The organism is Psychrobacter sp. BI730 (genome assembly GCF_013414195.1).
Taxonomy (GTDB): Bacteria; Pseudomonadota; Gammaproteobacteria; order Pseudomonadales; family Moraxellaceae; genus Psychrobacter.
Genome location: NZ_JAATTV010000012.1, coordinates 57,672 through 112,226, shown reverse-complemented (window position 1 = coordinate 112,226; position 54,555 = coordinate 57,672). Strand labels below are relative to the sequence as shown.

Annotated in this window: 44 protein-coding genes and 3 pseudogenes (1 of these 47 cut by a window edge); 19 read left to right on the top strand and 28 right to left on the bottom strand. The window is 41.7% G+C overall.

Annotated elements, in window-relative coordinates; genetic code table 11:
* A partial coding sequence (locus HCZ91_RS10250) for a DUF262 domain-containing protein (protein WP_179799307.1) occupies window positions 1-1,429 on the top strand: 1,429 nt, incomplete at its 5' end.
* A complete protein-coding gene (locus tag HCZ91_RS10245) occupies window positions 1,422-2,294 on the top strand; it encodes a protein kinase (protein WP_179799306.1) in 873 nt (290 codons plus the stop codon). The genes HCZ91_RS10250 and HCZ91_RS10245, both read left to right, overlap by 8 nt.
* Before the next feature lie 36 nt (window positions 2,295-2,330).
* On the opposite strand, the gene HCZ91_RS10240 is transcribed toward HCZ91_RS10245, so the two are convergent.
* The 3 genes from HCZ91_RS10240 to HCZ91_RS10230 form a co-directional block, all read right to left on the bottom strand.
* Window positions 2,331-3,167 carry a phosphoadenosine phosphosulfate reductase family protein gene (locus HCZ91_RS10240; RefSeq protein ID WP_179799305.1) on the bottom strand — a complete coding sequence of 279 codons (837 nt, stop codon included), beginning with the start codon at window positions 3,165-3,167 and terminating at the stop codon, window positions 2,331-2,333.
* The gene (locus tag HCZ91_RS10235) at window positions 3,168-6,533 is read right to left on the bottom strand and encodes a hypothetical protein (protein ID WP_179799304.1); all 3,366 of its coding nucleotides are present in this window, start codon (window positions 6,531-6,533) and stop codon (window positions 3,168-3,170) included.
* Between the two features lie 64 nt (window positions 6,534-6,597).
* The gene (locus tag HCZ91_RS10230; RefSeq protein WP_179799303.1) at window positions 6,598-7,614 is read right to left on the bottom strand and encodes a DUF4007 family protein; all 1,017 of its coding nucleotides are present in this window, start codon (window positions 7,612-7,614) and stop codon (window positions 6,598-6,600) included.
* 164 nt (window positions 7,615-7,778) lie between these two features.
* Here HCZ91_RS10230 and HCZ91_RS10225 point away from each other — a divergent pair, with 164 nt between their 5' ends.
* A complete protein-coding gene (locus HCZ91_RS10225) occupies window positions 7,779-8,927 on the top strand; it encodes an aminotransferase class V-fold PLP-dependent enzyme (protein WP_179799302.1) in 1,149 nt (382 codons plus the stop codon).
* Window positions 8,928-9,105: 178 nt separating this feature from the next.
* Here HCZ91_RS10225 and HCZ91_RS10220 read toward each other — a convergent pair whose 3' ends face one another.
* Window positions 9,106-9,849, bottom strand: coding sequence for an alpha-ketoglutarate-dependent dioxygenase AlkB (locus HCZ91_RS10220; RefSeq protein ID WP_179799301.1), 744 nt, complete (start codon window positions 9,847-9,849; stop codon window positions 9,106-9,108).
* A 9-nt stretch (window positions 9,850-9,858) separates the two neighbouring features.
* Window positions 9,859-10,704: a hypothetical protein gene (locus HCZ91_RS10215; protein WP_179799300.1), complete on the bottom strand. Its 846-nt coding sequence runs from the start codon at window positions 10,702-10,704 to the stop codon at window positions 9,859-9,861.
* Window positions 10,705-11,225: 521 nt separating this feature from the next.
* On the opposite strand from HCZ91_RS10215, the pseudogene HCZ91_RS10210 reads away from it, so the two are divergent.
* Window positions 11,226-11,734: pseudogene (locus HCZ91_RS10210) on the top strand (transposase); the annotation flags it as partial.
* A gap of 77 nt (window positions 11,735-11,811) precedes the next feature.
* Here HCZ91_RS10210 and HCZ91_RS10205 read toward each other — a convergent pair.
* A pseudogene (locus HCZ91_RS10205) lies at window positions 11,812-13,010 on the bottom strand (IS3 family transposase).
* Between the two features lie 62 nt (window positions 13,011-13,072).
* Entirely contained in the window at window positions 13,073-13,375 is a 303-nt protein-coding gene (locus HCZ91_RS14060; RefSeq protein WP_346342191.1) for a hypothetical protein, read from the bottom strand.
* Between the two features lie 505 nt (window positions 13,376-13,880).
* On the opposite strand from HCZ91_RS14060, the gene pqqA reads away from it, so the two are divergent.
* The 3 genes and pseudogenes from pqqA to HCZ91_RS10190 all read left to right on the top strand — a co-directional run bounded on the left by pqqA (window position 13,881) and on the right by HCZ91_RS10190 (window position 15,128).
* Window positions 13,881-13,955, top strand: a complete 75-nt coding sequence (gene pqqA, locus HCZ91_RS10195; protein ID WP_075107140.1) for a pyrroloquinoline quinone precursor peptide PqqA — start codon at window positions 13,881-13,883, stop codon at window positions 13,953-13,955.
* Window positions 13,956-14,023: 68 nt separating this feature from the next.
* Window positions 14,024-14,430: pseudogene (locus HCZ91_RS13990) on the top strand (pyrroloquinoline quinone biosynthesis protein B); the annotation flags it as partial.
* A gap of 386 nt (window positions 14,431-14,816) precedes the next feature.
* Window positions 14,817-15,128 carry a DUF1244 domain-containing protein gene (locus tag HCZ91_RS10190; protein WP_179799298.1) on the top strand — a complete coding sequence of 104 codons (312 nt, stop codon included), beginning with the start codon at window positions 14,817-14,819 and terminating at the stop codon, window positions 15,126-15,128.
* A 75-nt stretch (window positions 15,129-15,203) separates the two neighbouring features.
* On the opposite strand, the gene HCZ91_RS10185 is transcribed toward HCZ91_RS10190, so the two are convergent.
* The 7 genes from HCZ91_RS10185 to HCZ91_RS10155 all read right to left on the bottom strand — a co-directional run bounded on the left by HCZ91_RS10185 (window position 15,204) and on the right by HCZ91_RS10155 (window position 23,869).
* On the bottom strand, window positions 15,204-15,647 hold the full coding sequence (locus HCZ91_RS10185; RefSeq protein ID WP_179799297.1) for an SRPBCC family protein: 444 nt from the start codon (window positions 15,645-15,647) through the stop codon (window positions 15,204-15,206).
* An 81-nt stretch (window positions 15,648-15,728) separates the two neighbouring features.
* Window positions 15,729-16,733 (bottom strand): 23S rRNA pseudouridine(2604) synthase RluF, encoded by a 1,005-nt coding sequence (gene rluF / locus HCZ91_RS10180; RefSeq protein WP_179799296.1) that lies wholly within the window; start codon window positions 16,731-16,733, stop codon window positions 15,729-15,731.
* Window positions 16,734-17,044: 311 nt separating this feature from the next.
* Complete coding sequence (locus HCZ91_RS10175) at window positions 17,045-17,749, bottom strand: hypothetical protein (protein WP_179799295.1); 705 nt, start codon at window positions 17,747-17,749, stop codon at window positions 17,045-17,047.
* Window positions 17,750-18,052: 303 nt separating this feature from the next.
* Window positions 18,053-19,192, bottom strand: a complete 1,140-nt coding sequence (locus HCZ91_RS10170; RefSeq protein ID WP_257020043.1) for a CaiB/BaiF CoA-transferase family protein — start codon at window positions 19,190-19,192, stop codon at window positions 18,053-18,055.
* Window positions 19,185-21,374, bottom strand: coding sequence for a 3-hydroxyacyl-CoA dehydrogenase NAD-binding domain-containing protein (locus tag HCZ91_RS10165; RefSeq protein ID WP_257020042.1), 2,190 nt, complete (start codon window positions 21,372-21,374; stop codon window positions 19,185-19,187). The genes HCZ91_RS10170 and HCZ91_RS10165 overlap by 8 nt, the downstream gene beginning before the upstream one ends.
* A 72-nt stretch (window positions 21,375-21,446) precedes the next feature.
* The gene (locus HCZ91_RS10160) at window positions 21,447-22,655 is read right to left on the bottom strand and encodes an acetyl-CoA C-acetyltransferase (protein WP_179799294.1); all 1,209 of its coding nucleotides are present in this window, start codon (window positions 22,653-22,655) and stop codon (window positions 21,447-21,449) included.
* Window positions 22,656-22,717: 62 nt separating this feature from the next.
* Window positions 22,718-23,869, bottom strand: coding sequence for an acyl-CoA dehydrogenase family protein (locus HCZ91_RS10155; protein ID WP_179799293.1), 1,152 nt, complete (start codon window positions 23,867-23,869; stop codon window positions 22,718-22,720).
* Between the two features lie 379 nt (window positions 23,870-24,248).
* On the opposite strand from HCZ91_RS10155, the gene HCZ91_RS10150 reads away from it, so the two are divergent.
* Entirely contained in the window at window positions 24,249-24,887 is a 639-nt protein-coding gene (locus HCZ91_RS10150; RefSeq protein ID WP_179799292.1) for a TetR/AcrR family transcriptional regulator, read from the top strand.
* Between the two features lie 164 nt (window positions 24,888-25,051).
* Here the strand turns inward: HCZ91_RS10150 and HCZ91_RS10145 are convergent, their stop codons facing one another.
* From HCZ91_RS10145 to HCZ91_RS10125, 5 genes are all read right to left on the bottom strand, one after another.
* Window positions 25,052-25,687, bottom strand: coding sequence for a hypothetical protein (locus HCZ91_RS10145; RefSeq protein WP_179799291.1), 636 nt, complete (start codon window positions 25,685-25,687; stop codon window positions 25,052-25,054).
* Window positions 25,688-26,090: 403 nt separating this feature from the next.
* Window positions 26,091-27,074: an MDR family oxidoreductase gene (locus tag HCZ91_RS10140; protein WP_179799290.1), complete on the bottom strand. Its 984-nt coding sequence runs from the start codon at window positions 27,072-27,074 to the stop codon at window positions 26,091-26,093.
* A gap of 80 nt (window positions 27,075-27,154) precedes the next feature.
* Complete coding sequence (locus HCZ91_RS10135) at window positions 27,155-27,781, bottom strand: TetR/AcrR family transcriptional regulator (RefSeq protein ID WP_257020041.1); 627 nt, start codon at window positions 27,779-27,781, stop codon at window positions 27,155-27,157.
* Window positions 27,782-27,885: 104 nt separating this feature from the next.
* Window positions 27,886-28,470, bottom strand: a complete 585-nt coding sequence (locus HCZ91_RS10130; protein WP_179799288.1) for an alpha/beta hydrolase — start codon at window positions 28,468-28,470, stop codon at window positions 27,886-27,888.
* Between the two features lie 57 nt (window positions 28,471-28,527).
* Window positions 28,528-29,442, bottom strand: coding sequence for a hypothetical protein (locus HCZ91_RS10125; protein ID WP_179799287.1), 915 nt, complete (start codon window positions 29,440-29,442; stop codon window positions 28,528-28,530).
* Between the two features lie 738 nt (window positions 29,443-30,180).
* On the opposite strand from HCZ91_RS10125, the gene HCZ91_RS10120 reads away from it, so the two are divergent.
* From HCZ91_RS10120 to HCZ91_RS10110, 3 genes are all read left to right on the top strand, one after another.
* On the top strand, window positions 30,181-31,380 hold the full coding sequence (locus HCZ91_RS10120) for a sugar transporter (protein WP_179799286.1): 1,200 nt from the start codon (window positions 30,181-30,183) through the stop codon (window positions 31,378-31,380).
* A gap of 368 nt (window positions 31,381-31,748) precedes the next feature.
* Window positions 31,749-33,002, top strand: a complete 1,254-nt coding sequence (locus HCZ91_RS10115) for a YbfB/YjiJ family MFS transporter (RefSeq protein ID WP_179799285.1) — start codon at window positions 31,749-31,751, stop codon at window positions 33,000-33,002.
* Window positions 33,003-33,417: 415 nt separating this feature from the next.
* Window positions 33,418-35,388: an autotransporter domain-containing protein gene (locus tag HCZ91_RS10110; RefSeq protein WP_179799284.1), complete on the top strand. Its 1,971-nt coding sequence runs from the start codon at window positions 33,418-33,420 to the stop codon at window positions 35,386-35,388.
* A 151-nt stretch (window positions 35,389-35,539) separates the two neighbouring features.
* Here the strand turns inward: HCZ91_RS10110 and arfB are convergent, their stop codons facing one another.
* From arfB to HCZ91_RS10080, 6 genes are all read right to left on the bottom strand, one after another.
* Window positions 35,540-35,953 carry an alternative ribosome rescue aminoacyl-tRNA hydrolase ArfB gene (arfB, locus tag HCZ91_RS10105; RefSeq protein ID WP_102091188.1) on the bottom strand — a complete coding sequence of 138 codons (414 nt, stop codon included), beginning with the start codon at window positions 35,951-35,953 and terminating at the stop codon, window positions 35,540-35,542.
* Window positions 35,954-36,138: 185 nt separating this feature from the next.
* Window positions 36,139-36,981, bottom strand: a complete 843-nt coding sequence (locus tag HCZ91_RS10100) for a CoA ester lyase (protein WP_179799283.1) — start codon at window positions 36,979-36,981, stop codon at window positions 36,139-36,141.
* Between the two features lie 237 nt (window positions 36,982-37,218).
* On the bottom strand, window positions 37,219-37,980 hold the full coding sequence (locus HCZ91_RS10095; RefSeq protein ID WP_179799282.1) for an SDR family oxidoreductase: 762 nt from the start codon (window positions 37,978-37,980) through the stop codon (window positions 37,219-37,221).
* A gap of 160 nt (window positions 37,981-38,140) precedes the next feature.
* Window positions 38,141-38,923: an SDR family NAD(P)-dependent oxidoreductase gene (locus tag HCZ91_RS10090; RefSeq protein WP_102078818.1), complete on the bottom strand. Its 783-nt coding sequence runs from the start codon at window positions 38,921-38,923 to the stop codon at window positions 38,141-38,143.
* Between the two features lie 3 nt (window positions 38,924-38,926).
* On the bottom strand, window positions 38,927-39,934 hold the full coding sequence (locus HCZ91_RS10085) for an NADP-dependent oxidoreductase (RefSeq protein WP_179799281.1): 1,008 nt from the start codon (window positions 39,932-39,934) through the stop codon (window positions 38,927-38,929).
* Window positions 39,935-39,956: 22 nt separating this feature from the next.
* Complete coding sequence (locus tag HCZ91_RS10080) at window positions 39,957-41,762, bottom strand: acyl-CoA dehydrogenase (protein WP_179799280.1); 1,806 nt, start codon at window positions 41,760-41,762, stop codon at window positions 39,957-39,959.
* A gap of 181 nt (window positions 41,763-41,943) precedes the next feature.
* On the opposite strand from HCZ91_RS10080, the gene HCZ91_RS10075 reads away from it, so the two are divergent.
* Window positions 41,944-42,966 (top strand): helix-turn-helix domain-containing protein, encoded by a 1,023-nt coding sequence (locus HCZ91_RS10075; protein WP_179799279.1) that lies wholly within the window; start codon window positions 41,944-41,946, stop codon window positions 42,964-42,966.
* Window positions 42,967-42,985: 19 nt separating this feature from the next.
* Here the strand turns inward: HCZ91_RS10075 and HCZ91_RS10070 are convergent, their stop codons facing one another.
* The gene (locus tag HCZ91_RS10070; RefSeq protein ID WP_179799278.1) at window positions 42,986-44,263 is read right to left on the bottom strand and encodes an LD-carboxypeptidase; all 1,278 of its coding nucleotides are present in this window, start codon (window positions 44,261-44,263) and stop codon (window positions 42,986-42,988) included.
* A gap of 203 nt (window positions 44,264-44,466) precedes the next feature.
* On the opposite strand from HCZ91_RS10070, the gene HCZ91_RS10065 reads away from it, so the two are divergent.
* Window positions 44,467-44,946, top strand: coding sequence for a YkvA family protein (locus HCZ91_RS10065; protein ID WP_179799277.1), 480 nt, complete (start codon window positions 44,467-44,469; stop codon window positions 44,944-44,946).
* 121 nt (window positions 44,947-45,067) lie between these two features.
* Here HCZ91_RS10065 and HCZ91_RS10060 read toward each other — a convergent pair whose 3' ends face one another.
* Window positions 45,068-45,373 (bottom strand): hypothetical protein, encoded by a 306-nt coding sequence (locus HCZ91_RS10060; protein WP_165597863.1) that lies wholly within the window; start codon window positions 45,371-45,373, stop codon window positions 45,068-45,070.
* A gap of 116 nt (window positions 45,374-45,489) precedes the next feature.
* Complete coding sequence (locus HCZ91_RS10055) at window positions 45,490-46,035, bottom strand: hypothetical protein (RefSeq protein WP_218870141.1); 546 nt, start codon at window positions 46,033-46,035, stop codon at window positions 45,490-45,492.
* A gap of 350 nt (window positions 46,036-46,385) precedes the next feature.
* Between HCZ91_RS10055 and dnaQ the strand changes: the two genes are divergently transcribed.
* The 6 genes from dnaQ to metK form a co-directional block, all read left to right on the top strand.
* Window positions 46,386-48,032 carry a DNA polymerase III subunit epsilon gene (dnaQ, locus tag HCZ91_RS10050; RefSeq protein WP_179799276.1) on the top strand — a complete coding sequence of 549 codons (1,647 nt, stop codon included), beginning with the start codon at window positions 46,386-46,388 and terminating at the stop codon, window positions 48,030-48,032.
* A gap of 147 nt (window positions 48,033-48,179) precedes the next feature.
* On the top strand, window positions 48,180-49,862 hold the full coding sequence (locus HCZ91_RS10045) for a hypothetical protein (protein ID WP_179799275.1): 1,683 nt from the start codon (window positions 48,180-48,182) through the stop codon (window positions 49,860-49,862).
* Window positions 49,863-50,129: 267 nt separating this feature from the next.
* Window positions 50,130-51,068 (top strand): NAD(+) diphosphatase, encoded by a 939-nt coding sequence (gene nudC, locus HCZ91_RS10040; protein WP_179799274.1) that lies wholly within the window; start codon window positions 50,130-50,132, stop codon window positions 51,066-51,068.
* Between the two features lie 257 nt (window positions 51,069-51,325).
* Window positions 51,326-52,171, top strand: coding sequence for an RnfABCDGE type electron transport complex subunit B (locus HCZ91_RS10035; RefSeq protein WP_179799273.1), 846 nt, complete (start codon window positions 51,326-51,328; stop codon window positions 52,169-52,171).
* A 120-nt stretch (window positions 52,172-52,291) separates the two neighbouring features.
* On the top strand, window positions 52,292-52,987 hold the full coding sequence (nth, locus tag HCZ91_RS10030; RefSeq protein WP_057760685.1) for an endonuclease III: 696 nt from the start codon (window positions 52,292-52,294) through the stop codon (window positions 52,985-52,987).
* Window positions 52,988-53,476: 489 nt separating this feature from the next.
* On the top strand, window positions 53,477-54,555 hold the 5' portion of the coding sequence (gene metK, locus HCZ91_RS10025) for a methionine adenosyltransferase (RefSeq protein ID WP_057760687.1). The gene runs 88 nt beyond the window's last position; the window shows 1,079 of its 1,167 coding nt (coding positions 1-1,079); it begins with the start codon at window positions 53,477-53,479; the stop codon falls past the right edge of the window.

The window sequence follows — 54,555 nt, the reverse complement described above, 5'->3', positions numbered from 1 at the left end:
CAAGGTTGGATGGAGAATAATTTACCTAAACTATTTCATGATATGGGTTGTACTTCTTTTATCTTGGATTGACTATATTAGCGACTTTGTAGAATGGGATAATGATAAAAAATTAGTATTACAGCCAGACTTTCAAAGAAAAGCTGTTTGGAACAAAGCTTCTAAAATAATGTTAATTGATACATTATTAAAAGAATACCCACTTCCAAAGGTCTTCATACAAAATACTAATGAAGATAATGGTCGTACCGTCAGGAAAATAATTGATGGTCAGCAAAGGCTGAATTCAATATTAGATTTCGTGAATAATAAAATAAAGCTCGAAGACCCCTATGAAGGAGAATATAAGGGTTTTTACTACTCTGACTTACCAACAGAAGCTAAAAACAGTATGATGCGATATATAATCGACTGTAATGAAGCATATGGCTATACAGAGGAACAGTACAGAGAGATTTACACGCGTCTTAATAAATACGCGATACCTCTCAATAATCAAGAGTTAAGGAAAGCAGAATTCCCTGGAAATTTCTATAATCTAGCTGAAAAAATTGCCAACTTAGAAGTTTTAGATAATTGGAAGGTGTTTACTGTTGCAAGTAGAAGAAGACTATTAGACGTAGAATTTATATCTGAAATATTAGCAGGGTTATTAGAAGGTCCACAAGATAAAAAGAAAAGCCTTGATAACTTTTATATTGAATATAATAAAAAGAACCTCGATGGTTTAGAAAGAAGAATGATGACGGTAATAGATGAAATCAAAATACTCTTTCCTGAAGATTCTATGTCTAAAACTAGATTTAAACAAAAATCTGATTTCTATTCACTTGTCTTAGCTGTAGATCACTTTTCACAACAAGAACTTAGTCTCACTGATAAAAACGTGGCTTTTTTACAACAAGACTTTCAATTCTTAGATGAAAATATTAGCCCATCAGATGAAGACTTTACTAGCGTCCTTACAGAATATGCAGTTCGTTGCCTTAGTTCGGCCAATAGCACATCTTCAAGAAAATGGCGCATTAACTTTCTAAAAATCATATTGGCTGGTACGTATTTAGACAGTAATAGCTTCCTTCAACTGCAAGATACTTATAGGCTAGATAATAAATTAAAAGGTTTTCTTGAAATCTACGATATGTTAGACCCAGTGTACTATGACAGCGGCATGTGTCCACTTGGTGCAGGCACTTGTCCTTTATGCGAAGATGAGATTTTATTTGATGAAGAAAAATGGATTTTATTATGGGAGAAACATTTTCCACTTCAGCGAAGTAATCTTCTTAAAACCCATAAAAGACACTTTGAATCTTCCAAACACATTGAGTATCAACCCTCTTTTCGATCTATAATCGCTAGTATGCGAATTGATGACAACGATGAAGATGATTTCATTGAAGACCTTTTCGGAGACCTTGATGATTAATATTAAGGTCAATAGTTACTCTTATAAGGTTCCGCGATTAATTGAGATTGACTCTAAAAATTACGAATACCAAGAGCATTTAGGTAAAGGCGGAAACAGTTCTGTGGAATGTTATCTTGACTCGGGTTCAGGAGATGAGTATGCATTTAAAATCATTCCTTTAGAAGATTATAATAAATTTCATAGAAGAGAAGCTAAAAGAGCAGTTACCGAGCTTAAACTACTTAAAGCTTTGAATCATGAACATATTATCAAGTTTTATGGATATAAGCGTATTAATATAATTAGACAATACAGAGGTGAAAACCATACCGTAGAAGCTCTGTTAATCAGTATGGAGAAAGCTGACTGTAGTTTGAAAGATTACATTTGTAATAACAAAGTCGATTACAGTGAGTATTCAGGTCAATTAGTAGGGCTTGCCAAAGCATTGAATCAAATAAATAGTTACGCAATACATAGAGATCTTAAGCCAGAAAATATTTTAGTAGTAGATACTAAGTGGGTAATAAGCGACTTTGGATTAGGTTTCATGTTAGACGGCTCTAGTCCTGATATTACTAATGAAGGTAAAGCCATAGGTCCTAGGTACTGGTTATCGCCTGAGTCCTTTTCCAGATATATTAATATAGATGAACATCGTAAAGATATTAGTTTCAATTCTGATATATATCAAATGTGCTCTATTTTTTGGTTTATAGTAAACCGCAAGCATCCAAGCGGTATATTGAGTTCGAGTGATTTTATAGGCCCTAATAAATTATTTGAACCTATAAGAAAAGGTTTACAACACGATGCTTCGAGGCGATATGTTTCGACAGCTGAATTTGCACAAACATTAGAAGAATGCATTTATGAAGTCTAGCAGAAGCAAGTATAGTCAGTGAATAAGAATTGATATTTACTTGTGGCACATTACACATGCTTTACCTTGTCCATAGATATCATCCATATCTAGCTCAGGCTCACCATCAGGTCTAAGCGGATTAACTTTAATCCGCTTTTTCATTTTTGCTATTCTTTTTTCATGATCGGCTTTAATTTCAGCAATTCGCTCAGGGCGACTAAGCTCTTCTAGGGATTCACGCTCAGACCAAGTAAAAGGGCTCTGATTAGCGAGCGCTTCTTTCTCGTAAGCCATAGCCTCTTTAAAAGCTTCAGGATGACGCTCTAGAAGCCCAACCCACTCTATCTTGCGCTGGAAAAAGCAGAAAGTACATCCACTACGTGTACGCCATTCATAATATGACGGCAACCCTACTCCAGAGTTTTCTAAAATATCCATAACGCCTGGCTTATCAATCCCGTCTTCTCTGAAAGGAAGTTTAATCACAAGCTTTTCATCACTAGAGTCATAACCAGTACGGTACGGCTCATCTGAACGAATAGCGACATATGAGTGTACCTCATAGCCATCATCTAAAAAGCCCTGCACCCAGTCTTGGAACGGTTTTAGCTTCATTTTAATAGTACACCAACGAGCCTGGGGAGATGGCAAGTAGTCATTATGCTGAGTTAACCAAAAATCAAAATCTCTGTCAGGATTAATATGTTGTACGGGCTTACCTAAGTAACCCTCTAAATAAGAGAGATACTCATACACCTCATCGAGTTCTTTACCAGTATCCGTAAAGAAATACTCAATCTCTAAATCCGGGTAGTTATCACGCATATAAATAGCTAATGCTGCACTATCTTTACCACCTGATATACCCAATACGTGCTTGATTTTTGACATTTAAGACTCTTCCTTTTCAGCATCTTCTTCATCATTTAAAGCTTCTAAAAGCTTGGCAATCACAGCGATCCTATCATTCATATCGAATTGACTCGCTTTCAGAGCATTTGCAATTTCTTCTACTTTTTGATTGATAGGTTCTATATTTTTAGACGTAATATGCGCTTCTCGTACTCGGCTGGTCGTTGCATTAGGAGACTTAGTAATCACCCCGACTTTTTGTCTATCTGGGCTGGCATTCACATCAGCATTGACTTCTGCTTCCAAGAACTGAAAGCCATATGTGGCAATACGTTGCTGGGCCTTAGTAATGTCTTGGTCAATCCATTTTTTAGATGGCTTATTGCCTGCTAATAAACTAATGAGACTTTCAGCATCATTCATAGAGCCATCGTATTTAACAAGCCTCGCTATGAACGAATCTAGTAAATAATCACCCGACTTACCAAACAATGCTTCAGAACGTTGGTTAATTTCGGTGTAAGGATTAATAGTGTCTTCTTTTACCTTAAGATAGTTTTGAAGGTTCATGTTTATATCAGAAACCAGATCTGGATAAACCTTATCTAACTCTTGTAAACCTTCAATGATTTTCTGTACTTTTGCATCATCGTCATCTGCTGCGCTAAAGAACTTTGGTAAGTCATCAAAGAGCAATTGATTAGGATCATTTGCTTTTTTCAAAATATCACGCAGCTGCTTAGTTTTAGGTGATAAAGTATTAGTACGCTGAATCCATGGATGCAAACTATAGAAAATACTCACTAATGCTTGCGCGATCGGTAATGGTTCATCTTCAATATGAGCATCTAGACGAGCGCCGAACTCTTCTTGTAACCTGTCTCTTAAAACATGAATCCATGACTGGACACCCTCTAAGAAAGACACCTCCCTTACACCTACATCAGCTGGGACTTTAATTAGGTACTCAGCCAATAAGTATTGGACCGAAGGCTTGTATTCACCATTAATATAATTAGCCAAATCACTATGACGTGACAATATATAGGCAATGTATAGAATTTCATGAAGTCCTGCTTTAACGCCGTAAGGAGCTGCCCCCCAAGCCTCATATATCTGCTTGGCAGTAACCAGATCTCCTTTAGCATCAGAAATGATATTATCAGCACATTTCCAGATGGCTTCTAACTGTGTATCATCAGGTTTAGAAAAATAATAATTACCATCGCTATCCGTTTTGTGCAAACCATTTTTAGCAATAACTGATTCATATACACCTTTTTCAGGTGGGTACTTATCAATTCCTAAGCTTGCCTCTTCACTACGTTCAATCATACGTTTAAGCAGTTCACGGATAGCGCCTTTTGCGCTAGGTGATGGTTTATTACGATTGACCAGTTCGTTATTACAAATGAAGTTTTGAGTCACTTGCTTATCGGCGATGGTTGATGCAAGTGCTGAAAGTTTGAATCGATTCAATTGGGTTTCAGGACTTGCTAAATGCCTGCTATACCATTTCGATGCATTTAAACTCTTATCAAGCAACGTATTCAAAGCATCTTCAATTTCAACCAAACGCCCTTCAGTCTCTTGACGTGCAATCTTATCGTTTAGCAATCTCTCTTCATTTTTCAAGATGTTACTTAAAGCGATCTTATCTTTTAACATATCGATGATAATCGTATGACTATCTAAAACAGCAATTACCAAATTATTAAACTCATCAGAGTTGTCTATTTTTTTACAAACCTCTGTTGCCAACAATACTTCTTCATCATTTTTAGGTATAAGCAGACAAAAATATCCGACTAACGACGCATTGATACTATCTTGCAGACCCGTAAGTACATTTTCCAATGCATCAGTAACCGGAAGTAGTTTCACTTCCATCCAACGCAGACTACCGGTGAGTTGATAATGTTTTTTTGCAACGATAGGCTCAAACTGTTCTAGCTGCTCAAACGGTAGTGAGTCAAGATCTTGAATCTGTTCTCTCACCGCATCGTTTAAGTTAAAATCACTACCTTCACTAAGCACGTAGGATTGTTTAAATTTACTATAAAATATAATCGAAGCAGATTCTAACGACTTGATAAGCTCATTCAGTTGCTCTTCATTTATACCTAGTAGTGTCTTTAATAGCTCAGGACTCGCATGCACTCCTGTCCCATCTGCGAAAATACTGATGAGAGCAATTATTTTAATCAACTTAACTGCAGCCTCATTATCAAGGCCTTCATAACGATTAACTGCCGTTTGAGACAGCAGCCATTGCTTGCTGTACTCAGAAGCAATAATAGCGCTATTCAAGTTGCTATCCAGATAGTCCCAAAACTGATACGGCTTAAATAGAACAAACTCATCCAACAAAGTATTTTTTAGATAATAGCCAAACCCATTTGGTTCAGAAGACATTAAGAAAGAGAAAATACTACGCTGATTTTGTCCAAAGTTCTTTTGAGACAATTTGCATAGCAAAATTGCTACAAGCGGATGTAGGGGGAATACATCACTTAGCAGCTTGGTTAAACTCTCTGAATTGGTTTGACGGTAATTAGCAATATTCGCAACTAGCGATTGTATTTGGGTTGTGAACTCATCGCTGTTTTTGTATTGTTCTAACTGTTCATTAGTTATATTAATGACTTGACCAATCAGATAAATCTGCTCTTCAACCGATAATGTAATGGCGAAATCGACAAACCTACCCTGAATCTTCATCCATTCATTATGTGTTTTAGCAGTCGCTTGACGTGCGTAAGCTGTAAAAGATTGATGCAACATACCAACTAAAAGTACTCTTCCATTGGTTCTATTCACAAATTCAGCAAGCTGCTGCAGAAAATAAATGTCATCTGGACGATGGCTCTTGGCTGCACCATCAAACACCTTACCTAGCTCATCAATAAAAATAATCAGACGTTGTTCATCATCGATATAGCCATCTAATGCCTCTAAAATATCTTTCGCATCTGCACTTGAGGGTAATCCTAGCGCATCTTTAAATATTTGCTCTGGCGCTATCGTTTGACCTGTTAGGTTAAGCGTTTTCCATTGTTGGTCTTTAGAGTTAAAATGTTTAACAATAGCAGTCTTATTTTTTTTACTTAACTTAGAAGATGCGATTTCAACAATCTCTTTATCATCACTTACCAAGCCCTGTAGAAACAAAGCCAAACTCGATTTCCCAGATCCAAAAGGGCCTGTCCAAGTAAACGCTGTCTGTCCGCCTTTTATATGACCAATCATATTCATTAGAATTTGTTCATATGACGCAGTACAGTAAAAGTTACTAATAGGACCTTTGTCGTTGCTATCAGCATGGATATTGATAGAGCGTTGGAAGTATTGATTTCGCTCGATGTGGTCAATAAGGTAGTTATCTACATTAGGGCTAGTATTCATGACTATTTATAACTCTATAATTAATTTATTAAAAATACCGTAATTAAATATTTTTTAGGACCTATCAATGACTATAGTCTTCATTTCGCATATGCTCTACGCATTGCTCAAAAATAGCATCAAGACTACTACCATCAGTTATTTGAAATTGGCGAATCCCAGCAGACTGAGTCCACGTCAAAGAATATGTAGAGTCTTGCAGTTGCTCTGCATAATTTATAATCGCATCTTCATCTAACATGAATACCCGACCTGGAGAACATTCGTCATAAGTACACATCTCTAGCGACAAGGTATCAGCTGCCCCATTATGAATTCGCCAACAGTTTATTAAGCCGTAAACGAAAACATGCAGCGTCAAAGAGTTCTTCTCACCTCGTAGTGCTCTAATGTTTTGCTTATTAACACGGGTCAATAGCCCAAGCTCTACTAGCGGACCTTCTAATACATTTTCAAAATCATCAGTCGCTTTACGAGTTTTCGTTGTGTAATTTTGAATCAAGCATTCAATATCTTTTTTTATTGTTGAATCTGAAGGAGCCGATAAGCCGTGGTCTTTAAAGAACTCTTTTAATAAGCGAGCAAATTCTTCGCGGCTTAACTCTGACTTCGTATTGATATTGAAGAGCCAGTAATAGGTCATTAAATTAGGGTTTGTGACGAGGCATAAATGCAATAGCCAAATAGTCGAAGGTGATTCTAGATAAGGATCCAAACCATGATCAGCAAAAATATTTTCAGCATTATAAAAAGAATTGAGTTGTTTAGTTGCGTTTACATTACCGTCTTTCGAAATTTCATCAATTATCGTAGTAGGGTGTGTATTATAATAAGCGCTGTTATCTCTGATAATCATAGCCGTATGTGTTGACCAAAACCGCATAGCATTCAACATATTTTTACCAACACCAAAATCAGCAATAGCGGTACTTTGAGAGAAGACGTTTTCGATCTCTTCAGATTCCGGCTGTATTGCAATTTGATCATGAACTTTTTTTAACCAGCCATATCTCAGTGGGAAGGTATCATGGCCTGAAAGAGTTGGTTTTATATTATCTATCAAAGATGCAAAGTAACGCATAAATTTCAATCAATCCATATAATTTATAATAAACTTGTATAGTTGCTTTCTGCATTGGAACAACTCTCCAATGCAGAAGTATATCATGTTACTATCTTTATGTAATGAGATTCTCTTTTTTTCACCTTAAAAACTATCCTATACAAATAAATAATGAAAATTTTATGAAAAACATATATTTAGATTACAATTCACATACCCCTTGCGACACGTCAGTTATTAAAGCTATGCAGGACATATGGTCTCAGCCTGGAAACCCTCATTCAGACGGACACTTTTTTGGCTGGAACAAACAAACATTAGTCAGTGATAGCCTCACAAAATTAGCTGATATATATGACTGCTTTGAGGAAGAACTGTTAATTACTTCAGGAGCTACTGAAGCGAATAACTTAGCTATCTATTCAGGCATCCCTATTGCCGAAAAAACGAACCCACAAGCAGACACCGTCCTAACCAGTCACTTAGAACATAAATCTGTCTTAAACCCATTAGAGATAGCTGCTAGTAAATATGGTCTAAAACTGCTTTATGTGGACATCACATTGGAAGGTATTATCGACTTACAAGATTTGCAGACCAAACTTGAGCAGAATAATGTCCTATGGGTTTCTTGCACGATGACCAATGGTGTTATAGGAACAAGCCAGCCTATCTATCAAATTGCTGAGCTATGTCAGCGCTACGATACAATGTTACATGTAGATGCCTCACAAGCAGGTTATCTGGATATCGCCTGTCACGACTTAGAAGTGGATTTCCTGACACTATCAGCTCATAAAATATATGGTCCATCAGGTATTGGTCTATTGTACTCAAAACACTTACAACACCCTGAATTTATACCTATGATATCTGGTGGTGGTCAGCAAGATGGTTTGCGTGCTGGTACATTGCCTGTACCACTGGTTGTTGGATTCGCTGAAGCAGCTAAGGTGCTAGATGAGATTAAAGAATCTGAAGCTTTACGATTAAGAGACCTAAGAAATACATTACTAAATGGTTTGACTCAAGCTCTTGCAATCACAGTGTTTGGTGACTTGGATGGTCGCCATCCTGGTAACTTATACTTAGCGATTGAAAATGTCGATAGTATGCAACTTCTGAACAACCTACAACCACACCTCGCTTTTTCGCTTGGCTCCGCTTGCGACGGTTTGAGTCGTGAATACTCACCTATTATGAAGGCAATGGGTGTTCCAAAAGATGTCGCTGAATGTGCATTCCGAATTTGTGTTGGAAGAATGACTACAATTGAAGAGGTTAACTCGGCAATAGAGATGATAGTAGCTGAAGTTAAGAAATTAAAATGACTTTAGCTGAGGTTAGATTTATATCTTACTTGGCTCGAAATCGCACTACTGACCCATGCTATCAAATCTGTAGTCTTAAAGAGATTTTATGGAGTGTTGCACATTCAGGATTTTAACCAGAGATAAGCACAAGCGAGAGCCAGCGTATTCACATAACTTTACCTAATGGTATTTTAAATTATGTAATCATTCTAAACGTTAAATTAAATCGTGATTTATTAACTTTCTTTCGCTTAGGAACCGCATGTTGCCAAAAAATTTGTAATTCACCAGACATTAGCAGCAATGTGCCATGAGCGAGAGGTATAGTTAGTTTTAATTCACGATTTGCATTATTACGGATCTGAAAATCACGTGTTGCACCGAAGTTAACAGAGCCTATCACTGGGTTTATACCTAGCTCTTTTTCATCATCAGCGTGCCAATTTAAATAATCGTCTCCGTTACGATACCAATTCAGCAAAACACTATTAAAATGAACACCTGCAACCTCTTCTACTTTTTCTTTGATATAAGTTAACCCCTTATTCCAAGAGTTAGGCTCCTGCTTAATACCGGAATAGCTATAAGACTTACCTTCATCACCATACCATGCAGTTAATCTCGGTATAGCTTTACGACCATATAGGTTGATATATTCTTGTTGCCAAGTAATATTAGTGAACTTGATTTTCTCAAACTCTTCGATAGGAATAGATTTCCAGTCAATATTCATAGAATCGTAACTTTCATTCTCCAACAGGTATTCAACACTTCTATCACTGATTTTCTCATTAAAAAAATTAGGCGCAAAAAACAGTTTGCCATGAGGCACGACAATATCAAAACCTTGTAGTGCCTCATTCCACTGATAAGAACAACCCTCATCCTCATCAGGGAACTCAAAAGGCAAAATGTGTTTATCAGTAGGAAACAAGTCCATAATCTTCCCTTAAACAGTCTTTATACAGGCAAACATTGCAGTATAATTTTTATCATTGCGTGGAATATTAAAGGTATTCAAAGCCATATTAGTAGCTGTTTTTATTACTTTTCTAGCTTCTGTTGGTGGTGTTTTTAAAACAAAACATATCTCATCCGTTGAATCATAAACATGTACGTGCTTATCAACGATGTGCTTATAGAGCTTTAGTATATTTTGTTGATTATTCATGCCGCCCACTTCGTGACTTACGACATGAATATAGTGTGTACCAACAGTTGAGGTAATGGTTTCAAAAAAACCTAAAAGATCAAATTCATCATCAAGTGGTATGTCTAAGACCTGCGAAAATATATGAATCATCACTTTATTTTCATCAAATGATAAATCGTTATTATCCAATTCTTCTAACTTTTTATTGACTGTGCTGATAGTGGCATCTGGAAACTTTAACTGTGCAATCGCTTGTGCTCGATCTAAAGCCACTATTGAGGGCTCAATAAGAATGACGGACTTGAGATAGTCTTGCCATGTTCTGTCATCATCATGACCCCATCTACAGACTAGGTTCAAAAAAGATAATCCTTGTCCGCAACCATAGTCAATAATAGTGGTGTCGTCATCAACCATAGTAATCTCAAAAGGTTTATCCCACTGCTCATTGCCCATTCTGCCATAAGAGTACAAGTATTGATCCAAATGATCCGTATCCTCCAAAACACCTCTGCCTCTACCTAAAACTTCTGGTCCATTTCCGTAAACGTCAACACGGTAGTCATATCTAAGAGTTTCATGGGTTAAGTTGTCCGCAGTTAATATGCCATTATTAATGGCTTCAATGACTTTATCTGTCATAAGGCATCCTATTTGGAGTATGTGTGAAGTTAGATGTTCATTACTTAAAAACGAAAGTTATTTTAATCTTAATCTCTATATCTCCCTTTTTTCTGAAGCCTCAATACAGCTGCCTGTAATCAATGTTTCCACTTCATTATCATGCTTCTTAGATTCCTCATTAAGTACTTGCTTGATAAGCTCAATATTCCGAGAATCCTTTAGTAGATGCTCTGCTAGACATACGAATGAGTCGCTAGTAAATACATTCATGATTGCCTCTTATGTAATGATACTAAACATATCTACCATAGGCGTAGTTTCAGTAGAAATTCTTACTGAACCGCCCCGGGATTGTCGGAGACTTAATATTCTGAGAGAATACGACAATGAAAAGACAAACCTACACCCCGAGATGAAAGAACGCGCCGTTCACATGCTGATTGAAGCGTCTGGCGATTACCCCTCCACATGGTCTGAGCTATGCTGAAAAAACCGTACACCTAAACTTGGTAAACTAAGCGTATTAATCGGAGTTTATCATGACCAAGAAAGTAAGAGCCTACAGTGACAAATTTAAAGCCGAGGCCGTCAAGAAGATAGCAGACAATAATGGCAATATCTCAGCGACCGCAAAGCACCTTGGCATCGCCATGCAGACCTTATCTAATTGGCATAATAAAGCCAATCAAGGCAAGCTTATCGGCACAGAACAATATGATCCTGATCTTATGACGGCTCTTCAGGAAATAAAGCAGCTCAAACGACAGCTTAAAGTAGCCGAAGAGGAACGAGAGATATTAAAAAAGGCGACGGCGTACTTTGCCAAGCACAGTTAGTGAAGTACGCCTTTATCAAAAACAACGATCTCTTCTTTAGTATCACTACTATGTGTCGTGTACTAAAGGTTAAGCATTCTAGCTACTATGACTGGCTGAGTCGTGATATTAGTGAGCAACAGATACACCGTAACCAATCTGAGCTACTTGTCAGAGCGGCACATAGTGAAACAAAAGCACGTTATGGTGCTGATCGACTGCACGCAAAGCTGATAGTGGCCCCTGACGTCAAATCCGTACAGTTAAACTTGGGAGATTTTAATTACGCAGCCTGATGATAAAAGTCAAATCACATCTGCCTTGGCGATCTATAGCCTAAACCCTTTTGAATTCTCGTCTGATTGTAGTAGAGCTCGATATATTGTGTGTTATCGCTGATCGCTGTAAACCTTGTTTTATAGTCCTGATGGTATACAAGCTCATTCTTTAATGTACCTCAGAAGCTTTCTATCGGAGCATTGTCGACACAATTGCCTTTACCACTCATTAAACCAGTAAGCTGATGCTGTTTGATGATTTTGTGATAGGCATTATTGCAATACTGGCTGCCTCTGTCAGAGTGCATAATCAATCCTTGGCTGGGTCGTTTATTTTTGATAGTCATGTTAAGTGCACGGCATACTAAATCTGCTGTCATGCGTTTATTGATAGCGTAGCCGACCAGCTCTTTGGTGTATAAATCTTTAACGCCTGCTAAGTATAGCCAACCCTCGCTTGTCCAGATATAAGTAATATCGCTTACCCAAGACTCATTAGGGCGACTGGCATCAAACTGCTGATCCAGCACATTTGGGTAAATCAGCTTGTTGTGATTAGAGTCGGTGGCCACTTTAAAGCGCTTATGACGACGACATTTAATCCCGTGTTCCTCTTTGATGCTTCTTACCATATACAGGCTAATGTTGTGGCCTTGCTCGCTTAGATGAGCATGCAGTCGATCTACGCCATAACGTTCTTTCGTTTCACTGTGAGCCGCTTTAACCAGTAATTCAGACTGGTTGCGATGTATCTGCTGGTCACTGATGTCACGACTGATCCAGTCGTAATAGCTTGAGGGCTTAACCCTTAACACACGGCACATAGTGCTGATGCGAAAGAGGAACTGGTTGTCTTTGATAAAGGCGTACTTCACTAACTGTGCTTGGCAAAGTACGCCGTCGCCTCATTCGAGCATAGCTCTTATCTTGCGTCGGGGCGAAGCAGTGCTTCGCTTTATCCCTCCTCATTTAGGATCTCGCGTTCCTCTTCAGCCACTTTAAGCTGCTGCTTGAGCTGCTTTATTTCTTGAAGAGCACTCATAAGATCAGGATCATATTGCTCTGTGCCTTTGAGCTTGCCTTGGTTGGCTTTGTTATGCCAATTCGATAGCGTTTGCATAGCAATGCCAAGCTGCTTTGCGGTTGCTGAGATATTGCCATTATTGTCTGATATCTTCTTAACGGCTTCAGCTTTAAATTCTGTGCTATAGGTTCTTATTTTCTTGACCATGATAAACTCCGATTAATATGCTTAGTTTACCAAGTTTACTTGTACGGTTTCTTCAGCATAGCTCAAAGCCCAGTCGGCATACTGGCCCAGACATCCTTTGCATGGATAAATGAGTTGAGGATACCTAGTACAAAGGTGACCATTAGCAACAGAAAATAAGCCATTGGTGTACCCATGCGCTTATCAGCGCGAACTAGAGATAAAATTGAGCCTAGCATGGCCAAACCATTAAATACCAGCGCACCTATAAGCATCCAAGAAGCGAAGTTCTTCCATTGAAGCTCGTAGCTGGACCAATAGGCGTAATCGTTAAGTAAGACCCCGATAAACAGAGGCACCATTCCGGCTAGAAAAAACGCATGCAGCGGGTGCAGCGCGGTGCCGGAGTGTCGGAGTGTCGGGCAACAGCACTAGTCATGGCAGTTTCCTTGTTGATAGTAAATGAGGATTCGATCGACCGTACTAATTGTACTGGCCCGAACTACGCGTGATAGAATTTAAATTACATGAAATCAAAGCATGGCTTGAAACATACCAAAGCCAAGAAAGTTCTTCAATTTTTTTTGTTTATTTAATGAACATAAGCTGGTTATTATTTCTTAAATGAGCATTAGCTACAGTCTCTTTTGAATCACAGAACCTGAAGTCCACAATTAGCGTACTCCATCGACAACCTCCAAATACTAACTTCACAATTAGGGGCTTATTTATAAACATAAGTAAACTTTACTGTTGCCGCTAAACTTCATAGCTAAAATATTCCGAGTTAACATCTAATGAATTGACAGTAGGAGTCAGGTTGTAATAGCATTAGGCATTCCCTTTATTAATACTGTCTATCAACTAGTAACATCATTCAGGAGCAATCCCATGCAGTGGACCAAACCAGCTTTTCAAGACATCCGTATCGGTTTTGAAATTACTATGTATTTCGAAGCCCGTTAAAATTTACTAAACTTACATCCATTAAAAAACCCTAGATTACTAGGGCTTTTTTTTGGAAATACTGATTTATTTTTACTTATGTTTTAGATTCTTCTACTGATATTCTTTTTTCGCCCCAGAATTGTAATTGCCATAACTATCACAGTATTCGACTAGGAACCATACAGAAAAAGACCTGCACCCAATCTTCAATAGCCATATCAGAAAATACCATAGATTCGATTTCATTCAATATATTGGTCAACATTAATCAGTAATTATTCGAATTTAAGTCGTTGCCGCTAGCACGTCAATTGGGAAATACTGGCATCATTAATGTGGCCCTGATAGACAGTCAGCTTGACCATGTGGCGGGGTTATCAACTCTGTGTGAAGGTTGTTCGATTCTTGTTTGGCGCACTAACATGGTCTATCAAGATCTAACGACAAGAGTCCCTTTCTTAATATGTTGAAGCACTGGAATGACGGTTTGCAAAACCTATTAGCCAAGTATGTCAATTACCTCAGCCAAAAATTCAATAGATAGCTTTATAAGGCACGCTAATTAATTTAGAATTTCTTTACAAAGATGAAGCTATATCACGCGCTTTGTACTTGATATGATAGATCAGTCCTTTCTTTTGTGGGTTCTATCCATTTGGCTTCTGGTATTTTTTGATTTAATTGATGACAAGTCGTAATTTATATTAGAAGAATACATAGTACTATTAGAGTTAACTATCGCCACAGTTCATTACAATTAACGACAGATTGAGCCACTGATAAACTTTACAGACGATGAGCCCACGCTAATTGCGCAATATTTATGTCGTTAGTATCATGTTGGTTTAAAAGTAGCTCAATTACAACTAGGAAAATATCATGGCAAAATTAGAATCAAATATCGAATTAGAAGCCGCGGCATTTCGTCGTTTACTAGCTCATTTAGACGAGCGCAAAGATGTACAAAATATTGAGCTAATGAACCTCGCCGACTTTTGTCGTAACTGTTTATCTAAATGGTACAAAGCGGCTGGTGAAGAGCGTGGTATTGAAATCGAATACGAGGATGCGCGCGAGTTTGTTTATGGTATGCCTTATGCTGAGTGGAAAGAAAAGTATCAACAGAAAGCAACGCCAGAGCAGTTAGCGCGTTTTAACGAGATTGAAGCTGCTAAGAATAAAGCGAATTAAAACTGAAAGTGATGGCTCAAATAAAATAAGCCATCTCTAGAGAGTGATATCAAAAAATCCAACATTGCCGCTAGATTAGCGGCTTTCTATAGATTTGAGTATGCTACTAAACCCTATGGTTCCTTGTTTCTGCATTTGACGGTCAAATAGGCGACCGACTAATGGCAGTGGTACAATCAATCGACCCTCAGATACCCAAGTCACGTGTGTGGTGCCATCGCCCAAGTCTTTTAAATCAATGATGCCTTTATCATGTTGCATTTTGATAGGTTTAGATTTTTCGATTTGGTATTGCATATGAGTAGGACGCTCAAACGCTGTAATCCGTTCCCAGAACTTAACGGGTCCCGTTTGAATGCTACGTAAAGCCCCGACACCATTGCGCTCCCCGTCACCTTCATTCACCAACTTAGCCACTCCCACCGCTTTAAATGAGCCATAACTAGCATGGTCACTCAGTGCTTCAAATACCTCATCAATCGGTTTTTTGACAATGCGCTCTACTTTTATTTTAAACATAATACTATCTCATCAAGACTAAAGTTATTTAGCTTACGGCTATTTCAGCAATAAATATAGCCGTCACATTGTGAAAAATTATTACCGTGAAGAGCCTCTACCTTTCGAAGGACGCCTGCCATTGGTAGCAGGTTTGCCATTGCCTCCGGACTTACCATTACCCCCTGACGGCTTACCACGACCAGTAGGACGTCCATCCCTACCTTTAGAACCCACTGGCTTTTTAGCATCATCCTTGGCATATTTGTTACGCCCCTTTGCTGCCCCTGCCGACTTTATAGATGGTTTTGACTTTGACGAAGCATCCGTACGAGGTTTCTTTCGTGGCGCATTGCGAGATTTCTTGCTTGAATGATTGTCTTGCGAAGAAGAATCTTCTACAGATTTAAGTAACACGGACAGCTCTTTTGGAGTTAAGTCTCGCCAGTCACCAACGGGAAGACCCTTAAGACTTACATTCATAATCCGCGTACGTTCAAGCTTGACGACTTCGTAGCCAAAGTGCTCACACATACGGCGAATTTGACGGTTTAGACCTTGAACGAGCGTGATATTAAACACATTAGGAGCCACTTTAGTCACTGGGCATTTTTTGGTCATCTTGCCAAGCATCGGTACACCGCCCGCCAAACCTTCGATAACACTATCCGTTAACGGCTTGTTTACTGTAACTAGATACTCTTTTTCATGGTTATTACCAGCACGTAGTACCTTATTGACCAAATCACCGTTGTTAGTCAAAAATATCAAACCTTGAGAATCTTTGTCCAAACGACCAATCGGAAAAATACGCAAACTATGTCGCACAAAATCGACAATATTATTCTTCTCAGAGCTTTCCGTGGTGCTCACAATGCCTACTGGCTTGTTCAACGCAATAAAAATAAAATCATCAGGCTCTCTTGGCTCAATAAGCTGCCCGTTGACTTTTACCGCATCTCCAGCAACCACTTGATCACCTACCGACGCACGTTTGCCATTGATGTATACATTACCTTGTTCAATGAAGCGGTCAGCGTCTCGCCTAGAGCAAATACCACTTTCGCTGATGTATTTATTTAAACGAGTCGAGGAAGCGTTGAACATAAAGCACCATTTTACCTGATAAGAAGCTTTTTTACTAAGAAAAAAGCCTAAATTGAATGGATCAACAATAATGAAATAGCTTACATTATATAGGAAATCGACTGACCCTTTGATGAGAGATGGATAAAAACCTAGAAATGTATCGCGTCATGTAATTTTGGATGATGTTGAAAGAACTTGTTTATGAGGTTAGGAATTTAAAAAGCCTCACCATTCATCATACGAGCAGTAGGGCTTTTTTCTAGTTGTTCAGCTATATAATTTTTCGAAGCTGCTCTTTTGCTGATTACTCTACTAACTTATCTTCCACACTACTCAGCATCATCCAACAGTTTGTTAAGCTCGTCTACCATTGGATCGTCAATGATGCTACCTTCTACATAGCTGATTATCTCATCTACAGTCGTCAGATCCATTTCACTAATGCCTAAACTGGCTAATTGCGCATTAATAGATTCTAAGCTGTCATTATCTTCAGCATCATCTAGTAAATCCTCTTCAAATCTACCTCTGACAAACCAATACATTTTTTCTAGTACAGTTTCTTTTTTGGTCAAAGTAGAATAACCATCGCCATAAATAAATAGATTGAAATGATAAGGTATTTCTACATCGTTGATGAAAAATGTACGTTGACATTCTAATGTATAGGCTTGAATTTCTTCGTTTTCAGTACTTTCATCACTTTTGTTGTCTTCATCATATTCAATCGCCTCTTCTATCAACTCACCTAATATCTGATAGTCGCCGACTTTAATTTTGTGATTATAAATAATAGCAGAGTCTGCAATTGCATCGAAAATAATTGCACTGACATCTAAGGTATGGTTGTCGATATCATAGAATGCTTTTAACGCTGGCAAAAACTCGGTCAGCTCTTCTTCTGGCACTTGAATGAGAAACTGCTGCTCGTATATTTTAATCATATCTTCAGGAGCATAGGTATTAGCAGTATTGGTCTCGTTTCTACCTGTTGGCTGCAAAGGTAAAAAATTATACGGGTTATGTTTGGTCATTCAGAACTGCCTTTTTACTTAAGTTAAATTTATTAAATGTCTGTGTTGCTCAATCTCTAAGAGCCTTTGAACGTGCTACTATTTTTCAGTACCGTAAGACTTTAGGATTTATGGGCGTATTGTCTCTTATTCAGGCAATTTTAGATAGACAGTTATAAATATACAAGTTCAATCACTCTCATTTAGACATGCAGTCTAAATAACACAGACTAAAAAGACGATACTAGCCAGCAGTATCTTAATATTGCCTTCAAGTGCTAATCCAACTTTCACTTTTCTCTAAAGCTACTTACATACTAATTATCAATTCACTTGCTGCCACCCTGATGTTGCATGATGCTCATTTTGATGTGCAAATAAAGGGTGAGCTTTGGCTTCATTTAGACTCAAAACAGGGGTCACACAGACATCCGTTGCTGCAAATACACGTTGCCAATGCTCAAGCGTTTGACTGGCAAATTTTTCCGCGATTGTGTTGGTCGCAGCCTCACTCTCAGGTCTATTGGGCATGATACCAAGTTGCCAGTGTATTTCTTTAAGCGCTGGTAGCTCTAATACCTCACATAGCCCTTGCCAAAACTTAAGCTCCAAGGAACCAACTGCCATATGGCGCCGGTCAGCGGTTTGGTACAGTCGGTAACATGGTAATGCACCACCCAAAAAATCATGCTGTGGCAGTAGAGTGTCGTTTGAGCCATTTCCTGAAAGGCTATTAATCAGCTTACCCGTCACCTTTGGCATGACCATATGATTGTACAAACTGTGCGTCATACTAACAGCAACGTGTCGTCCCCTGCCCGTACGCTGCGCAGCAAATACGGCAGCCAACAGTGCTATCACTGCTGTATCACTACCTCCTGCCAAATCCGCAAACTGGATATTGGGCATGGCCTGCTCACCCTGCGCTGTTCTTAGCTGATCTAGTACACCGCTCATAGCCATAAAATTGATATCATGACCTGCCTTATTGGCCCAGTCATGATTTACTTGAGAGCTATTTTTTGACTCAGCACTTTCTAAGTAGACACCTTCTGTTGAGTGTCCATCTGCTAAGCCATAACCAGTAATAGATACCATTACCAACTTTGGATTGATGACATGCAGGGTCTTAGCATCCAACCCTAACTCTGCCAAAATATCTGGGCGAAAGCTATCTAGCATCACATCAGCTTCTTTAAGATGTGCTTTTATAGCTTCAATCGCTTTGGGATCATGAAAGTCATGCTGTTCGGTAGTCTTACCGTGGTTTAGAGCTGCGAATAATTCACCAAATACCCGAGCAGGATCACCTTGTTTGGGCTCGATTTTAAGGGTGTCCGCGCCCAAATCTGCTAGCAAACGCGTAGCAAAAGGCCCCGGCAAGTTACGAGTCAGATCAATCACTCGTAACCCTTGTAGACAGTCCGCCATTTGATCATGATTTGATACATGCATGTCAGTCATCGGAGAACGCCTCGCCTTTGGCTGCCATGTCTAGCAAGATTTGAGCTGGCTCAAAACGTTCGCCATATTTCGCAGCCAACTCACGACTCCGCTCAACAAACGCACTCACGCCCATTGCATTGATAAACTGTAGTGTACCACCGTGCTGCGGTGCAAACCCCCAGCCAAAGATAGACCCTATATTAGTATCGGCAACTGAGCGCACGACGTTTTCCTCGTAGCACTTAGCAGATTCATTGGCTTGAATAAACATCAGACGATCAACCAAATCTTGCTGCGAGGGTTGCTCTGGTTTTGGCGGGTACAAGTTGATAAGCTCAGGCCATAGATGCTTATCACCCTCTGTTGGATAGTCATAGAATCCTTTGCCATTTTTCTTACCTTCGCGCCCATGCTCATTGACCAATTTTTTTAGTATGTCATAAGAAGGGCGAACTACGATTGGCTTACCTTCGGCTACCATATCAAGTTGTTGCTGTTCGCTGACATGCAATGCGAGGCTCAATGACACTTCATCTTGCAATGCTAGCGGCGGCATCGGCATACCTGTTTTTAGTCCGGCGACTTCGATACTACGCGGATGCACACCCTCTCCTAGCATCGCAATGCCCTCTGATACATAGGTACCAAATACCCGCGAGGTATAAAATCCGTGGCTGTCATTGACGACGATAGGCGTTTTACCTATTTGCACGACATAGTCAAAAGCTTTGGCCAATGTTGCATCGTCGGTTTGCTCGCCCATGATAATCTCAACGAGCGGCATCTTATCTACAGGAGAGAAAAAATGTAGACCGATAAACTGGTTTGGTCGCGTACTGGCTTTTGCCAGTCCTGTGATCGGCAGTGTTGAAGTATTAGACGCATAAACGGCAGTGTCTGAAATCACCGCTTCACTTTGCTGAGTACACTTGGCTTTAATTTCTCGGTTTTCAAACACTGCTTCGATAATAAGATCACAAGCTGCTAAATCATCGTAAGAGACTGTTGGCGTGATACGTTCTAGTAGAGCTTGTTTTTTCTCTTCGGTAGCGTGCTTTCGGCTAATGGCTTTATCTAAAATATTCGTAGAATACGCTTTGCCTTTTTCAGCATTAGCAATATCCGTGTCCAATAGCACGACCTCCACCCCTGCCTTGGCAGTAACATAAGCAATGCCTGCGCCCATCATACCAGCCCCTAAGATACCGACTTTTTTGGTTTGGGTCTGCTCAAATCCTTGAGGCCGAGACTGACCTTTTTTGATGCTATTCAGCTGAGTCCATAAGGTGTTAATCATGTTTTTAGATTCAGTCGACAGCACACAAGCGGCAAAATAACGCGACTCGATTTCAAGTCCCGTATCGATATCTACCAAGCAGCCCTCAAACACACAAGACATAATGTGAGTAATCGCTGGATAGTTGCCATGAGATTTTTGATTGGCCATGGCTGGGGCGATAGAGAATATAGGCACTATCTTTGGATGCTTACTATCGCCGCCAGGGATTTTAAAGCCTTTCTTATCCCATGGCTGCTGCACGCTTGGATTATTTTGAATCCAGTCTTTTGCTTGCTTCAGCATATCCGCTTGAGCAGTGGCCGTTGCATCAATAAGTCCAATGTCTTTTGCAACTGCTGCGCGAAGCTCCTTGCCTTGCGTCATCAACTCCAACGCCACCTGAATGCCGACCAATCGCGGTAAGCGCTGAGTACCGCCGCCACCAGGTAGCAAGCCTAATTTTACCTCAGGCAAACCAAGCTTGGTCTTCGGCGTGTCAATGACAATACGATAATGACAGGCAAGCGCCAGCTCTAAACCGCCACCTAATGCGGTTCCTGTCATAGCAGCGACGACAGGTTTACCTGATGTTTCAAGCTTACGCAAACTACCTTTTAATTCTTCAGTCAGTGCAAATGCTTGCTCGGCTGTCTTTATCTGGTTCAATTGATCAATATCTGCACCAACTACAAAGGTGTCTTTGGCCGATGTAAGAATTAAGCCTATAGCTGAATCATCATTGATAAAACTATCCACCATCGTGGCAAACGACTCCGTAAAGCCATCACCGATGACATTCATTTTTCGTTTGCTTTGGTCAATTGTGACAGTGACAATACCGTCGTCATCACGCTGGGCAGAGAAGTTTTCTAATTCATTAATGGCTGTTACGCCATCTGCTGTCTGGTTATTTGTCATCATTTTTATCCCTTAAATGATTCTTTGTATATTGCGTTTTAATCTAATTGTGTTTTAGTCTATTTGAGCAAGAAGTTAAACGCGCTCGATAATCGTCGCAATGCCCATACCACCGCCCACACATAGCGTAATCATCGCGGTCTGTAGATCGCGTCGTTCTAACTCATCAAGGACTGTCGTCATTAGCATCGCGCCCGTTGCCCCAAGCGGATGACCCATAGCGATTGCACCGCCGTTAACATTAACAATATCAAGCGAGACTCCAAAATCATCAGCGGTATTCATCGGCACAGCAGCGAAAGCTTCGTTGATTTCCCACAGGTCTATGTCAGAGGGTTGCATGCCCGCTTTATCGAGGGCCTTTTGGCAAGCTGATGTCGGGCCTGTCAACATAATGGCAGGTTCTGAGCCAATAACTGAGGCCATCGTGATTTTGGCGCGTGGTTTTAGTCCTGCTTTTTGACCAGCGGCTGCGCTACCAACCAAACAGATAGCTGCCCCATCAACGATGCCAGAGGAGTTACCCGCATGGTGGACATGATTGACGGTTTCAATCGTGGTGTATCTGTCCAAAATCACGCTATCAAAGCCCATTTTGCCTGGCATAATAAAAGACGGTTTAAGACCCGCTAAGGTCTCGACATTGGTATTAGATCGGATAGTTTCATCTTTATCTAACAGCATCATGCCATTGATATCGGTAACAGGGACAACAGACTTATCGTAATAGCCGTTCTCCCAAGCCTGTGCTGCGCGGCGATGCGACTCAGTGGCAAAGGCATCAACATCATTACGACTAAAGCCTTTGAGCGTCGCGATGGTATCTGCACCCACTCCTTGTGGCACGAAATGCGTCGCTTCATTCACACGCGGATCCATGTACCAAGCACCGCCATCAGAGCCCATCGGCACACGGCTCATAGACTCCACACCGCCTGCCACTACCATGTCTTCCATACCTGACATGACTTTGGCCGCTGCCAGATTGATAGATTCAAGACCAGAGGCACAGAAACGAGACAAGGTTAATCCAGCCACACTCTCTGCCCAGCCAGCATCGATAGCAGCAATGTGGGCAATATCAGAGCCTTGCTCACCCACTGGCGTCACACAGCCAAGTACCACATCATCGACCAAACTGGTATCCAAGTTGTGGCGCTGTTGCATTTCTTTTAGTAAAGTTCGCGTCAGCCAAATTGGTGACGCCTGATACAAAGAGCCGTCCTTTTTTCCTTTGCCGCGTGGCGTGCGGATAGCATCATAAATGTAAGCAGTCTCAGTCATAAAAAATCCTTTTTTTATTTTTTAAATAAACAATAATTATTGTAATCTTATAATATAAGCGTTTACATAAAGCGTGATGCCAACTCTTTCATAATCTCATTGGTGCCGCCATAGATTTTTTGCACGCGCGCATCAGCATATAAGCGGGCGATAGGATACTCGGTCATATAGCCATAGCCACCAAACAGCTGCACGCATTCATCGATGACTTCGCACTGTTTTTCGGTGACCCAGTATTTGATCAATGAAGCATGCGGTACAGACAGTTTGCCATCTAACATCGCATCGACTGCCGCATCACACATGGTACTGGCAGCGAGATAATCGGCATAGCATTCAGCCATCTTAAAACGCGTGTTTTGAAACTTCCAAATAGGTTTACCAAAGGCTTCACGGCCCTTTACATAATCTAGTGTTAGATTGATAGCCAGCTTCATTGAGCCGACCCCTGATAGCGCAATGATGAGGCGCTCACGTGGCAGCTCTTGCATCATTTGTATAAAGCCCATACCTTCTACCGTACCCAACAGGTTAGTTTGTGGCACACGTACATTGCTAAAGAATAGCTCTGAGGTGTCTTGAGAGGTCAGACCAATTTTATCGAGATTGCGTCCACGCTCAAACCCTTCTACTTTGTCTGTTTCTACGATAATAAGTGAGACGCCTTGCGCACCTTTTTCACGGTCTGTTTTGCATGCTAGTAGGATAAGATTGGCGTGTTGACCATTGGTGATAAAAGTCTTAGAACCATTGATAATGTAGTCATCACCATCTTTTACCGCATAGGTTTTGATGTTTTGTAGGTCGGAGCCAGTACCAGGCTCGGTCATGGCGATAGCGCCGATATGTTCGCCCGTTGCCATTTTGGGTAGCCACGCTTGTTTTTGCTCTTCAGTACCGTGGTCTAAAATATAAGGCGCGACAATGCCTGAATGCACCATACCGCCAAATCCCGATTGATTGGCTTCGGTCTGTGCGTAGATAAGCGCCGCTTCATGACCGAAGTCGCCGCCGCCGCCGCCATACTCAGCTGGTATCGCCGCACACAAAAACCCCATCTCGCCCGCCTCTTCCCACGCAGCACGATCGATCATGCCGTTTTTGCGCCACTGCTCATCTTTAGAATCCCAAGATTGAAACATTTTTAAGGCGCTGTCATGCACCATCTGATGCTCTTCGGTCATCCAGTTTGGGGTAAGTTTTTCGATACTCATGATGTCTATCCTTGACAAGGTGAAGTGAAGAACAACTATATAGTCAAGTCTATATAAATCCGCTACAGCGTCATCCTCGCTAAGCATACTAATGTATAACTTGCACTCGGTTTCCTTGTATCGAAATTATATTGAACTGACTATAGCTAAGTCGTTTTAAAAAATTATGGTAATTTATATTACCGTTATAGATATACTATAAATTCTTTGTATTTATTGATACACGAGTCCTATACTAGGCTACGAAAAACCACTTCGCAATCAATTAAATAAAAATGGTAATTTACATTACTTGTTAATTTAATCATGTTAAATTATCGAGCAAATCATTTAACTGGTAGGACGTATCAAATAGCCCATACTTTAAGAAGCGATAAATATGAAAACCTTTAGTCAGTCAGATAGCCTCACGCAAACTCGATCTCTAGCGCCCTTATCCGATATGCGGCCCGCAACTTTGGATAAAATTGAGCAAGCCGTTCGTAAGGTCTTCGCAGGATTTGACGCTAATGAGGTAACGATGGCGCAGATTGCAAAGTCTGCAAACGTCTCTTTGCAAACGCTCTACAAGTACTTCGGGGATAAGCAAACACTGTTTTATACCATTATGGATATCGTGCTTGGCAGATTGGCCGCTAGAATTATGGATCATCTGCAAGGGATTGATAGCGTACAAGATCGTCTACGTAAGACGCTGTGGGTCTGCTTTGATTTTGTAGACTCGCATCCAGATGCGGTGATGGTGCTGTCTTCTGTGTCGGCCTCGCGTATACGTAATATCGCAATCTATGAAAACAAAGAGTTAATTGGCGCGTTTTTGGCGGTATTAGAAGATGGTCAAAATCGTGGGGTGCTCAATGACACTGTCCCACTGCACATACTCTTCGATGTGTTTATGGGATTTATTAGTCGACTTGGCTTAATGCATACCATTCGCCAAACAGAAACACCGTTAAATGCAGAATTCGATGCGCTATTTGTGATCTTATGGCGCGCCATCTCTAAACCTGAAGCTTAAAGCTTAAAATGAATTTTATAAAACTGATATTTAGCAGTGTTCGACTCTTACAAGAAAACCTAACGTAAAAAACCAAAAAGCCCCACGATAAAGTGAGGCTTTCTTATACTTATTTTTCAGTCAATGTAATTAACAGCTCGTGCTGCTTATACATTCAAAAAAATTTAGATACTGCTAGATTTTGGCAATCCATACTCTGCACGGTCGATCACATGATTGTCTTGTTCAATAGTCAATCGATAGCCTTTGATAGTACCGTTATATGGCAGATTACCTTCGTACTGTTGATAATGCTCGCAGATACTTTCTTGAATCACTGATTCACGCGCAACCTTGCCCAGTTTGGCAACGTCATTAGGCAGAGTGACTTGCGCAAAACGCGAAGCAGCACCGCGAGACATCCAGTGTGCGCCACTCGTAAATTCAAAATCCACTTCGGCTCGTAAACGATAGCTAGGCGTAGCGTCAGTATCATTCGTTAAGCCATATTTGATCTGAGCAATATCTTCTGCGAATGGCTGATACGGTATTTCAAGCACGGCAAACAGTTTTGCCAAAAACTCATCAGCGGTAAAGTGTTTGTCCATATAGCTACCATCAAGCCCAAGGAATTTGCTCGACAGTACATGGCGCAGGCGGTCATAGGCAGGTATAGTGTGTTTAAGAGGATAACCCATTTGCTTGACGATATCTTGCGGGCGCAGCTCAAGCGACTCTATTTGATTGATAATATATTGCGCTAGAGAATGGCGTGGATGATAACGACGGGTATATTTAGATGGGTTAGCAATGTGGCTCATGATATCGAACACCTTAAACTCCTGTTACTCCGACGAAAAAGTATGATATACGCCCAAATAGGCAAAAAATCAGGCACAAATGAGGTTGTCGGAGTACAGGCTCATGCGCTTTACCAGAGTTGTTTTATATCGTGCTGGAAGTTGCAAGGTTTGTCACGCCGCCATGAGACTATTGTCATGGTCGGTGATAACAAAACTGTTAAACCCACGATAGTGCGTTCAACGATGATAGCACATCAGATGACAAAAAATAAATACCGATATTTGTGACCGTTTGTGAATAATTCTTTTTCACTTTGCGCATTCAATCTTAGACATTTCGATGCATCATTTGTTCATGTATTAAAAAGAAGCTCAACATCGAAACTTTAAGGTTGAAGTATTAAAAATTATACTCGATAGCCTAACGATTGACATCAACAACTATTCGACCACGAACCTTGCCATCCAATAACTCGCTTGCTGTCGGAATGACTTCGCTTAGACCAATCTCTCTGGTGATCGCATCCAATTGCGTCATATCCAAGCTTGTGCTCAAACGCTGCCATGCTTCTACACGCTCATCATAAGGTCGTGTCACACTATTGATACCAAGTAAACTAACACCGCGTAAAATAAACGGCGCAACAGTAGCAGGGAAATCCATGCCTTGAGCCAGTCCACAAGTAGCGACTAAACCATCTTCACAGGTACTGGCACAAACGTTGGCCAGCGTATGACTACCAACAGAATCAATTGCTGCGGCCCATTTCTCTTTTCCAAGCGCACGTCCCGGACTATTCAACTCTGCTCGGTCAATGAGCGTCGTTGCACCAAGGCTCTTTAGGTATTCCGCTTCTTCTAGACGTCCCGTAGAGGCTGTGACAGAGTAACCTTGGTTTGCTAGAAGTGCGATAGCAAAACTGCCAACGCCGCCATTAGCACCCGTCACCAATACTTCGCCACTCTCTGGTGTGAGTCCATGACGCTCTAATGCGATTATACAAAGCATTGCGGTATATCCTGCTGTACCTATCGCCATTGCTTGACGTTCAGTCATCGACTCAGGGAGCGGGATGAGCCAGTCACCGTTTAATCGTGCTTTTTGTGATAGACCGCCCCAATACTTTTCACCCACACTCCAACCATTTAACAACACCTTGTCGCCAACTTTGTAGCGAGGATGACTGCTTGTTTCGACAGTACCCGCTAAATCTATACCTGGAACCATTGGAAATTGACGTACCACAGGACTACGGCCAGTAATGGCTAATCCGTCCTTGTAATTGAGCGTACTAAATGCCACACGAACCGTGACATCACCCTCAGGCAATTGCGTGTCCTGTATCTCAGTCAGACTAGACTGATAAACATCGTCATTTTTTTCAATAAATATTGCTTTAAACATAGCAGCTCCTATTTAGACCAATCGTCTATAAATGAGTAAAAAATAATTTAGACCAGTCGTCTAAAAATATAGATAAAAAATTACTTCTGTATTCCTGCTATAAAACCTCGGAAAAAAATATCCAATGGACTGACGTCTTGCGTCAACTTAGCACGCAAAACAGCACCTTCCCAACCAATCCAAAAGTAAGCAGCAAGCTCATCACAATCACTATTAGGAGGTATTTGTCCTTGTTGTATTGCAAGACGCAAGCAAGCCGCTAAACGCTTTTGCCAATCAAGCAGTATGTTTTCTAACTCACAACGAAAACTGTCAGGCAACACGACAATCTCTTGACCTAAGTTGCCTACCAAGCAGCCGCGTCGAAACTCGTGCTTGATCATTCCCGACTTAGCATCCTCAACAAAGTCACTAATACGCTGCATAGGAGATACTTGATCATTCAAAAGACAATAATCTAGTTTACGAGCAAAATATAACGCGTATTGATGCAACACTTCCTGTCCAAATGCTTCTTTGTTCTTGAAGTAATTGTAGAAGGAACCTTTAGGCACATTGATACGTTTGAGTATGGCATCGATACCAGTGGTCGCAAAACCTTGCTCAGTCAGCATCTCCATCCCAGATCTTAAGAGAGCTTCACGGGTATCCGTAAACTCTCGTTCAATATTGGGTGGACGCCCTCGACGGGCTTTTGGCTTAGTCATTGTCATGCATAGATATTATGACCGATCGTCTTTAATGTCAATCGATTATTTTTAGTGGTTTATTTATCCTTCAGCCGCTCTAATTTTTTTGACTATTCTTACTATCAGTCCTCACCATGATACGTTGCCTCATCCATCCAAACGATGGGATCTTCACACAAATGAGTTAAGTGATACCAGATATCATTACTACGGGCGATACGGTGGTGACCGCCTTCAAAGTAGTCGACTTCCCAGCTGCCAGGTAGATTAACTAAGGTTCGTCTAGCGACTGCCACATCAAGACTTTCATCATCGACTTCTACCATCACCCGCACCATCTCGGTATTGGTCATGGGAAAAGACAGCTTCATATCAGCCACTACTGGGATACGGTCAGCCAATACCTCATTTGGATAGATACAAGGCGCAATCAATAGCGCGCGCAAGTTATATTTATGGGCAAAATGATTGGCAAACCAACCACCAAGCGAATGCCCTGCCAACACCACTCGCGGGTACTGTGCGATTTTCTCGCGAATCAATGCATCATAAATCTCAAATATTTCTACAAAACTCTCGCGGTAATTGACCGTTTGACAGTATTTTGGCTTACGCGTGATACACGTATATTTACTGGTCTCATTGCTTGAATCAAGACCATGAAAAAACAGTAAAAACGTATCATTGTTTTCAATAGGAAACATCATAAGGTTCTCCTTTTTTAATTATTATTTAGGTTTATTCTTGATAATTTGGCTTATAAATTAAACCGATTTTTGGTTAGCAATCTGCGCTTGGTACAAGCTTAAAAGCTCCTCACAAGCCCGCATTGAGATATTTTTTGCAAAACCTTCGTTAAACCAAAAATCATAAACCGCTTGAACAACGGCTTTTACCGCTTTCGCATTTTCTGGCTTTTGTTCTATTAGTTTCATCGCAATATCTTGCGCTTGTATATCCGACTCGCTATAGGGCGCGCTCCAACCCACGCCATAACGATAAAGCACATCATTGATTGCCAATATGAATATGGCATTGGACACCCCAAATGAACCGACAAGCCTGTCTAGCATTGCACAGCGCTCTTCATAAATATTGACCTCTATCGGCATATCAGCCCGCTCAGACAGACAGTCACAACTCACCATGTGCGAGGGTTTACTAAAATCATCCCATAGCAATGGATAAGTTCCTCGAATCCCGCCCTTTTCCACTACATTAAATTGCCAGATCGCATAATGAGTATCTGGCCCTTTATAAGGCACATGTACGAACCACTGCATCATCACATCACTGTCGTACATGATATGAGTGCTACCAATCCGCACGCCCTGCTTAGGCAGTACATCCTGATATACGCTATTTATGTCATCACTATAGAGCGTCACTTTACGTAAGTTTTCATCACTGCTATCGCCCAACTTTGCTCGTGCTTCAATTATGTTTCGATAGGGTTTAAATGGCGCTACCCATCTGAGCATCTCATTAGTATTGTTCACGAAATAAATATCATCTTCATAACTGTCTATAGAAACCGTTTCGAGGTAAAACAATGGCTGTTTTCGTATTCGGCCTTTCTCATCATTTGCCAGTGCCGTTATACCAGATAGCTTTGAGCCATCCGACCATTGCATATTATCTAACCGTTTTTGCTCAAACTGATACGTTAATCTCATCATATTTATATCCTTATTATTTTGATTTTAGTTCTTTAGCTGCAGTTTTCGTTGTTGTTATATTCTGAATGCTGATTTCAAGCCAGCCGAATCTATTCACCATTGTTTAAATGACGTCATTATCTCTAAAGTTAAGTAAATTACTCGACTTGGTAAGGTAGTAGCTTTTAATTCTGATAGGCTTTTTAGACACAGTTTCTCGCTATTGCATCGCACATATTTTTGCAACGCTAACGAGCTTTTTTCTGCTAGGTTTTTTGTTTATTAATAAATATAGTTTTTTAGGTTTGTACAGGCGTAGAAGTTTAAGATTAAACGTAAATAACACTACTAGAAAGACTTCGCTAAAATAGCGTTTCAAAAACTTAGTTAAAAAGTGAAGCGTTGCGCCCCGAGGGTTAACTGGTTTTTATCTCATGCCATTTTGCCTGACCTAATAACTATAATATAAGCTCACATAAAAATAAAGCCTTTTAAAACCTTCTACGACAACTGGTGTCGCCTCTCTTTAAATGAGTTGTAGTTTAGTCGTTAGCAAGTATCCCAACGCATTAAGTATGATTAACGATAGTTTTATATTACTCAAGTATCCTCAATAAACGTCCAATTAACAATCCTTATCAAAAAACACCTTTCACGATTGACGTGGGCTTGCTATCTTGCCCCGCAAACCTTGTATTCTAATTAAGCCTACCCCACTTTGACCTATCACACGTAGTATTCGCATCTGTATTGGATTTTATGACACATAACCTTGAGGCCAGCTCAAACGCTCGCCGAACTCAGTATTTTCAAGTATTTTTGATGGGCGTTAGTGCCTTTATTATGAACACCACAGAATTTGTCCCTGTGGCGCTGTTGAGCGACATTGCCCAAGACTTCTCTATTACGACGGCAGAAACTGGCTGGATGTTGACACTCTATGCTTGGATTGTCGCAGCGATGTCATTACCACTAATGCTACTGACCAGTCGATTTGAGCGCAAACGCTTGCTCTTGGGGCTTTTTGTAGTATTTATTGCCAGTCACGTACTTTCCGTATTTGCATGGAGCTTTGACGTGCTGCTCATTAGCCGAGTTGGGATTGCGTTATCGCATGCGATATTTTGGTCCATCACGGCCGCAATCGCGATACGTGTCGCACCTGAAGGCAAAAAAGCCATGGCGCTTAGCGTACTGGCGACGGGTACGTCGTTAGCAATGGTACTCGGTGTGCCGCTAGGACGCTTAATTGGGCAATGGTTTGGCTGGCGGGCTACCTTTGGCGGTATTGGCGTCATTGCCTCAATTGTATTTATTCTACAAGCGAGACTCTTACCGACGTTACCTAGTATGTTTGAAGGATCTTTTAGAAAGATTCCAGAACTCCTTAAAAACCCCCTATTAGTCTGTTTGTACCTGCTTATTTTATTGGTCTTTACAGCCCACTACACGGCTTATTCTTATATAGAACCATTCATGCGCCAAGTCGGTAATATCAGTGAAAACGCTGCTACTTTTGTACTGTTATTATTCGGTGCAGCTGGAATTGTAGGCAGTGTGATTTTTAGTCGTTGGGGCGATCGGTTCAATACCAGATTGATGCTGATATCGACCATACTGATGCTCGTGTCTATGCTGGCGCTATTGCTAGCAGTGACCTCTGTATGGGCGCTCAGCTTTATCGCCTTACTGTGGGGCGCGGCACTCATGCTACTGATTATCTCAATGCAGGCCAAAGTCATCATGGTCGATGCCAATGCGCAAGACATGCTGATGTCGATGTTCTCAGGTATTATTAATTTGGGGATTGGTACGGGTGCACTATTCGGTGGTTATGCCGTGACGCATCTTTCACTATCTAGCGTAGGATACACAGGTGCGGCTATCGCAGTTGTGGCATTACTCTTAATGCTATTTATGATCAAGCGTTTTCCTGAATTGAGTAAGCGACTTGGCTAGCTGATAAGTCGCTATTAAAGGATAGCCAAAAATAGCAGTCGGGAAGGAACCGTTAGAAATAATAAGCAGAATGCCAGCCATATAAATGGGCTGGCATTCTGCTTGTTTGTGAATACAACAATGTAGCTCATAAAACATTTCAAGGATTTCTTACACACTTATTGAACGAACGTTCATGTGCAGTTATACTAATTTTATTGGACATAAGTATGCTTAGGCTATAAGTATATTTAATAAAGGACTGATAGGAATTAAGCACAAAAGGATGAGTGTGAGATGGATACTATTCAAAACAAGGAAGTCATTACCTACGATTTAAATTTAGTGATGATATATATTGCGAATTTTCAACTTGTTGGAGATTCGTGATGCCCGGTAGAATACTTCGAAAAAGCAACACCGCTCCTCTTAAGCTAGGCAGGTTACATTATGCTTGGATCGTTGCTGCGACAGGTTCTATAGTAATGTTCTGCGGACTTGGGTTAGGACGATTCGCATTTGGCATGTTACTGCCATCCATGTCATCTTCTCTAGGATTAAATTACACCCAAAGCGGAATCTTGGGATTTACCAACCTGATAGGATATCTGGTTGCGGTGCTTCTAAGCCCTTTTATTCTACCTCGGTTGGGTACACGAACGACTGCGACAGCTAGTCTACTCCTTATTGCAGTCTCTATGCTCGGTATGGCTTTTACCACCAGTTTTCCAATACTTTGCGCACTCTATGTATTGACAGGTATCGGTAGCGGCGGCGTGGTCTTACCAATGATGAGCGTCATGTCGCATTGGTTTTTTCCTTCACACCGCGGGCTCGCTTTAGGATTAGTCATGGCGGGACCCGGCTTTGGTATCATTTTATCAGGCTTCGTCGTACCCAAACTTTTACCCATCTCCACTCTACTGTCTTGGCAAACAGGTTGGCTGATTTTTGCCGTGATTAATATTGCGGTAGCTTGGCTTACCTTTACTTTGATTCGTAACCATCCAGACGATGTCAGTCAAAATCCTTTTGGGCGCGCACCCACCTTACCTATTAAAAATAAGAAAAAGCTAGAACGTAGCAATATTAAGCTGCTCGTACATTTAGGTGTCATCTTTGCTATTTATGGTGCTACTTATATGGTTTACGTTACCTTCATCGTGACCAGTATGGTTGGCTTGTATCAACTAAGTGAAGCGACTGCTGGTGGTGTTTGGGCATGGATTGGACTGCTTAGCATGTTCTCAGGCATGTTGTTTGGCTGGATTTCTGACCACATTGGTAGATGCCTTGGTCTGGCGTTGGCTTTTTTCTTCCTTGCCATCGCTTATCTGTTGGTCGGACTTACTGACTGGGATTTCGGACTGTATTCGTCCATTATTCTGTTTGGCTTAGTGGTTTGGAGTGTGCCTGTCATTATGGCTGCTTCTGCAGGCGATTATTTCGGGCCTGCGGCAGCAGCGAGTGCACTTGCAGCACTGACTTTTGCCTTTTCAGGTGGACAGGCTCTCGGGCCAGTGGCAGCAGGCTATCTTGCAGAAATCACTGGGGATTTTAGTATCAGTTATATGATATCTGGTATCGCCGCTTTTGTAGCACTTGGACTGGCCTTATTATTGCGTCCACAAAAACAAGCTTAATTTCAGTTTCTATAGTATTGATACTGCTAGCTATACTTTGCTATTGCTGGCAGTAGACATCTATATGCTCATCCGACCTAATTATCTTATTGTGGAGTGCTGCTTTGATACTATTTATGATTGGGCAGTTGCTTAGGTTAAACAAGCAATATCGATAGATAAGCCTTATACTTTTCAATAAAAATAACTGAATAAAAATCAGGTGCTTACAGCATAATTACATAGAAGGAAACAAAATATTATGTGAGCGAGACAGTATGATTTTTCAATACTTGAACACCCCTTTTTTATGCTCTAAAAACTTATTTAAATAAGGAGATATTCTTGCAGTTTTGCAATCAAAACGATTGCTAGCTTTCTAAAAAGTGGTTACACTCGGTTGACAAACTATTACATTGATGACAAGGAAGTCGCTATGCCTCGTAATACTTCACGTTCTAAAATTAGCCATACCACTCTCAAAAATTTTACTAAAAGCATGCTTGCTATCAGCCTATCTATCGCTGGTATTTCTCACGCAAATGCTTATGACAGTGTCACCTTTTTCGGTGATAGCCTGACCGATGGTGGATATTTTAGTCCCATAACTCAAGATATTTATGGACTTGCAGAGTCAGGTCAGTTCACTACCAATCCTGATAATACATGGGCAACATCATTCGCTAAACAACTGGGTACCACTGCCGTTGCTAATACTTTAGGTAGTCCTCAAAATAGCAATAACTATGCTATTGGTGGTGCAAGAGCAGGCGATAACACAGTACAAGTTTTTCCTACTAGTTCAACTAGTGCAATCACTGTTGACGTTGCATCTACCAACAGTCAAGTAAATAGTTATCTCGCCAATAACATAGTAGATTCTAATGGATTATATGTGGTATGGGCAGGGGCAAACGACTTGCTTGCAGCAGCGGACCCTACTAACAATGCCCAAGCTACCATACTTGGAGCAGTAGCTAGCCAAACCAAAACGATTAATGCACTAAAAGATAAAGGCGCCAAATATATTTTAGTACCCAATATTCCTGATATTGGTTTAACTCCAAGAATTATCGCAGCACAGGCAGCTGCCGATGCAGCTGTCAAAAAAGCTATTGAAGATGGTGAAAGTGCTGATGTTATTGCTAACATTCCAAATCAAACTATTCAAGCGCAAAGCACTGGTGCTACTAGTCTATACAATCAATTTATGCTCAGCGGCGTGGCGGGTACTGGGGCTAATATCATACCGCTAGATATGTTTAGCTTAACTCAGGAGATCATTGCGTCGCCTGCTCAGTATGGTTTCACTAATGTCACCGATGAAGCTTGCGGTGACAACAATAGCTCTCTAACTTGTGGACCTGATACTCTTGTAGAAGCAAATGCCAGCGAAACCTACTTCTTCGCTGATGGCATTCACCCGACTGGTCAAGCACATCAAATGATTGCTGACTATGCAAATGCTGTTGTCACTGCGCCTAGCTTAATCGGTGTACTGCCTCATATTGCAACGACAACCGGACTTGCAACCAATGAGCGCTTACAGTCACACGTCAACCAAATCCAAAGCAGTGAGCAACAACCTGCCCGCACACTATGGGCCGTCGGTGAAGTCGCTAACCAAGAAATTGCAGGGTTTGATGGTGATAATAATACTCAAGTATTGCTTGGCGTAGATTTTGCTCATCCTAACTCAGCCAACGCCGTGACAGGCTTATACGGCAATATCACTCAAAAAGACTTTGAAAACTCAGACGTTGGCACAGGTTTGAGTGATATTGATCTGGGAGAAGTTGGTTTTGGTGTCTATCATAGCAACAAGTTTGGCGGTTTACAGATCAATGGTGCTGCAGGATTTGGCAACATGGATGTCGATGTCACACGTGCTGTGACACTAGGCAGTAACCAACAACAGTTTAAGTCAAATGCTGATGGCAAGCGCTTTTATGCCAACTTGCAGGCAGGCTACCCAATGCAAGTGAGCAATATTGCCGTTACGCCTTATATCGGTGCAACAGCGAGCCGCGTAAAAATTGACGGACTCAAAGAAAAAGAGATGTCTGGCATTGCTATGCAGTTCGATGAGCAGAAATACTCTACGACATATGGCAAGCTTGGTCTTAAGGCTAATCATAGCTTGATGAACAACCTCAACTTATTTGGTGACATTCATTACCAAAAACAGCTGAGTGATAATCGTGAAGCAGTAACCGCACGTTTGAATACTCTACCAAATATCAGCTTTGAGACGCCTATGGTTGAAACTGATGATGATAACGTTGCCATGACACTTGGCCTATCTAGAAGCTTTGGTCTATTGAACGCCAATGCTGGTGTCACACATTCACAAGGTAATGATGATGACTCAACCAGCCTATTTATTGGACTTAATGGTGCATTCTAAATAAGTCGTTAATCTAGAATAATGGTATAGGTGATAATTAATCGCCTATACCATTCTAAATTCAAAAAAACTCATAACCTACTATGGCTTTTGCTCTACAAGTTTTCTGCCGCACAACTTCTCAACGACAAAATCTACTATCACAAATTCTCTAAAAATCTACCTTACCGCGCAAAGCCTTTGTCTTACCGCGCTGGGTCTTTTTATCCACCCGTTTACGTTTGGCATTCCTGCTTGGCTTGGTAGGCCTTCTGGTTTTATTAACGTAAGTGGCTTTGGTGATAAAGCTTTGCAAACGTTCAAGCGCATCTATTTTATTGCGCTCTTGCGTACGAAACTGCTGTGCCTTGATAATCAGCACGCCTTCCTTTGTTATTCGGCTATCTTTGCTATTTAGCAGTCGCTGCTTGTACTCATCACTCAGACTTGAGTTGTTAATATCAAAACGCAGGTGAATGGCAGAAGATACTTTGTTGACATTCTGCCCACCTGCGCCTTGCGCTCGTATGGCGCTGATCTCTACCTCATTATCATTGAGGCTGATATTATTATTAATGAAAATCATAGTATGCTTTTATCGAATGTGAATGGATATGGTTTATGATAAAGCATTATATAGTCAATCCTCTATAAATTAGGTACGGTGTCAGTCTCGCTTAGTATACTGCTTGTAATACTTTCACTCGGCTTTCTGGTAACCAAATTATATTGAACCGACTGCTTATATTTAACTAAACATGGATTGGACTGCTACTTTGCCAACAGTTGACGACTACGCTCAATCACTGGTGCATCGACCATCTCGCCATCTATTTTGAATACTGCCTGCCTGCTCCGCTCATACTCCTCAACTACACGCTGTGCAAATAACAAAGTCTTATCTGTTGGTTGCAATGCTTGTTGCACGACTGCCACTTGTTTGGGATGAATACACAGCATTCCTGACATGCCCATTTGTGACCATAGTTGCACTCGGGCGCTTAGCCCTACTTCATCATTGAAATCAGGATAAATGGTATCGATAGGCGGCGACAATTGGTGCACCTTTGACGTTAGGATTAATTGATAGCGGATTTGGTTGGCGATGATATCAGCGGCAGGCGTTCCTACTTGCACGTGCAAATCATTGCACAAATCTAAAAATCCATAACTAAACGCGGCGAGCCCTACTGCTTTTGCCATACTATCGATTTGATACAATCCTATCGCACTCTCAATCAATGCAATCACGGGTAAATTGGTAAGCTGATGTACGCTCTCTATATCGGTGACTTGCTCAGCTTTAGCCAATAACACGCCAGCCAAATTATGCATCTTCTGACAGAGCACTATATCTTTAAAGAATTCTTCGCTACCTGACTTATTAATACGCACCCAAATCGGCTGATAACCTGTACTGTCGTGATATTGCTGTAATGCTTCGCGGGCGTCTGCTTTATCCTCTGATGCAACGGCATCCTCTAAATCGACAATAACCGCATCTGCACCACTAGCAAAGGCTTTCGCCACTCTATCGATGCGAGTCGCTGGCACAAACAGCCATGTTTTATTTTGAGAAATCGTGTTTATTTTATTGTTGATAACTGAATTCATGCGTGACTCCCTCATATTGTCCAAGTAGCTATTAGCATATTTATTATGCCACTATACAGCTGATGCTCATTTAAAATTAGCAATTTATTCGTTAGTGCAAAACCAAGATTACTTAGACATTCTATTAAAAAATAAATCAAAAAAACCACATGAAAATAAATCTCATGCGGCTCTTGAGTCTCATGCAGTTTTAAACAATTACTTTCTTATCTAACCTATGTCTTGTAGATTGTCTAATTAAGCTAGCATGCCACCGTCGACAACGATTGTTGCGCCTGTCGTATAACTTGAGGCATCAGATACTAGATACAATACGGTACCAGCCATTTCATCAGGCTCAGCCACACGTCCTAGCGGAATCGAGTGTAGCGCCATTTTTAAGACTTTATCGTTAGTAGTCAGTGCAGAGGCAAACTTAGTATCCGTCAAACCTGGCAATAGCGCATTGACACGGATATTTAATGGGCCACATTCTTTAGCAAATGCTTTGGTCATGCTAATGACTGCCGCTTTGGTGATTGAGTAGATACCTTGCTTATCGCCTGCTACTAAACCATTGACCGATGCGGTATTTAAGATGACACCGCCGCCCTGCTCTTTCATCATTTTGCCAGCAGCCGTTGACATAAAGAAGTAACCACGGATGTTAACTTCAACCGTTTTATCAAAGGCGGCTAAATCCGTATCTAAGATATGGCCATAGTAAGGGTTGGCTGCAGCATTATTGACTAAGATATCGATTTGACCAAATTCACTTTTGATATGCTCAAAAATTGCGTCAATTTGATCCATATCTCCCACATGACAAGCAAAAGCACTGGCTTTATGACCGTCCGCTTTGATGCTATCAGCGACTGCTTGGCAAGCATCGATTTTTCGGCTTGAGACAATCACATGTGCGCCTCTTGATGCCAATAGACGGGCAATAGACTCACCAATACCACGGCTAGCACCAGTTACTAGAGCAACCTTACCGGTTAAATCAAATAAATCTTTCATCGTTGTTCCTTATATTTTTATAAACTTTATATTTTCAATAGTTTTTGAGCGCTGAATTCATATATCTAAAACGTGTATCTAAAATAAAATAATCGCTGTCATAACTAACAGCGATTATCGAGCACTAATGAACTGAACAAAGAGCGCTCAACGATCACAGTTACGCTAGCATACCACCATCTAAGGTGAAGGCATGACCATTCATAAAGCTGCTTTCATCGCTGGCAAGCCACGCAATCGCACTAGAGATTTCACTGACGTTTCCTAGGCGGCGCAGTGGACTGGCCTTAATCGTTGCTTGCTGTGTACGCTCATCCATCGTTGCCATGGTATTGCGTACCATTGGCGTATCAATGAAGCTTGGGCATACCGCGTTAAAACGGATATTGGCACGGGCATACTCATGGGCAGCAGATTTGGTCAGACCCATAACACCATGTTTAGCTGCACTATAGGCTGAAATCATAGGTGCTGAACGCAGACCTGCAATAGATGCGACATTGATCACATGACCACCGCCATTAGGTATCATACAATTGACCGCAGCACGCATACAGTGCCAAACGCCTTTTAAATTCACTGCGATATTACGATCAAAATCATCATCGCTTAGCTCATGCATTGGTGAAGGCTTGTGGTCGATACCAGCGTTGTTTACCACAACATCTAAGCCACCAAGCGTTTCTACTGCAAAGTCGAACAACGCACGCACTTCATCACCACTGGTCACGTCTACTTTTTTAAAGACAATACTGTTGCCAGCATCTTGGCCTTGTTTGGCAACCGCTTCGCCCATTTCTTCTGCCATATCACCAATGACAACTTTTGCGCCGCGGCTAGCCAGCAACAGCGCACTGGCTGCACCGATGCCTGATGCACCGCCCGTGATCAAAATTCGTTTGCCAGCTACATCTGATGCAATTCCATTTGTATTCAGTGTCATGTCCTATCCCTCTACCTTAAGTACTAGTTTGCCGAAATTTTCACCGTTAAAGAGCATCATCAAAGTATCAGGGAACGTCTCGATACCTTCAACGATATGATCTTTTACTTTCATATCACCTGACTGAATCCAGCCAGCGATATCCTTCATAGCGATTGGATATTCTTTGATATTATCGAACACCACGATGCCTTCCATGCGAGCACGATTGACCAATAGTGATAGATAGTTCGATGGGCCTTTTACTGCTGTGGTGTTGTTATATTGACTGATAGCCCCGCAAATAACGATACGCGCATGCAGATTAATCTGAGTAAGCACGTCATTTAAGATATCACCGCCTACGTTGTCAAAGTACACATCGACGCCGTCTGGACAGGTTTTCTTTAGTGCTTTTTTCACATCTTCGTTTTTGTAATCAATCGTCGCATCGAACCCAAGCTCATCGACTAAGAACTTACATTTCTCAGCGCCGCCCGCGATACCAACGACTCGGCAGCCTTTAATTTTGGCAATCTGACCGACCAAGCTACCAACCGCACCAGCAGCTCCTGATACCACTACCGTCTCACCAGCTTTTGGCTGACCCGTTTTTAGAAGACCAAAATACCCTGTCATCCCCGGCATACCGAGTACGCCCAAGTAGTAAGACAGCGGCGCTAGGCTTGGATCAACTTTATGCAGGCCTGTACCATCGCTGACCGCATATGACTGTACGCCGTCGTGACCTGCGACATAGTCACCTACTGCAAATTTCTCATGCTTACTTTCAATCACTTCACCCACAGTACCGGCGCGCATCACTTCACCAATTTGTACTGGCGCGATATAAGATTTGGCATCGTTCAGCCAACCACGCATCGCGGGATCGATAGAGATGTATTCAACCTTAATCAGTAGCTGACCATCGATAATCGTCGGTATTTCTGTCTCGGTATAGTCCCAAGTTTCAGCACTTGGCTCGCCTACTGGTCTTGCTTTTAGACGCCATTGTTTATTTATCGTTGTCATGTCTCTTTCCTTAGAGTTGTCCTTAGAACCAGTCCGCTTGCATATCAGTGCAAACCGAGTTGGTGTTGGTTAATAATTCGATGTCGCGTTTAACTAATGGTAGTTCCCAATCGATGAAGTATTTGGCCGCTTGTATCTTGCCTTTATAAAAGTTCTGCTGCTCGACATCTTGCGTCGTACTTAGTAGCTGCTCAGCTTTACTGGCTTGGCGAATCCAAATCCAACTCAGTACAATTGAGGCAAAAATATTCATTAATGCTTGAGCATTACCAGTAAGGGTTAGCGCTTCTTCTGTCTGCAACACTTTACCCAAATGCACGAGCACTTCATGCAACTGACCCATATAAGGCATCAGCTTGCCTGCAAGTTGCGCGCTCTCAGGTGTCGTGATACTTTCTAAATCTTGTGTAATTTCACGTTTTAGGATTTGAATGCCCAACCCACCTTTTTGCCATAACTTGCGGAATGACAAATCTAGCGCCTGCACACCGTTTGTGCCTTCATGAATGGGATTTAGACGATTGTCACGCCAAAACTGCTCAGCCTGATATTCACGCGTATAGCCTGCGCCGCCCAATACTTGAATACCCAAATCATTGGCTTTTGGGCCATACTCAGATGGCCATGCTTTTAGCACTGGCGTTAGCAAATCTAATAGTTCGGTTAGCTCATTTTTTAGCGTTTCGTCTTCACAGGTATTGATACGGTCAATTAGGTTTGAGCCATATAAGCACAATGAGATGCCGCCTTCAGAGTAAGCTTTTTGTGCCAATAGCATTCGCTTTACATCACCATGCTGAATAATAGCCGTTGCATCATCTTCAGGCTTATTGTTTGGCGCAATGCGACCTTGTGTACGGTCTTTGGCATAATCTAGCGAGTACTGATAGCCGCGATAACCAATCATAGAAGCGCCAAAACCAACTGCAATACGTGCCTCATTCATCATTTTGAACATATAACGCAAGCCAAAGTGCTCTTCGCCGATTAAATAACCATGACAATCGCCTTCATCGCCGAAGCTCAATGCCGTAGAAGTCGCACCTCTATAACCAAGCTTATGAATCAGTCCAGTCAAATGTACATCGTTACGCTCGCCAACAGACAAGTCAGCGTTCAAGCGATACTTAGGCACGGCAAATAAAGAAATACCTTTGACACCACCTGGGCCACCTGGCACTTTGGCCAATACCAAATGCACAATATTATCAGACAGCTCATGGTCACCTGCTGAGATATAAATCTTGCTGCCTTTGACACGGTACGAGCCATCGTCTTGTTTTACCGCGATGGTTTTGATATCGGCAAGTGATGAGCCTGCATGTGGCTCGGTCAGTGCCATAGTACCGGTAAATTCACCTGTCAGCATGCGCGGCATAAAGGCTGCTTTGATATCATCACTAGCAAAATGCGAGATGACGTTGATTGCCGCCGTGGTCAGAAATGGATAGGCAGTCGTTGATGGATTGGCTGCCATAAAGTAGCCTGCCACAGCAGTCATCACCGTCTCAGGCAGCTGCATGCCGCCGTCTTCAAAGCTATAACGACCTGCGATAAAGCCAGACTCTCGGAACGCATCAAAAGCGACTTTTACATCGTTTATCATGCTGACTTTTTTACCATCGAACTGCGGCTCGTTCTTATCTGCGATATGGTTGTGCGGTAAAAATAAATCTGTCGCAATCTTATTTGCTGTCTCTAATACAGCATCAAATGTCTCGCGGCTATGTTCTGAGAACTTTGCGTGCTCGGTGAGTGATTCTGTACCTAGCACATCATACAATTGAAAAGGTAATTCGAAATCGTTTAGGAGGGTATCTGCGGCCATAGTATTCTCGTTAACTGATTAAATGTGGTTATCAATTGATATTAGTCTAATTTGATACCTGCCCGTATTGTCATTTATGACATAATTATGGTCAAATAAGACATAAACAGAGTATCTAACTGGTTAAAATCAACCAAATAATGGCTATTTTGGTCAGTACAGCAAAGGAAACGAGTGACTTATGCCCTATTTCAAACCTTTTAAAATGATCATTCTTGGCTTCGATGGTGTGCTCGGTAGTGTACTATCTGGCGCATTGGACTTATTTTCATTCACGGGGGTCAGTTGGCAGCGCTTCTCGAATGAGTCTGTAGAGCCACGATTTAATGTGCAAATCGCAAGCTTAGGTGGTGGCGATATCAGGTGTAGCAATCGGTTAATCATGCAAGCCCACTGCGATATTCGAGATGTGACAGAGTGCGATTTATTGCTCGTGCCCACCATTGGCGATTCTATTGATAAGGTATTGACGCAAAACAGTGAGCTGCTACCACATTTAGTACGGCTTGCGAATACCAAGGCCGATATAGCAAGCAACTGTAGCGGAGCATTTTTTTTGGCAAAGGCAGGATTATTGGATCATAAAATAGCCACCACGCACTGGGGCTATGCCAATAAGTTTAAGGCAGATTTTCCATTGGTGGACTTACAAGAGAATCAGTTTGTGACCCATTCAAGAAGCGACTCAACAAACCAGTCAGGCAATATATTTTGTGCAGCTGGTGGCAGCGCCTTTTATGATTTGGGGCTATTATTGATTGAGCGTTACTGCGGACGTGAGATCTCTACACAAGTGGCAAAAACCCAAATTATTGATAGCAAAAGAGGTAGTCAAAATAGCTATACCAATGTGACCTTACACAAGCCACATTCCGATCATTTGATTAAACAAGTACAAGAATATATCGAAGAAAACTTTCAGCATTCTTTGCAGGTCAGTAGTTTAGCCGCTATGGTAAATATTACCCCGCGCACTTTAAATAGACGTTTCCAGTCCTGCGTAGCAATGCGACCGATTGAATATATTCAGGCTGTCAGAATTGAACAAGCCAAACGCTTACTTGAGTTGGGCGATGTATCGATAAAATCGCTTGCCGATCAAGTAGGCTATGATGATATCTCTTCATTCACGCGTCTATTTAAACGTGCGACAGAGCTGACGCCTAAAGAGTACCAAGATAAGTTTTCGCGGTTGGCTATTTAAAAAGGACAGTGATTAGCGTTTAAGCAGTCTGCCACAAGCCTTCTACTTGGATGGTATCAGCCTTGATGGTTGGATAATCGGTAAATACCAACTGATAGCCGCCAACGGTATCGGCGCTAATTTGACAGGTTGCCCCCAGTGGAAAGCTGTATTTTTTGCCGATATGACCAAAAGGCATACCACTATATATCGGCAATCCTGTTAGTTCATGCAGCTGACGAATGACTGTGGCGACATCATAACGTTTGTCATAGCTGTCCTCGCCCGTACCAGACAATGCCCCAAATATAATCGCTTGCTGCCCTTTGAACACACCTGCGAGATATAAGTCATATAACATGCGCTCAATACGATACGCCTGCTCGCCGACATCTTCTAAAAACACAATGCCACCATTGATACGCGGTAAATACTCACTACCTGCCAGCGCTGATACGACACTTAAGTTCCCGCCCCAAATCGTACCAGTTACTGGTTTTGGCTCATCCTTCGTCAGTATGGCAGGTAGCTGCTGACTGGTTAAGGTAGCATCCTGTATGCTGATAGTTAGATTGGGATTGGTTAACACTTCAACAAACTGCTGACAGCTGACTTTATCGGGCGCGGTTTTACCAAACTCACTATAGAGCATCGGTGCTGCAAGCGAGCTCATTGACCCTTTTGCCAATAGCGCACATTGGATAGCTGTCACATCGCTAAAGCCTGCGAGTATCGTGCCGCGCTCCTTCATAATACGTCCTAGCGTCGCCCAGTCCACCATAGGTAATATGCGCATGGCACCGTAACCACCGCGCACACCTAGCAGCAGCTTTGGCGCGGCTATTGCTCCAGTGGCAAGATTTTGAAAATCGCTAGCACGCTGTGAATCCGTTCCCGCAAAGCGTAAATACTGACGATTGGTAATAGCAGGATTTTCTACTTTAAACCCAGCACAAACCACGCGATCTAATGCCAACTGATTACGCTCATCACTACCACCAACGTTAGAGCTAGCAAAAAGTCGTGTTTCAATCGTGGGCGTGATACAGCTTGTCTGCGTTAACGACGCCTGTGACGTTTGCGATAGCGAGCTTTCATTTATCAGCGCAGTGGGCAGATCATCCTTGGTCAGCTGCGAGCTATTACCAGAATCGATAGGACTGGCTGCAAGCGCTTTAGAAATACCTTGGCTCGCTAATATTGCTGTTCCTGCACTTATACCGATTCGACGTAGAAACTGCCGACGGTTTAGCCCAGATGTTATTTCAGTTGCATGACTATTGTTATCATCTGTCCGTGACTGACGCTTAATCCCCATATCCTGCTGCTACCTTATCGCTTTTATTTTTATGACTTATGTTTTTAGACCTTGTGGCAGCATATTGTAGACGCTTTTCTGACACTGATGGTTGCCTAATCTTTACCGATATTTACTTTTTCGCTACTGAGACACACAATATAGGTCGATCAGATTTGTTACTGTAAATACAAATTCATCGCAAAAAACAAAAGGTAATAATTATGTTTAATAAAAAAACCGATAAAAACAAGTCACTTGACTCTAATTTAGAATACTTGCTGGGCAAAGAAGATAAGCTGAAAGAAAAGTTAGAAGATAGCGGTTATCTTGAGCCGTTTAGTGATGATTTAATGCTATTTATGAGTCTTGTCAAAGACTATTATAAAGGTGACTACCGTAAGATCCCTTTCAAAACAATTTCAGCTGGTGTTATTGGTGCGCTCTATGTGCTAAATCCAATTGACCTCATTCCTGACTCTATTCCGTTTATCGGCCATATCGATGATGCGCTAGTACTTAAGTTCTGTCTAAAGCAGGCCAGAAAAGATCTGCAAAAATACAAAGAATGGAAGCAGGAACAATCAGCTACTAAGGATAAATTAGAAGCTAACAACGACACTAGTAAGACTGATAACGACAAGACTAGTAGTGATGAGAAAGACAGCGACGAGACTGGTACTAATCTGAAGAAAGCCTCATAAATATTAATACTTTCAGCTATTAAAAAAAGTGATTCATAATCACAGTATTAAAAAAGCCACGACCGCGAATTAATATTTCGGTCGTGGCTTTTGTTACTCACAATCCATTCAATACTGTATTTTAATCAGGCACTTCATAATTAGCTTTTTCTGGATTAAGACCAAACGAGTAGACGAATGTTGCAACGAGGCTATTGACAATAATGAAAGGTAGATCAATCGTAGCATGACCAAGTGCATAGCGACCAAGCAGCCAAGAGACGATCAACATGATAATAAGAAATGCACCCAAATATGCCAAAATCGCAGGGTGTTTTAAATTATAAGGCTGCTCAGGCGTCGGTTGTTTGTCTAATACATACGTCCTTACCGCCCAACCAGCTGCATAAGAGAACCCACCTAACACTACGTAACTGAAAAAATTCATATCGCTTAACTCTAATGGTATGACTGTTTATAACAAAATGCTGTTTATACAAATATCATCGACCAACAATAATATTTATAGTCGATACTTATCCAAGTACTATCGTTAACGCTTATTTAAATACTATCATCAACATTATCGATAACAAGATTGGCATGTGGATTGGCTAAAATATCGGTATTCACCTCATCGCACTCTACACGGTAGATCGTGTTGGCACCTCGGTAGATATACGACAAATACTCACTGTCTAAGAGCGGATCAATATTTGCATAGGCTGGTTTAACATGAGCCAGTACAAGCACTCGATCAGGACGACCAATAACCGCATCGACATTGTCTGGATCGATAGAGAAGAACTGCGGTATGTCGCTATTTTCAATCACTTCTAACGGCTCTGGAGTATCCCAGACACGCTTAGCAGTGACGGGTTCTTTCATCTGCATCACCCAAGTGTCGTCTTGCTGGCTGACCTTTATCTGAGCAGGCTCATCTTGACTCACCGTATAACAACCTTCAAAGACAGACAGATCTGCTGCAACTTCGGTATCTGCTTGAGGGCTGGTATCATTACAAGCGCTCAGAAAAATCGCGCTGCTAGCAGTCACACTGAGCATCAAATACGTCAGTCTCTTATTAAATAAATTCGAGCGTAAGGACATAATGGGGTTATCCTGCAATCATGCATTAAAAACTTTTATTAAGTGTACTATTATCAAAATGTCACTAGATAGCTGTATCAGAAAAATGCGCTTGGGCATCTTTGTAGCAAAGGCAGCTCTGTAACTAAAAACTAGAGCCTTTCAGAGAGCTTCGCTATTTTAACAGAAAACCAAGACGTTACTATTATGTTATAAGTTACCGTAAGAGTTTTCTGACTTTGTGCGTCACGACTGCCCATATTTATGATAGATTTGCTATACTCACAACGCCATCATCATCGTTCGAATAACGTAAACGAGATGCTCTAATACTACCCTATGCTTACCACTTATCAGGTCCATACTCCTTTATGTCAGACAACCGTAATTCAATGCCAAACACTCATAAAGACAACGCGATTGATCCATTGGCTGCTAAAACAAATACCACTGTGGCCTATACTGATGGTGCTTGCAAAGGCAATCCTGGCGCTGGCGGCTGGGGCGCACACCTGATATTTAGTGATGGCAGCTCGCAAGATTTATACGGCGGCGACAAAGAAACCACCAATAACCGTATGGAACTAATGGGTGCGATACAAGCCCTGACGCATAGCCCGCATGAGCACACTCTTGAGATTTGGACTGACTCCAGTTATGTCAAAAAAGGCATCACTGAATGGATTGAAGGTTGGAAGAAAAAGGGCTGGAAAACTGCCAGTAAAAAGCCTGTCGCCAATCAAGACCTATGGCAACAATTGGATAAGCTCTGCCAACAGCGTGATGTTAGCTGGCATTGGGTCAAGGGTCACGCTGGACATGCTGGTAATGAAAAAGCAGATGAGCTGGCAAACTTAGGTGTCACCTCAAACAGCGGCCATTCAGCTATGCTCAATGAAGCAGATACGAATAAAAAAAAAGACCACATAGCGACTGATATTGATACTAATACTGACATTAACACTGATACCTTGCAAAAATCGTCTAGCGCTGACTGGCTAAGTTTCGATCCATTGGGTTTAGATATGATGGACGATGAGTTTGATGAAGAGCCATTAGAACCTGAGCTGCTAAAGGAAGATAGTCAGAGTACAGCTAGCGCCCTTAAGATGAATGAAAACATTGCTGTAGAATCTAACAGCCATCAAGACAATACATACAACCCGACGAGTACCAAAGCTATGCCAGATATTCAAACGCACCTAGATGATACCGTCGACAATAATATGTTGCCAAGTGTAGAATCTGACGCCCCTAAGTTCGATGGGGATACTAGCCGTGCCAACCCATATTTTAAGCCGCTACTACCAAAGCCGATACACCGCCATGAAGCAGATCGGCAGCTTATCATGGATACAGAAACCACAGGGCTTGATGCACTAAAAGGCGATCGTATTATCGAGGTCGGTATTGTAGAACTGGTCGGACGTAAATTTACTGGTGAAAAGCTGCACGTTTATATCAATCCGCAGCGCGGTATGGATGATGAAGTCATTCGTATTCATGGTATCTCTGAAGCATTTTTGACCGATAAGCCAACCTTTGATCAAGTGGCTCAGTCTTTGTATGACTTTATGGATGGCGCTGAGATTATCGCTCATAACGCTACTTTTGATATGAACTTCTTAAATATGGAGTTTGCAAAAGTTGGTCTGAATGACTTTGCCAATCGGGTGCAGGTAACCGATTCACTGGCGATGGCCAAGCAGCTATACCCAGGGCAAAAAAACACGCTAGATGCCCTCGTGCGTCGCCTAGATGTTGGTAAGCAAGACCGTACTTTTCATGGAGCATTACTTGACTCAGAGATTTTAGCCGAAGTTTATCTGGCGATGACTGGTGGACAGGTCACGCTTGCCATCGAAGAGGATACAGATACCGATGGCGGACAAACCGCTCATGCAAGTTTCGCCAATTTAGCAAATTTATTACTGGCTTCAACATCGGATGAAACTGCTGACCAAAGCTGGTATACCGCTTTGGCAGAAGATTATCCTGCCCTAAAAGCTAGCATGTAATTGTCATTTGAATTTTTATTTAACCGACATTTGTATAATTTAGTCTTGATTATTATGATAGAAAGCGTTAAAACATCACTAGCCAATACTTTCTGAATCAAATTTATAATATTGCTATTCTCATCAGTACATTATGGAAAAATACTTATGGACCAGTCTGCGCAAATGAAGCTAACCGCCCCAACGCTTAGTGTTACTGATTTTAACCTACCATCACTCCATTTACTGCATGATGAGGTTATAGCAACGCTTAAAGACACCGAGATTCATCTAGGCGAGTTCAATGATGATAGTAGCCAAGCACCTTTATTGTCGGACTCTATCGAAGTATTAAAGCAGCTTTCTTGTATTTTTAAACTGATTTCTTTGGTCGGTGCAGAAGCATTGAATGATGCCATTGTTGGTGGTCTACAGAGACTTTATGACAATGGTGATAACAACGATACCGACTTGATCATGGATCTATCAGAAGCCATCATGACCTTGGATCGTTATGTCGAGTTTGTACTATTGACTGAATCGGTAGAGCCTACTCTACTCATACCTGTAATCAACAAGCTTAATGCGCATAGTCAAGAAGCTCCTATTACGGCAGACTATTTTTCTGCATTTGGTAGCAGTAGTGTCATCATCGCCAATCCTGAACAAAACTTTGAATCTCTAAGTACGCTTAATCTAGACACAGAGCTGCTGACCAACGCGTATCGTAGTGGCCTTGCGGTTGCATTACTCAATCAAGATGGCAACATTGACTCCGCGAATCAGCAAAAGCTGGATGCCATGAGTGCAGCCTGCGCATTAATCGCTGCAAATACTGATAGCTTATTTTGGCAAGCGGCGACTGCTGCCGTGACTGATATCGCAGCAGTATTACCATTAAACCTAAGTCAAAAACACACACTTATCTATTTAGAGCAGCAATTTCAAAGCTATTTACCAGTAATGGATACTCGCTTTGCAGATTTAGTGAGCTTTGCCTGTCAACGTGATAACGAGCAAGCGCAGCAATTACGTGAACAATATGCAAGCAATCATTTAGAAGGTGCGCAGCTAGAACAAATGAAGCGCTTTTTGTTCGGTCCTAACCGCGAACTTACCGATACGTTAAACACAATTATTCAACATCAAATCAATAACATTAAAGAACACGTAGACAGTTATGCACGTGGCGATTCAATTAATCCTATTGACATGCAGACAGCGCAGATTATTAAAGAGTTGACTGAACTGAGTTCGGCATTGCGTTTATTAGGTCTGTCCAACGCAGCCAATAGTCTTAGCGAAGCAGCAGAAGCTGTGAGCCATTGGCAAGCGCCTTCTCCTGAAGATTTCGATCATTTGCTACTAGCGTTAATGCACGCAGAGAACGCCGCCATTGCCATGGCAGAGATGCATACACCAGGGGCAATCTATCTGCCACTGAATAACCCGCATATCTCATTGCATCAGCTTAATACCGCCAATGATACCTTGATACAAGAAAGCCGAACTGCGATTGCTAGTGCTGAGCAAGCCATCAATGATTATTTGGCGGAACCTGAGCGCGACATGCTTAATATCCAAAATATTCCTGGGATGATGCGTCAAGTAGCAGGCGCAGTACGCTTCTTACAACTGCCCACACCTGCCAGCATGCTGAGTCAGCTAGCCAACTACATTGAAAAGCGTATCGAAGGCGGACGACGTATCGAAGACAGTACTTTAGCCTGCATCGCTGATGTTATCATGGCGGTCGATCATCACTTAGATGGTTTTGAGAATAATCGCCCTGTCAGCAAGCAAGCGCTTGATGTGGGTCAACAAAGCTTGAGCCATCTACTTGCTGCTTAATTTTTCTCATTGTCATGTCATGGACATCATCTCTTAACTATGATATTCCATTTAAATATAGATAGTTCAAAATAATGTAGGTACGAGTCAGGCACGTGAAAGTGCTACAGTCATTAGGTTGAACTAGCCTGGTCATGAGGCTGAACCAGCCTGACAACATGTATAGATATCTGGGTATCTGGTTTACATAGAATTGATGATATTTTACTCTAAAACAGTCTGTGTCTACGTCGATGCGGACTTACTTTATAATGTTTGGAATTTTATATGGCCCATGCTTTTGTATTAAGTGATGACAGTATCTTATGCCGTCAAATGCCAGATGGTTGGTGGCCTTTGCAAGTTCAGCTATCGCCCGATAGTAATGACTTAAGCGAGCAAGCTTATCAGGTTGGTCACGTAACGCTGCACGAGAGCCTAGCACCAAATCATTGGTTATCAGACGACAGCACTGGCAACCATGCAGATGATACGGTTGATGCCAATATATCTCATAGCTTTACTGCCCAAGCGACGAGCGCCATGACTTATGACTATGCAGTTGCTCATAACGTGACGCTACCAATTATTGCTGAAAGTAGTGGTAACACTTTTGTTCCTTATCGAAAACTGATGACTCATTTGCCAGTCGCCTTGTCAGATCAGATTAGCCAAGCAATACAACTATTAAGCTGGCAAGCAGATACACAGTTTTGTAGTCGCTGTGCTAGTCCTACTGTACATGCTGACCAAGGCGAGCGTGCCATGGTTTGTCCAGTATGTCGATTGCGCCAATACCCTCGCGTACAACCGTGCGTCATCACTGCTATTACTCGGTCAAATCCAGTGACGGGTGAGATGCAAATCTTACTGGCTCACCATCATCGTCATGGACAGCAAAACCTACCGCCAATGTATGGTTTGATCGCAGGGTTTGTAGAAGTTGGAGAGAGTCTAGAGCATGCTGTATTACGTGAAGTCGCAGAAGAGGTCAATATCAGCGTAACAGATATCCGCTATGTGAGCAGTCAGCCATGGCCATTTCCCTCTAACTTGATGCTTGGTTTTCGTGCTTCGTATGCCAATGGCGATATTATCTTGCAAGAAGATGAGCTAGCACATGCTGACTTCTTTGATCTCTCAAACCTGCCCAGAATTCCGCCAAAGGGTAGTATCGCTCGCGATTTGATTGACCAAGTGGCTAAAGAACAAAATGTAGATTTATAATCAGTCCTTATCTATAAACACCACATTACGCTATAGTATTGTATTTTCAATCTCATCTCTTTAAAATCGCTGCTCCTGTGATAAGCGTTTTACTTTAAATCTTATTTTTTAATAAGTAACACGCTAACATGAGTAGTAAAATGCTGACAGAGCCAGTGCTCTTATAGATACTGTTTTACAAAGACCGCTTTCTCAACACTTTATCTCTATTTATACTAATGCCAATTCTTACGACTGGTATTAAGGTCCTTAATTAAATGCAAAGTAGCACCAATATACGCTTAGTCAATCTACCTATCTTATTCGATACATTACACATTGATACCTTGCCCGCTGATATACAGGCAAAAATTGCACGTGTGGATGCTTGTTTGCCTCAGACGCAATGCGGGCTATGTGAACATCCAGATGGTTGCCTGCCATATGCCGCTGCGATTGTATTAGATGGCGAGCCGTATAATAAATGTGTGCCCGGTGGTCAGCCAGTCACCAATGCGATTGCTCAGACTCTCGATATAGATACTCCTGACACTACGCTGACGGCAGTGCCTTCACAGTGGCCAATAGATGCCACCTCTGAACGTCCGACTGAGGTTCGTGCGGTTATCCGTGAAGATGACTGTATCGGCTGCACCAAATGCATTCCTGCTTGTCCAGTCGATGCTATCGTTGGTACTGGCAAGCATATGCATACGATTTTTACAGATTTGTGCACTGGCTGCGAGCTATGTATCGCGCCCTGCCCTGTTGATTGCATTGACTTAGTTACGGTTGAGCGAGAAATATCTGAGCCTGAGCGAATAGCAGAGCAAGAAGATTTGAGACAACGCTACCACACTCATTTAAAACGTGTCACAGAGCAGCTTGCTGATACTAGCAATAGTAGACCTGTCGTTAGTATGGTAGAGGCTAAGCTCAATAATGCAGCAAGTCAGTCTCTAAACATCAGTGAGTCACAAGCAAAAAACACTATTGCTGCTGCCAAGCTCCGTACCAAAATCAAAAAACTAGAAAAGCAACTGAGTGTTCGTGCAAATGATAAGAAACAAGCAGAACTCGATTCCTTACAAGCCGAGCTTGAGTCATTGCAAGTAGCGCTATAACGGTAATAGCTGATTACGCAACTAATGCGTTAATAAATTGATACTTTAATCATTAACATGAATGCTAGCGCTAGCATATAATTTGGCACAATCATTCATCAAAATAATAGTCAAAATGCCATGAGTAAAACGGTCAAACATAAAACAGCTGACACGCCGCCCTCTAGACGAATGCCCAATCGTGACGTGCGTCCATTCTTTGAAAAGCTGGCAGCGACTATTGATGAGCCTGTCACCGAACTCAATTATGACAGTAATTTTGAGTTACTTATCGCGGTAATTTTGTCCGCACAAGCGACTGATGTTAGTGTCAATATTGCCACCAAGCAATTGTACCCTGTGGCCAATACACCTGAGGCAATACTGGCATTAGGTGAAGACGGTCTCAAATCCTATATCAAAAACATTGGTTTATATAATGCCAAAGCAAAAAACGTCATTAAAACCTGCCGTGATTTAATTGAGAAGTTTGATAGCACCGTTCCTGATAATCGCAAAGACTTAGAGTCACTGGCAGGTGTCGGCCGCAAAACTGCAAATGTTGTGTTAAATACGGCTTTTGGCCAGCCGACCATGGCCGTTGACACGCATATCTTTCGGGTGGGCAATCGTACTGGGCTTGCCACTGGCAAAACCGTACTCATCGTCGAAAAAAAATTGGTCGAGCGCATCCCAGAAGACTTCATCGTAGACGCCCATCATTATCTTATCTTACACGGCCGCTATACCTGTCAGGCACGTACACCCAAATGCGGCGCTTGCCCTGTCTATGAAGAATGTATGTTTAAAGATAAAGCTGCATTTTTAGAGTTGTAACGTATTGTTCATTTCAAGCAGATGCTACTGCTAGCTAATCGCTCAGCTAGATAAACCGCTATCCAGTAACCACCTTTGATTGCAGTGAATTGCTTGTTGAGCATTTCTTATAGTAGAGCAAGTGTTGCTCACTAGAGTTTTATAACGTTTCAAGGTAGAATAACCCTATTTTGCGTTAAGATATTTTGGCCATTACCCTGCTTCTAATAAGGCAATCTGCACATTAGCGTTGTCTATTACGGCAGGTACTGACTCAACTCATTACCGCCAAGACCATATTAGAGCGAGGCAGTATCATTTTATATATTGATTGAATGATAGTCCGCTCACCCTTTGGTCATGTTTATTAGCAAAGATTTTAGTCAAAACCGATTTTAAATTGAGAAATACCGATTATCTGCCGCGTAAATGCGTGGTCAAAATTAATTAGAGCAGCACCCAGATGTACTGCTTTTCCTACACTTATTGATTCAATTAAGCGATCCCATTATGCGTGAATACAACTTATTTACCTCAGAATCTGTGAGCGAAGGCCATCCTGACAAAATGGCTGACCAAATATCAGACGCTATCCTTGACGCTATCTTACGTGAAGATCTGCACGCACGTGTGGCATGCGAAACCTTAGTAAAAACAGGCGCAGTCATACTTGCAGGTGAAATCACTACAACGGCAAATATCGATTTAGAGCGTCTGGTTCGTGACACCGTAAATGGCATTGGCTATCACCATTCAGATTTAGGCTTTGATGGCGAGACTTGTGCAGTCATTAACATGTTGGGCAAACAATCTCCTGAAATCGCGCAAGGCGTCGATCGTAGCGACCCTGAAGAGCAAGGCGCAGGTGACCAAGGCTTGATGTTTGGTTATGCAAGTAATGAGACCGAAGTCCTGATGCCAGCGCCTATCGAGTATGCTCATCGTTTGATGGAGCGTCAGTCGGAGCTGCGCCGCGCAGGCGAGCTGCCATGGTTGCGTCCAGATGCCAAAGCGCAGGTGACCTTGAAGTATGATGGTAATCGTCCTGTCGCCATCGATGCTGTTGTATTATCAACACAGCATGATCCAAGCATCTCGCAGTCGGATCTACAAGAAGCCGTGATGGAATCTATCATCAAGCAAGTGCTACCAGCTGACCTATTGCACGCTGGCACACGCTATCATATCAACCCAACTGGTAAGTTTGTGATTGGTGGTCCTGTCGGTGATGCTGGTTTGACTGGTCGTAAAATTATCGTTGATACTTACGGCGGCATGGCGCGTCATGGTGGCGGTGCGTTCAGTGGTAAAGATCCTTCAAAAGTAGATCGCAGTGCTGCTTACGCGGTACGTTATGTTGCCAAAAACATCGTAGCTGCAGGATTAGCTGAGCGCTGTGAAGTACAGGTCAGCTACGCGATTGGTGTCGCTGAGCCTACTTCTATCTCTGTTAATACCTTTGGTACTAGCAAGATCAGTAACGATGAGATTATCCGCTTGATTCGTACGCATTTTGACCTACGTCCTTACGGCATTACCCGTATGTTGAACTTACTACAACCAATGTATCAGCAGACTGCTACCTTTGG

Bases quoted from the DNA above. Each gene is read 5' to 3' on its own strand.
- HCZ91_RS10245 (WP_179799306.1), top strand. From the start codon at position 1,422: ATGATTAATATTAAGGTCAATAGTTACTCTTATAAGGTTCCGCGATTA.
- HCZ91_RS10240 (WP_179799305.1), bottom strand. From the start codon at position 3,167: ATGTCAAAAATCAAGCACGTATTGGGTATATCAGGTGGTAAAGATAGT.
- HCZ91_RS10235 (WP_179799304.1), bottom strand. From the start codon at position 6,533: ATGAATACTAGCCCTAATGTAGATAACTACCTTATTGACCACATCGAG.
- HCZ91_RS10230 (WP_179799303.1), bottom strand. From the start codon at position 7,614: ATGCGTTACTTTGCATCTTTGATAGATAATATAAAACCAACTCTTTCA.
- HCZ91_RS10225 (WP_179799302.1), top strand. From the start codon at position 7,779: ATGAAAAACATATATTTAGATTACAATTCACATACCCCTTGCGACACG.
- HCZ91_RS10220 (WP_179799301.1), bottom strand. From the start codon at position 9,849: ATGGACTTGTTTCCTACTGATAAACACATTTTGCCTTTTGAGTTCCCT.
- HCZ91_RS10215 (WP_179799300.1), bottom strand. From the start codon at position 10,704: ATGACAGATAAAGTCATTGAAGCCATTAATAATGGCATATTAACTGCG.
- HCZ91_RS10190 (WP_179799298.1), top strand. From the start codon at position 14,817: ATGGCAAAATTAGAATCAAATATCGAATTAGAAGCCGCGGCATTTCGT.
- HCZ91_RS10185 (WP_179799297.1), bottom strand. From the start codon at position 15,647: ATGTTTAAAATAAAAGTAGAGCGCATTGTCAAAAAACCGATTGATGAG.
- rluF (WP_179799296.1), bottom strand. From the start codon at position 16,733: ATGTTCAACGCTTCCTCGACTCGTTTAAATAAATACATCAGCGAAAGT.
- HCZ91_RS10175 (WP_179799295.1), bottom strand. From the start codon at position 17,749: ATGACCAAACATAACCCGTATAATTTTTTACCTTTGCAGCCAACAGGT.
- HCZ91_RS10170 (WP_257020043.1), bottom strand. From the start codon at position 19,192: ATGACTGACATGCATGTATCAAATCATGATCAAATGGCGGACTGTCTA.
- HCZ91_RS10165 (WP_257020042.1), bottom strand. From the start codon at position 21,374: ATGATGACAAATAACCAGACAGCAGATGGCGTAACAGCCATTAATGAA.
- HCZ91_RS10160 (WP_179799294.1), bottom strand. From the start codon at position 22,655: ATGACTGAGACTGCTTACATTTATGATGCTATCCGCACGCCACGCGGC.
- HCZ91_RS10155 (WP_179799293.1), bottom strand. From the start codon at position 23,869: ATGAGTATCGAAAAACTTACCCCAAACTGGATGACCGAAGAGCATCAG.
- HCZ91_RS10150 (WP_179799292.1), top strand. From the start codon at position 24,249: ATGAAAACCTTTAGTCAGTCAGATAGCCTCACGCAAACTCGATCTCTA.
- HCZ91_RS10145 (WP_179799291.1), bottom strand. From the start codon at position 25,687: ATGAGCCACATTGCTAACCCATCTAAATATACCCGTCGTTATCATCCA.
- HCZ91_RS10140 (WP_179799290.1), bottom strand. From the start codon at position 27,074: ATGTTTAAAGCAATATTTATTGAAAAAAATGACGATGTTTATCAGTCT.
- HCZ91_RS10135 (WP_257020041.1), bottom strand. From the start codon at position 27,781: ATGACTAAGCCAAAAGCCCGTCGAGGGCGTCCACCCAATATTGAACGA.
- HCZ91_RS10130 (WP_179799288.1), bottom strand. From the start codon at position 28,470: ATGATGTTTCCTATTGAAAACAATGATACGTTTTTACTGTTTTTTCAT.
- HCZ91_RS10125 (WP_179799287.1), bottom strand. From the start codon at position 29,442: ATGATGAGATTAACGTATCAGTTTGAGCAAAAACGGTTAGATAATATG.
- HCZ91_RS10120 (WP_179799286.1), top strand. From the start codon at position 30,181: ATGACACATAACCTTGAGGCCAGCTCAAACGCTCGCCGAACTCAGTAT.
- HCZ91_RS10115 (WP_179799285.1), top strand. From the start codon at position 31,749: ATGCCCGGTAGAATACTTCGAAAAAGCAACACCGCTCCTCTTAAGCTA.
- HCZ91_RS10110 (WP_179799284.1), top strand. From the start codon at position 33,418: ATGCCTCGTAATACTTCACGTTCTAAAATTAGCCATACCACTCTCAAA.
- arfB (WP_102091188.1), bottom strand. From the start codon at position 35,953: ATGATTTTCATTAATAATAATATCAGCCTCAATGATAATGAGGTAGAG.
- HCZ91_RS10100 (WP_179799283.1), bottom strand. From the start codon at position 36,981: ATGAATTCAGTTATCAACAATAAAATAAACACGATTTCTCAAAATAAA.
- HCZ91_RS10095 (WP_179799282.1), bottom strand. From the start codon at position 37,980: ATGAAAGATTTATTTGATTTAACCGGTAAGGTTGCTCTAGTAACTGGT.
- HCZ91_RS10090 (WP_102078818.1), bottom strand. From the start codon at position 38,923: ATGACACTGAATACAAATGGAATTGCATCAGATGTAGCTGGCAAACGA.
- HCZ91_RS10085 (WP_179799281.1), bottom strand. From the start codon at position 39,934: ATGACAACGATAAATAAACAATGGCGTCTAAAAGCAAGACCAGTAGGC.
- HCZ91_RS10080 (WP_179799280.1), bottom strand. From the start codon at position 41,762: ATGGCCGCAGATACCCTCCTAAACGATTTCGAATTACCTTTTCAATTG.
- HCZ91_RS10075 (WP_179799279.1), top strand. From the start codon at position 41,944: ATGCCCTATTTCAAACCTTTTAAAATGATCATTCTTGGCTTCGATGGT.
- HCZ91_RS10070 (WP_179799278.1), bottom strand. From the start codon at position 44,263: ATGGGGATTAAGCGTCAGTCACGGACAGATGATAACAATAGTCATGCA.
- HCZ91_RS10065 (WP_179799277.1), top strand. From the start codon at position 44,467: ATGTTTAATAAAAAAACCGATAAAAACAAGTCACTTGACTCTAATTTA.
- HCZ91_RS10060 (WP_165597863.1), bottom strand. From the start codon at position 45,373: ATGAATTTTTTCAGTTACGTAGTGTTAGGTGGGTTCTCTTATGCAGCT.
- HCZ91_RS10055 (WP_218870141.1), bottom strand. From the start codon at position 46,035: ATGTCCTTACGCTCGAATTTATTTAATAAGAGACTGACGTATTTGATG.
- dnaQ (WP_179799276.1), top strand. From the start codon at position 46,386: ATGTCAGACAACCGTAATTCAATGCCAAACACTCATAAAGACAACGCG.
- HCZ91_RS10045 (WP_179799275.1), top strand. From the start codon at position 48,180: ATGGACCAGTCTGCGCAAATGAAGCTAACCGCCCCAACGCTTAGTGTT.
- nudC (WP_179799274.1), top strand. From the start codon at position 50,130: ATGGCCCATGCTTTTGTATTAAGTGATGACAGTATCTTATGCCGTCAA.
- HCZ91_RS10035 (WP_179799273.1), top strand. From the start codon at position 51,326: ATGCAAAGTAGCACCAATATACGCTTAGTCAATCTACCTATCTTATTC.
- nth (WP_057760685.1), top strand. From the start codon at position 52,292: ATGAGTAAAACGGTCAAACATAAAACAGCTGACACGCCGCCCTCTAGA.